General features: G+C 39.2%; 50 protein-coding genes (1 of these 50 running past the window's edge). 15 read left to right on the top strand and 35 right to left on the bottom strand.

What is annotated here, in order from left to right; all coding sequences use genetic code 11:
- The 10 genes from F4694_RS28415 to F4694_RS28370 all read right to left on the bottom strand — a co-directional run.
- On the bottom strand, positions 1-814 hold the 5' portion of the coding sequence (locus tag F4694_RS28415) for a LacI family DNA-binding transcriptional regulator (RefSeq protein WP_179603289.1). The gene continues 176 nt to the left of window position 1, outside the view; 814 of the gene's 990 nt are visible here — the first part of the coding sequence; it begins with the start codon at positions 812-814; its stop codon lies off the left edge, out of view.
- Positions 815-817: 3 nt separating this feature from the next.
- Complete coding sequence (locus F4694_RS28410) at positions 818-1,876, bottom strand: aldose epimerase family protein (RefSeq protein WP_179603288.1); 1,059 nt, start codon at positions 1,874-1,876, stop codon at positions 818-820.
- Between the two features lie 70 nt (positions 1,877-1,946).
- Positions 1,947-3,431: a UDP-glucose--hexose-1-phosphate uridylyltransferase gene (galT, locus tag F4694_RS28405; RefSeq protein ID WP_179603287.1), complete on the bottom strand. Its 1,485-nt coding sequence runs from the start codon at positions 3,429-3,431 to the stop codon at positions 1,947-1,949.
- A gap of 5 nt (positions 3,432-3,436) precedes the next feature.
- On the bottom strand, positions 3,437-4,426 hold the full coding sequence (gene galE, locus F4694_RS28400) for a UDP-glucose 4-epimerase GalE (RefSeq protein WP_179603286.1): 990 nt from the start codon (positions 4,424-4,426) through the stop codon (positions 3,437-3,439).
- Positions 4,427-5,608, bottom strand: coding sequence for a galactokinase (locus F4694_RS28395; protein ID WP_179603285.1), 1,182 nt, complete (start codon positions 5,606-5,608; stop codon positions 4,427-4,429). It lies immediately after the preceding gene.
- 414 nt (positions 5,609-6,022) lie between these two features.
- Positions 6,023-7,873, bottom strand: a complete 1,851-nt coding sequence (locus F4694_RS28390) for a DUF2264 domain-containing protein (RefSeq protein ID WP_179603284.1) — start codon at positions 7,871-7,873, stop codon at positions 6,023-6,025.
- 49 nt (positions 7,874-7,922) lie between these two features.
- Positions 7,923-9,044 carry a glycoside hydrolase family 88 protein gene (locus F4694_RS28385; protein ID WP_179603283.1) on the bottom strand — a complete coding sequence of 374 codons (1,122 nt, stop codon included), beginning with the start codon at positions 9,042-9,044 and terminating at the stop codon, positions 7,923-7,925.
- Between the two features lie 14 nt (positions 9,045-9,058).
- On the bottom strand, positions 9,059-10,885 hold the full coding sequence (locus tag F4694_RS28380; protein ID WP_179603282.1) for a heparinase II/III family protein: 1,827 nt from the start codon (positions 10,883-10,885) through the stop codon (positions 9,059-9,061).
- Positions 10,886-11,047: 162 nt separating this feature from the next.
- Entirely contained in the window at positions 11,048-12,829 is a 1,782-nt protein-coding gene (locus tag F4694_RS28375; protein ID WP_179603281.1) for an ABC transporter ATP-binding protein, read from the bottom strand.
- Positions 12,816-14,585, bottom strand: coding sequence for an ABC transporter ATP-binding protein (locus F4694_RS28370; protein ID WP_179603346.1), 1,770 nt, complete (start codon positions 14,583-14,585; stop codon positions 12,816-12,818). The genes F4694_RS28375 and F4694_RS28370 overlap by 14 nt, the downstream gene beginning before the upstream one ends.
- A 207-nt stretch (positions 14,586-14,792) precedes the next feature.
- Between F4694_RS28370 and F4694_RS28365 the strand changes: the two genes are divergently transcribed.
- Positions 14,793-15,668: a helix-turn-helix domain-containing protein gene (locus F4694_RS28365; RefSeq protein WP_179603280.1), complete on the top strand. Its 876-nt coding sequence runs from the start codon at positions 14,793-14,795 to the stop codon at positions 15,666-15,668.
- An 82-nt stretch (positions 15,669-15,750) separates the two neighbouring features.
- Here the strand turns inward: F4694_RS28365 and F4694_RS28360 are convergent, their stop codons facing one another.
- The 7 genes from F4694_RS28360 to F4694_RS28330 form a co-directional block, all read right to left on the bottom strand.
- Positions 15,751-17,031, bottom strand: coding sequence for a glycoside hydrolase family 27 protein (locus F4694_RS28360; RefSeq protein ID WP_179603279.1), 1,281 nt, complete (start codon positions 17,029-17,031; stop codon positions 15,751-15,753).
- Positions 17,032-17,269: 238 nt separating this feature from the next.
- Positions 17,270-18,682, bottom strand: coding sequence for a sigma-54 interaction domain-containing protein (locus F4694_RS28355; RefSeq protein WP_179603278.1), 1,413 nt, complete (start codon positions 18,680-18,682; stop codon positions 17,270-17,272).
- A gap of 110 nt (positions 18,683-18,792) precedes the next feature.
- Complete coding sequence (locus F4694_RS28350; protein ID WP_179603277.1) at positions 18,793-19,569, bottom strand: 3-hydroxybutyrate dehydrogenase; 777 nt, start codon at positions 19,567-19,569, stop codon at positions 18,793-18,795.
- Positions 19,570-19,620: 51 nt separating this feature from the next.
- A complete protein-coding gene (locus F4694_RS28345) occupies positions 19,621-21,057 on the bottom strand; it encodes a GntP family permease (RefSeq protein ID WP_179603276.1) in 1,437 nt (478 codons plus the stop codon).
- 327 nt (positions 21,058-21,384) lie between these two features.
- On the bottom strand, positions 21,385-22,857 hold the full coding sequence (locus tag F4694_RS28340) for an ATP-binding protein (protein WP_257029456.1): 1,473 nt from the start codon (positions 22,855-22,857) through the stop codon (positions 21,385-21,387).
- A 292-nt stretch (positions 22,858-23,149) separates the two neighbouring features.
- On the bottom strand, positions 23,150-25,258 hold the full coding sequence (locus tag F4694_RS28335) for an MMPL family transporter (protein WP_179603274.1): 2,109 nt from the start codon (positions 25,256-25,258) through the stop codon (positions 23,150-23,152).
- A 110-nt stretch (positions 25,259-25,368) separates the two neighbouring features.
- On the bottom strand, positions 25,369-25,941 hold the full coding sequence (locus F4694_RS28330) for a TetR/AcrR family transcriptional regulator (protein WP_179603273.1): 573 nt from the start codon (positions 25,939-25,941) through the stop codon (positions 25,369-25,371).
- A gap of 153 nt (positions 25,942-26,094) precedes the next feature.
- On the opposite strand from F4694_RS28330, the gene F4694_RS28325 reads away from it, so the two are divergent.
- The 3 genes from F4694_RS28325 to F4694_RS28315 are packed head-to-tail and all read left to right on the top strand — an operon-like array spanning position 26,095 to position 28,598.
- A complete protein-coding gene (locus F4694_RS28325; protein ID WP_179603272.1) occupies positions 26,095-26,817 on the top strand; it encodes an ABC transporter ATP-binding protein in 723 nt (240 codons plus the stop codon).
- Entirely contained in the window at positions 26,814-27,914 is a 1,101-nt protein-coding gene (locus tag F4694_RS28320) for an ABC transporter permease (RefSeq protein ID WP_179603271.1), read from the top strand. Before F4694_RS28325 ends, F4694_RS28320 begins: the two co-directional genes overlap by 4 nt.
- Before the next feature lie 36 nt (positions 27,915-27,950).
- On the top strand, positions 27,951-28,598 hold the full coding sequence (locus tag F4694_RS28315) for a TetR/AcrR family transcriptional regulator (RefSeq protein WP_179603270.1): 648 nt from the start codon (positions 27,951-27,953) through the stop codon (positions 28,596-28,598).
- 63 nt (positions 28,599-28,661) lie between these two features.
- Here F4694_RS28315 and F4694_RS28310 read toward each other — a convergent pair whose 3' ends face one another.
- The gene (locus F4694_RS28310; protein ID WP_179603269.1) at positions 28,662-29,024 is read right to left on the bottom strand and encodes a VOC family protein; all 363 of its coding nucleotides are present in this window, start codon (positions 29,022-29,024) and stop codon (positions 28,662-28,664) included.
- 358 nt (positions 29,025-29,382) lie between these two features.
- On the bottom strand, positions 29,383-30,765 hold the full coding sequence (locus F4694_RS28305) for an L-cystine transporter (RefSeq protein WP_179603268.1): 1,383 nt from the start codon (positions 30,763-30,765) through the stop codon (positions 29,383-29,385).
- Between the two features lie 184 nt (positions 30,766-30,949).
- Here F4694_RS28305 and F4694_RS28300 point away from each other — a divergent pair, with 184 nt between their 5' ends.
- The gene (locus F4694_RS28300) at positions 30,950-31,804 is read left to right on the top strand and encodes a hypothetical protein (protein WP_179603267.1); all 855 of its coding nucleotides are present in this window, start codon (positions 30,950-30,952) and stop codon (positions 31,802-31,804) included.
- Positions 31,805-31,908: 104 nt separating this feature from the next.
- Here the strand turns inward: F4694_RS28300 and F4694_RS28295 are convergent, their stop codons facing one another.
- From F4694_RS28295 to F4694_RS28275, 5 genes are all read right to left on the bottom strand, one after another.
- Positions 31,909-33,306, bottom strand: coding sequence for a sensor histidine kinase (locus tag F4694_RS28295; RefSeq protein ID WP_257029455.1), 1,398 nt, complete (start codon positions 33,304-33,306; stop codon positions 31,909-31,911).
- Positions 33,296-33,967, bottom strand: coding sequence for a response regulator transcription factor (locus tag F4694_RS28290; RefSeq protein WP_179603266.1), 672 nt, complete (start codon positions 33,965-33,967; stop codon positions 33,296-33,298). Before F4694_RS28290 ends, F4694_RS28295 begins: the two co-directional genes overlap by 11 nt.
- Before the next feature lie 19 nt (positions 33,968-33,986).
- On the bottom strand, positions 33,987-34,703 hold the full coding sequence (locus F4694_RS28285; RefSeq protein ID WP_179603265.1) for a M50 family metallopeptidase: 717 nt from the start codon (positions 34,701-34,703) through the stop codon (positions 33,987-33,989).
- Positions 34,704-34,781: 78 nt separating this feature from the next.
- A complete protein-coding gene (locus F4694_RS28280) occupies positions 34,782-35,450 on the bottom strand; it encodes a PspA/IM30 family protein (RefSeq protein ID WP_179603264.1) in 669 nt (222 codons plus the stop codon).
- Between the two features lie 4 nt (positions 35,451-35,454).
- Complete coding sequence (locus F4694_RS28275) at positions 35,455-35,865, bottom strand: hypothetical protein (RefSeq protein ID WP_179603263.1); 411 nt, start codon at positions 35,863-35,865, stop codon at positions 35,455-35,457.
- 206 nt (positions 35,866-36,071) lie between these two features.
- Here F4694_RS28275 and F4694_RS28270 point away from each other — a divergent pair, with 206 nt between their 5' ends.
- Positions 36,072-37,268 carry an MFS transporter gene (locus F4694_RS28270; protein WP_179603262.1) on the top strand — a complete coding sequence of 399 codons (1,197 nt, stop codon included), beginning with the start codon at positions 36,072-36,074 and terminating at the stop codon, positions 37,266-37,268.
- Positions 37,269-37,307: 39 nt separating this feature from the next.
- On the opposite strand, the gene F4694_RS28265 is transcribed toward F4694_RS28270, so the two are convergent.
- Positions 37,308-38,312: an HAAS signaling domain-containing protein gene (locus tag F4694_RS28265; protein ID WP_179603261.1), complete on the bottom strand. Its 1,005-nt coding sequence runs from the start codon at positions 38,310-38,312 to the stop codon at positions 37,308-37,310.
- On the bottom strand, positions 38,309-38,647 hold the full coding sequence (locus F4694_RS28260) for a PadR family transcriptional regulator (RefSeq protein ID WP_179603260.1): 339 nt from the start codon (positions 38,645-38,647) through the stop codon (positions 38,309-38,311). Before F4694_RS28260 ends, F4694_RS28265 begins: the two co-directional genes overlap by 4 nt.
- Before the next feature lie 185 nt (positions 38,648-38,832).
- Between F4694_RS28260 and F4694_RS28255 the strand changes: the two genes are divergently transcribed.
- Entirely contained in the window at positions 38,833-39,333 is a 501-nt protein-coding gene (locus tag F4694_RS28255) for a DinB family protein (protein WP_179603259.1), read from the top strand.
- 58 nt (positions 39,334-39,391) lie between these two features.
- Here F4694_RS28255 and F4694_RS28250 read toward each other — a convergent pair whose 3' ends face one another.
- A complete protein-coding gene (locus F4694_RS28250) occupies positions 39,392-40,492 on the bottom strand; it encodes an amidohydrolase (protein WP_179603258.1) in 1,101 nt (366 codons plus the stop codon).
- A 273-nt stretch (positions 40,493-40,765) separates the two neighbouring features.
- On the opposite strand from F4694_RS28250, the gene F4694_RS28245 reads away from it, so the two are divergent.
- From F4694_RS28245 to F4694_RS28225, 5 genes are all read left to right on the top strand, one after another.
- On the top strand, positions 40,766-41,302 hold the full coding sequence (locus F4694_RS28245; protein WP_179603257.1) for a ribonuclease H-like YkuK family protein: 537 nt from the start codon (positions 40,766-40,768) through the stop codon (positions 41,300-41,302).
- 186 nt (positions 41,303-41,488) lie between these two features.
- Positions 41,489-42,817: a UDP-glucose dehydrogenase family protein gene (locus F4694_RS28240; RefSeq protein ID WP_179603256.1), complete on the top strand. Its 1,329-nt coding sequence runs from the start codon at positions 41,489-41,491 to the stop codon at positions 42,815-42,817.
- A 19-nt stretch (positions 42,818-42,836) separates the two neighbouring features.
- Positions 42,837-43,364: a phosphatase PAP2 family protein gene (locus F4694_RS28235; protein ID WP_179603255.1), complete on the top strand. Its 528-nt coding sequence runs from the start codon at positions 42,837-42,839 to the stop codon at positions 43,362-43,364.
- Positions 43,365-43,396: 32 nt separating this feature from the next.
- A complete protein-coding gene (locus F4694_RS28230) occupies positions 43,397-44,539 on the top strand; it encodes a glycosyltransferase family 4 protein (protein ID WP_179603254.1) in 1,143 nt (380 codons plus the stop codon).
- A 24-nt stretch (positions 44,540-44,563) separates the two neighbouring features.
- Positions 44,564-45,547 carry a metal-dependent hydrolase gene (locus F4694_RS28225; RefSeq protein ID WP_179603253.1) on the top strand — a complete coding sequence of 328 codons (984 nt, stop codon included), beginning with the start codon at positions 44,564-44,566 and terminating at the stop codon, positions 45,545-45,547.
- A 56-nt stretch (positions 45,548-45,603) separates the two neighbouring features.
- On the opposite strand, the gene F4694_RS28220 is transcribed toward F4694_RS28225, so the two are convergent.
- The 3 genes from F4694_RS28220 to F4694_RS28210 all read right to left on the bottom strand — a co-directional run bounded on the left by F4694_RS28220 (position 45,604) and on the right by F4694_RS28210 (position 49,227).
- Positions 45,604-46,698 carry a cytochrome-c peroxidase gene (locus tag F4694_RS28220; RefSeq protein ID WP_179603252.1) on the bottom strand — a complete coding sequence of 365 codons (1,095 nt, stop codon included), beginning with the start codon at positions 46,696-46,698 and terminating at the stop codon, positions 45,604-45,606.
- A gap of 205 nt (positions 46,699-46,903) precedes the next feature.
- Positions 46,904-48,241 (bottom strand): alkaline phosphatase, encoded by a 1,338-nt coding sequence (locus F4694_RS28215; RefSeq protein ID WP_179603251.1) that lies wholly within the window; start codon positions 48,239-48,241, stop codon positions 46,904-46,906.
- 380 nt (positions 48,242-48,621) lie between these two features.
- The gene (locus F4694_RS28210; RefSeq protein ID WP_179603250.1) at positions 48,622-49,227 is read right to left on the bottom strand and encodes a hypothetical protein; all 606 of its coding nucleotides are present in this window, start codon (positions 49,225-49,227) and stop codon (positions 48,622-48,624) included.
- A 151-nt stretch (positions 49,228-49,378) separates the two neighbouring features.
- Between F4694_RS28210 and F4694_RS28205 the strand changes: the two genes are divergently transcribed.
- Complete coding sequence (locus F4694_RS28205; RefSeq protein WP_179603249.1) at positions 49,379-50,155, top strand: GNAT family N-acetyltransferase; 777 nt, start codon at positions 49,379-49,381, stop codon at positions 50,153-50,155.
- A 153-nt stretch (positions 50,156-50,308) separates the two neighbouring features.
- A complete protein-coding gene (locus tag F4694_RS28200; RefSeq protein WP_179603248.1) occupies positions 50,309-50,989 on the top strand; it encodes a GNAT family N-acetyltransferase in 681 nt (226 codons plus the stop codon).
- 51 nt (positions 50,990-51,040) lie between these two features.
- Here the strand turns inward: F4694_RS28200 and F4694_RS32525 are convergent, their stop codons facing one another.
- The 5 genes from F4694_RS32525 to F4694_RS28180 all read right to left on the bottom strand — a co-directional run bounded on the left by F4694_RS32525 (position 51,041) and on the right by F4694_RS28180 (position 57,060).
- Complete coding sequence (locus tag F4694_RS32525; RefSeq protein ID WP_257029450.1) at positions 51,041-52,210, bottom strand: hypothetical protein; 1,170 nt, start codon at positions 52,208-52,210, stop codon at positions 51,041-51,043.
- Entirely contained in the window at positions 52,170-53,414 is a 1,245-nt protein-coding gene (locus F4694_RS32520; protein ID WP_257029449.1) for a M14 family zinc carboxypeptidase, read from the bottom strand. The genes F4694_RS32525 and F4694_RS32520 overlap by 41 nt, the downstream gene beginning before the upstream one ends.
- Positions 53,415-53,617: 203 nt before the next feature.
- Positions 53,618-54,208, bottom strand: coding sequence for a hypothetical protein (locus F4694_RS28190; protein WP_179603247.1), 591 nt, complete (start codon positions 54,206-54,208; stop codon positions 53,618-53,620).
- 140 nt (positions 54,209-54,348) lie between these two features.
- Positions 54,349-54,996: a response regulator transcription factor gene (locus F4694_RS28185; RefSeq protein WP_179603246.1), complete on the bottom strand. Its 648-nt coding sequence runs from the start codon at positions 54,994-54,996 to the stop codon at positions 54,349-54,351.
- A 3-nt stretch (positions 54,997-54,999) separates the two neighbouring features.
- The gene (locus F4694_RS28180; RefSeq protein ID WP_179603245.1) at positions 55,000-57,060 is read right to left on the bottom strand and encodes a sensor histidine kinase; all 2,061 of its coding nucleotides are present in this window, start codon (positions 57,058-57,060) and stop codon (positions 55,000-55,002) included.
- Positions 57,061-57,253: 193 nt separating this feature from the next.
- Here F4694_RS28180 and F4694_RS32515 point away from each other — a divergent pair, with 193 nt between their 5' ends.
- Positions 57,254-57,379, top strand: a complete 126-nt coding sequence (locus F4694_RS32515; protein WP_257029448.1) for a hypothetical protein — start codon at positions 57,254-57,256, stop codon at positions 57,377-57,379.
- Positions 57,380-57,671: the final 292 nt, after the last annotated feature.

The following is a 57,671-nucleotide window of genomic DNA, read 5'->3' as shown; positions in this document are numbered from 1 at the left end:
CACCTATGATGTTCACACGTCCTGGAACAGATATCCCTTCCTCCAATAAAGCTCTGAGCGCACCAATGGCCAGAGAATCATTCGCTGCAAAAAAAGCTGTCGGCAAGTTTTCTCCATGTTCATGAATTGCTTTTTTCATGAGTGAATGACCAACAGCAACGGAGAATTCCCCAACGTACATAAAGGCTTCATTGAACAGCCCTTTTTCTGCCAAGTAGTTTTTGAAGGTCCTCTCTCTAAGATCTTGGATTAGAGATGTTTTATCTTTGAAAACCTCTCTACCGCCAATAAAACCGATTTTCTCATGACCATTCTCCAAATAATGGTCGATGACCTTTTTAGTAGCCTTTTCAAAATCACTAACAATCGAATCAAACTGTTCTTCATCGGGAGAAAAGTCCACAAAGACAATATTATTTGTGATGGAGACCATTTCTTTTATTTGTTTATCACTAAATTTGCCAATCGCAATAAGACCTTGGATTTCATCTTGTTTAAGTGTCTCAAAGTTATCTTGGAAGTACTTAGATACAGAAAAGCCCATTTGCCTGGATTGATTTTCGACTCCTAAACGAATCGACATATAATATAAATCTTCCAGTTCTTCTTTTTCTGTATACCACTGCAAAAGTGCGATTTTACCTGTCTCTATTTTTTTAGCTGGTCTCTTCTTATAAGAAAGCTGCTCTGCCACCTCAAATATCCTCTTTTTTGTTTCATCACCGACAGATAGGGTACTATCATAATTCAATACTCGGGATACTGTTGCGATCGATACTCCTGCTAATTCTGCAATATCCTTTATCGTAGCCATAAATCAAACTCCTATTGTATTAGAAAAAAAACGATATTTAGTCACAGCCTGGTATACATCCTCTGGGTTTAATACGATTGATGGAAAATTAGGCTGGTTGATTGCATCAGGCAGCCCTTGCGTTTCGAGGCACACACCCAAATGGTTTCTCGCTCGAACACCAGAGATCGAATAAGGACCTTCCAAATAGTTCCCCGTATAAAGGACGACGCAGGGTTGATCCGTTGTAACTAACAGTGTCCTTCCACTTTCTTTTTCACTTAAAGCCACTGTATTTTCTCCCTTTTTTGAAAAAAGAAGCGGATGGTCGTAACCATGACCCGCAAGTACATTTTGTGGATAATCGGATTTCATCCCCGACTTCAACAAACGGCCATGTTTAAAATCAAACGGCGTGTTAGTAGAGTCGATCATTTTCCCAGTAGGGATCAAATCTGAACCAAGTTCTAAGAAGCGATCACTTTCCAAGTGAAGAATATGCTCGGAAACATCTCTTTTTAAATTACCGCTTAAATTGAAATACGAATGATTCGTTAAATTAACGATTGTTTTTTGATCCGTATGAGCCTCATAACGGATACTCAACTCATTTTGATTATTTAAAAGATAGGTGGCAGTCGTATCCAAATTACCTGGATACCCTTCTTCACCATTTACACTTCGATAGAAAAATTTCAATCCAACTGCATTTTCCGTTTCAAACGGTTCTGTTTTCCAAATAACCGAATTAAAGCCCTTCTTCCCGCCATGCAGGTGATTAGGGTCCTCGTTAGGTGTCAGCCTGTATACCTCTCCATCCAACTCAAACTCCGAATGATTAATTCTTCCAGCCACTCGACCAACAATGGACCCAAAATAAGGGGACAAATCCACATAATCTTCAAATTGCTCAAAACCAAGCACTACGTTTTCAATCTTCCCATTGCGGTCGGGGACCATTATTTTCGTAATGATACAACCATAATTCATGCAGGAAACAGACATCCCTGAGTTATTAACCAGGGTATACTCCATCACGGGCTCACCGTTATATTGACCGAATAGCTTATCTACTATTTTCATATATTTACCACTCCATTACTTCATATCAAAAAATATGAGACGTTCCGCCATTTCCATGCTGTAAGCTTTTTTATAATAATGACAAGATAAAGCGGTTAAATCCGGCTTTTCCTTCTTCATTTGTTTTAAAAACACCCGCATCCTCTAATGCCTTTAAAAACTTTTTCCCTGTCTCTTCTCTGACGATTGCTTCAACATTTGACGGTGTTACAACGGATTGATAGCCCTCTTTAAGTCCTTTTGCCCATTCTAGATGATATTCAGCAACAGAATCCGTTTTTCCAAGAATGAAATTCTCAACTTCCTCAAGTTCATCTTTTAAGCGTGCAGGTAATACAGCCAGACCCATCACTTCGATTAGCCCGATGTTTTCCTTTTTAATATGATGAACATCTTGATGAGGGTGGAAAATTCCTAGTGGATGCTCCTCGCTCGTCCGGTTGTTCCGAAGGACTAAATCCAGTTCATAAAATTCTTGATTTTTACGTGCAATCGGTGTAATCGTATTATGCGGGATATCGCCTGTTTTCGCATAAATTCCTACTGTTTCATCACTGTAATTTCGCCAGCGTGATAAAATATGCTCGCCTGCTTCCACAAGTGGTCCAGTTTCTTTCGAACGTAATCGAATGACGGACATTGGCCATTTGACAACAGAACCTTGAACATTCGGGAACTGCTCTAATGAAAATGTCCAATCATCCTCCGCTTTGGCCATCGCAAAGTCATAATGTCCGCCTTGATAATGATCATGCGAAAGAATAGAACCGCCAACAATCGGTAAATCAGCATTCGACCCGACAAAATAATGGGGAAACTGCTCAACAAAGTTTAACAGCCTTTGAAATGCCACCGAAGTAATTCTCATATCCCTATGGTCTTCTGATAGCACAATACAATGCTCATTATAGTAAACATAAGGTGAATATTGTAAAAGCCATTTCTCATCAGAAAGATTTAATCGGATCATACGGTGATTAGAGCGTGCTGGATGTCCAATTCTCCCTGCATACCCTTCATTCTCAATACAAAGTAAGCATTTTGGATAATTTGCTTTTTGGACTGTACGTTCTAGCGCAATGCTTCTAGGATCTTTCTCAGGTTTTGATAAATTGATGGTAATGTCTAGTTCACCATATTTCGTACTCACCTTGTACTCGACATTATTACGAATCCGCTTCATTTGAATATAGTTGCTATTTTTGCTTAACTCATAAAAATACTCAGTTGCCTCTTGTGGATTCTGTTTATATTTTTCAAAAAAAATCTGATTAACAGTTGATGGACGTGCGATAAAGCAATTCATGACTTTACTTGAAAAAATCTCTTTTTCATCAAAAATATCTTCAATAATGCCTTGCTCACAGGCGAAATCCACGATTTGCTCAAGTAAGTCTGGAATCTCTAGATTTGACTCTGTTGTTTCGCTGTCCTTAAACTCGACTAAACGTAAGAGTGAAAGAATTTGATTTCGAGCATAAATCTCATCATCACAGTCGATTAATTGAGCAGAAATTGCCTTGTTAATCAATTGTTGGATTAGTTGATCTATCACGATCTTCACCTCTCATACCCATTTGGGTGATGTTGATGCCAATTCCATGCATCGCTGATAATTTGGTGAATCGAAGTCTTGCTTGGATTCCAGCCCAGCACACTTCTTGCTTTTTCCGAAGATGCAATTAATGTACTAGGGTCTCCAGACCTGCGTTCCCCGAATTGGACCGGAATATCAATCCCTGTTACTTCTTTTGCTGTCTCGATGATTTCCTTTACAGAAAACCCTTGACTGCTGCCTAGATTGAACACATTACTTTCCCCGCCATTTTGCAAATACGTGAGTGCTAGAAGATGCGCATCAATCAAGTCCTCAACATGGATGTAATCCCGTACACAGGTTCCGTCTGCAGTATCATAATCTTGACCAAAGACGGTCACAGCAGGTCTTTTTCCTAAAGCAGCTTCTAATACAACAGGAATCAAGTGGGTTTCAGGATTATGGTCCTCTCCAATCTGCCCATCACTTCTTGCTGAGGCTACGTTAAAATAGCGGAGTGATACATACCTAAGATCGAATGCCTTCTCACACCAAGAAATCATTTTTTCCATCGTCAGTTTCGTTTCACCATAGGTGTTGGTTGGAAGAGTAGCTGCCTCTTCCTTAATTGGCACCACCTTCTGTTCACCATAAACTGCCGCTGTTGAGGAAAAGACGATGTGCTTTACATTAAATTCCTTCATCATTTCAAGCACAACTTGTGTACCATACACATTGTTATCAAAGTATTTTAGCGGCTCAATCATCGATTCGCCAACAAGAGAGTTAGCTGCAAAATGGAGAATGGCTTCTATGTTTTCTTTTTCAAAGACAGAGCGCATAAACTCACGGCTTCGAATATCACCTTCATAAAAGTGAGCCTTGTGATGTACTGCATCTCGTTGACCTGTTTGCAAATTATCGATAACCACCACTTCAGAACCCTGGTCAATTAACTGATAAACAGCATGCGAACCAACATAGCCTGCACCGCCTAAAACAAGAATACTCATCTAAATAGCACCCTCCATCTCAATCTCTTTTGCTCCATCACCAATACTTGCAACATAGAAATCCGCTTGATAGCCGATTTTGTCCTGATAAGCGGCGCCAACATTTTCAATAAAGCTCTCAACCAGTTCATTTTCAACAATCGCAATGGCACAACCTCCGAACCCAGCTCCAGTCATTCGCGCCCCAATAACCCCTGGCTGTTTCCATGCAGGTTCGACTAAGCTATCAAGTTCAACCCCGGTCACTTCATAATCGTCTCTTAACGAGATATGCGATTGATTCATCAGCTGCCCAAACGCCTCTAGATTCCCTGCCTTCAGTTCTTCAAGAGCCTTTAATGTTCTCATATTTTCATATACCGCATGCTTTGCACGCTTACGGACGGTTTCATTAGCGATTAATGATTGATTTTCATCAAACTCCGCTTCTGTCAGCTGTCCAAGTGCTTCGATTGGTAGCTTTTTCTGGAGCTGAGATAAGGCTTCTTCACATTCTCCTCGGCGCTCATTGTATTTCGAGTCCGCAAGTTCTCTGCGTTTGTTTGTATTCATAATTAAGATTTTGTGGTGATCAAGTTGAATCGGTGCATACTGAAAGTTTAAAGTCTGGCAATCGAGCAAAATTCCAGCGTCCTCTTTTCCCATTCCAATCGCAAATTGATCCATAATGCCACTGTTGACACCAATAAATTCATTTTCAACTCTTTTACCAATCTTGATCATGTCTAGGCGATCTATTCCTAATTTAAACAACCCGTCTAGGAGCACACCAGTCAATAACTCAATTGATGCAGAAGAGGATAGGCCTGCGCCATTGGGAATGTTACCTTCAATTACACACTCAAATCCAGATGGAATTGAAAATCCTGCTTCCTTTATATAACGAATCATGCCCTTTGGGTAATTTGCCCAATTATGCTGTTTCTCATATTCTAATTGTGTTAGATCAAACTCAATGATTTCTTTATCTGGGAAGTTTACTGAATAGAGGCGGACAAGATTGTCCTCTCTTTTCTTTGCAACGGCATACGTACCATAAGTAATAGCACATGGAAATACGTGACCACCATTGTAATCTGTGTGTTCACCAATTAAATTAATTCTCCCCGGAGCAAAGAATGCTTGCTCAGGCTGGACCTCAAATATTTCTCTAAATGTAGTTATTAACTTTGTGATATTCATTGTCGTCCCTCCACTTTTCAAACTATATGTTTAGTTTAATACATCAGGTAAAAGAAATCCATTGTTTTTACTAAAATTTTTACTAAAAAAGAAATGTGTATTCGACGAATAAAAGTTTCGGTTTTGGTACTCTTCTAAAATACGTGAGTAACCTGTAAAAAAATAACCGGAGATTTTCCGGTTAACTGCAGAATGGAGCTCATTTCAGAGAAAATAAGGGGAGGTTTTCCGATTATGCCAGGCGAAATCCTCCCCTTTTCAGATTTCTCGAGCCAATAGACGGAATCCCTCCGTCTATTTAAGCCTTATTTTATAAAGATTTTTAAATAAGCGGAATTTTTCCGCCTATTTATCAGCTTGGGAGCTTAATCATAAATTTGGAATGGTTGTCATATCTACTTACACATCCTATCTTCATTTATGAATAATAATCTTCTCTTCTCCGAGCTCCAAGTATATCTTTTCATCCCCAAACTCAATCTTTGGAGTAGTTGCCCATTGATTCAAAATCGTTTCACTTCCTGGTTTCCCAAATACTGCATTTACAAGCCAATGTGTCCCCGGTTTTAGACTAGCCTTTATAGTTGGTATAACGGTACGTCTATTTACTAGATTTGTATTTGCATTTGGATAGACCAGCTCTGCTTTGCCATTTCCATACAAGTTCTTTATACCGCTTACAGCCCAAGGCGAAATGGCCGCACTTTCTTTTAAATGTGTAATTGGCTCTGCCTTTTGCCCATTATGCTGGGTATGCTCCAATCCTAAAGCGAATCCACCTTCTGCAATATCAAGGTTTCTTCCTGTCTCTATACAATGGATTCGGATATGCCACGGGGTCCCTGGCACGATCCATGTTTTAATTTCAACATCATCCCACGGCTTCCATTTCGTGTAGATAACATTCTCGTTTACCTCATATTCCTCGCATTTTCTTTTACCTCTATAGATATTATCGCCCTCGCTCACAGCAAGCATCGAATCAAATGCACCCTGAGCAAGTCCCCATTCTGCTTTTTGCACACTAAACCCAAAAAAATTGGAGTAAACAAACTTTTCATACTTTGCAGCAGTATGCGAGTGATCATTTGTGTGCTGATACCCAGCATTAAATGCAGCCATATAGTTTTGCTCATCATTCCTGCATAAGATAAAACGTGGTGAGTGTTGTACCACTTTTTCCTTTAATAGAGGGAGAGGTTCCTCTTCTACCTTCCAAAAAGGATGATCAACAGGCAAGGATAAAGGCAGGAAGGTTTTTAACGCCCAATATGGTGAGCATGGTGAATTATAGTTCTCTGCCATGACCAAATTAGGATAACAATATCCAATGGTAAGCAGTCCATTATGGTCAAATATATTTTGACTAAACCAATAGCGCAGGTTCCGAAGGATTAGCCCCTTCATCACACCTAGCGGAAACACCTCGACCTCTGCGTAGACAAGCGCACTCCAAAAGGAAGATTGGGCAAATCGATAGGCCAGGCTCCTCCCATAAGGCAGGGCGGAACCATCATTTGCAAACCAGTAAATAAAATCCTTAGCAAAAGCCGCTGCTCTGCTTTTGTACACCCTTGCCCTTTCTGGATCCTCCCTGCCCATCAATTTTGCGTAAAGGAGGCTATAAAAATGAATGGCAAACGGACCATAATAATCACAGTGCGCATTCACCCCATCGGCATACCATCCATTTTGTAAATAAAAGTTTTCTATCCGTTCAAGATTCTCTTGCACCGTTTCAGAATTATAAGGCAAGCCGACCCTTTTAAACCCTAGGTTGACTATTACAGGGAAAAATAACCAGTTGCAATCATAAACTTTGATGGTGTTGATTTGATTCAGCCACTGGAACAAATTATATTTTTCCAAATCACTTAAAGGATCCCAAATCTTTTCCGGAATAAGCGCGAGTGCATATCCAAATGCCGCCATTTCTACTGCACGCTGATCAAAGTCTGCGATATCTCCCCAATATTCTTCATGAGTAGGATCTGTACCATTCTTTATGCCCTGCATGTGAATATCCCAAATTTCTGATTTCTCCCCGCCTGCTAACAAAGGTACAAGCCCCCATAATATTCTTGAGAAACCTTCCATTCCAGCTAAGGAATCTGGATACCCCGCACCTGTACTTCCTAATTGGAGCAGGGTTTTCCCCTTAGAGTAAAAAGGTTTTAACGGGTTTAGAATTTGTTTAACAGCCTCACTCAAATCCTCCCGTGATTTAAGTGGATTTTTCTGAATAGGCAAATCGAGTTTTATCATAAACTTCCCTCCTCACAGAGAAATGGTTCCTTTTTCAGTTGCTACCAATCTACCAAAGTAATTCTTTATACCCTTTTAAATACGCTAGACCCTCGACAAAATAGTAGTCACCATATATAAGCGGATTATCCATATATTTTCCTTCTGGGAAATGACTTGTTGCGTGAAGAATCAATCCCTCTTCTGAACCTTCCCAATCACTGTAATGTTTATATAAGGACTGGAGAATCCTTTCTCCTGCCATCCTATATATAGGAGACTCTGGCGAAGCTACCTTATCCGCAAGCAAGAGCAGACCGCACGCAGCTATGGCTCCTGCTGAGGAGTCCTTTGGTGAAGCTATACCCTCTGGGAGACGAAAATCCCAATCTGGAACGAAGTCTTCCGGCAAGTGGGCAATAAAAAAGTGAGCAACCCGTTTGGCATATTCTAGATATTTTTCTTCTCCTGTATAGTGATAAGTTAACGTAAGTCCATAAATGGCCCAAGCGGTTCCTCGAGACCATGCCGATTCGGGTGCATACCCCTGGCCGCCAAGCGCTTCTATCTTTTCACCGCTATCCGGGTTGAACACAATAATATGGTGCACTCCCCCATCACTCCGGATAAAGTGCTCTAACACCATTTCAGCATGCTTTTTTGCCACACCCTTGAACCTGGGATCACCTGTTTCTTCGGATGCCCAATACAAGAGCGGCAGGTTCATCATACAGTCGATAATGGCAATTCCACTATTGTCTTCTCCTTTTGTCCAAGGATTCCAAGCGCGAATATAGTTACCATTTGGGTTAAAGCGGCCCATTAATAGATTTGCCGCTACCAACGCCCGCCGTTTTGATTCTTCTTCTCCTAGGATTTTATATCTAGCGACACTGGTCAATGTCCACATAAAACCCATATCATGGTCAAGTCTGTAAAAGTCTCGTTGTACAGCATCTAACTTATCTTCACATTCTTCAGCTAATTTTTTTAAATTCTCATTTTTTGAATCTCGATATATAAGCCATAATAGTCCTGGCCAAAACCCCGCAGTCCACCATTGAGGTTCTGCAAGTACATACTGGCCATTCTCACTGGCATGCGGAAAATTCGCACCTATTCTCTCACTTGTTCTACTAATTTTCTCCGTAACCTTTTCCCATGCTTCCTCTACCCACTTTTGAGTAATCATACTCTTCACCCCGCCTATTCAAATTGAAATGCCAACTCGACACTACACTCTCTATCTGGGTGCAGGACAATAAAGTCGAGAGCTAGATTATCTTCTTGTTTACCGAAATGATTAATAAAAGTAATCAATTTTGTTTCTAGTTTTAGCTGACTCGTATCATATGAAATTCTTACTTTATTCTTTCCTTTTAGAATGACTCCATCATCGGTTTTTGTGATTAATAATACAGGTGTTATGAACCGTTCTACGATGGAACATGGCTGCTCAGCAAAAGAATAAGTGTCTTTCACTACCAGTTTTGGAAGATTTGTTTTTACCCATGTAAACCTTCGCTTTACACTTTGAAGACTCTTAGCCTCATACGCATTTGCGATATCCATTTCATAGATATCAACCTCTTCCCCTATTGAAACTTGAAGAATGGTTGTATTTTTTGCTGGTCCTGGTGCTTGAAATTGTTCGTTAATTATTGGAACAGAATGACCTTGGGAGCCATTACAAAGAAAAGAATAGCGTTTTTCACTAAAGTAATCCTTACTGTATAAACCACTTCCTAGATCTTTAAAAAACACTTCTGTATTACCTTGCAAAATGAAGTGGCCAATGTCGTTATGGTTATGAGGCTCGTCGTTATGTCCGCCTTTTGCTGCAAATGCATAACTTCCCGATTCGCAAATGTTCCTCGAAAGAAACCACTCCGAGTCCTTTGAAAAATATGTGCCATTTCTCCAAGGTAATGGAACAGAATCTGCATCAAACCACAATAGATTCCGGATAGCTGGAGCCCATCTGCTGCAATGGTCATCCGTATAATGTGCACGAAGATATGTTTCTGGAACTTCGAAATCACTATAAATTTTGCTTAGATAATGGCTCAGCCCGAGAAATACGGAAGCTGTCGGAAGTGAATCTGAAAAGTTAACAACAAGATTCTGATTTAAAAAGGTCCTTTGTTGAAAAAGAGCTATTTGATGAACCTTCTCTGATTCAAACAGATTCAGCTTTCCTTCTGTCTTTCTTTTCAATAAATCAGCGAAATAGACATAATATCCAAAACCATATTGCCAATAACCATAACCCTCAAGGCATATCCCATCATCTTGGAAGCCTTTTAAGTAGGAATCCATTGCGTCCATTACCCTTTCTAAAATGATGGTAAGTTCATCATGATCTTGGATTAAATGCAAGGCTGCACAACCAATAGATCCGGCACATACAGCTGCCCAATTATGTGTTTGTTTCTCCCAGCCAAAGGTTTTTTCTATAAATGGGAAAAAGATTCTAGTGTATATTTCTTCATAAATGCGCTTACAAATTTGAGGGTTTAAATGTTCCTCCGTTAGTTTTACTATTTCACCTAACGAAAAGGCGGTTTCAGCAGCAAATAAATCAATAGAATATTCCTTCTTACTTGTCTCCTTGAGTGAGTAATTAATGTCCATCGATGTTTCCGGACTATTTTGTAAATGCGCCGGCAAGCACCAGGAATATTCATTGCAAATGGACCATAACGTGTTTTCTAAAGCTGTTAAATATTCATCTAGTTCAGGTTCAAGTAACACCATAATTGCAAAGGTCGTTAACCTTCTCCGCTTTTCAAAATATACCTTTTCGAATTCTAGCCGGGAGCCGGTTTCGTCAAAAATTTTGAATAAGGAAAACGTTAGTTCAGGATCACATTCTTGTAAAAGTCTATCCCCTTCATCCCTAATTTCATTAAGAAGCAATTGATAAGCGGGATTTTCCCTAATGCCTTTCCACCAATTTAGTTTGAATTCCCTAGTAGGAAACAATAGGGAAGTTTCGGAACCTAATAATCTCTTAAGCTGTGCGGTAAGCAAAATATATACCTCCTACTCAAAATCCTTCTCTTATAAATTAGGACAAGTTGAAACTATTAACACATATATATACAGAATTTTCAACCTTCTCTTTTCATAAAAGTGACCCAATAGGAACATTCCCTACTGGGTCACCTTACGTAACACACTCTTACTTTTTGGTCATCCCGCATCTAAGGATTGATGTTGTGATTGATGCAGCTTCCAATAGTAACTTTTTTTATCTATCAATTCTTTATGAGTACCTTCTTCTATGATTCTACCTTTATCGATGACAAGGATACGGTTTGCATTTTGAATGGTGGAAAGACGATGTGCAATAATAAAGGATGTTCTCCCTGCAAGCAGTGTTTCAAGTCCTTTTTGTAATGCAAGCTCCGTTTCTGTGTCTATGGATGATGTAGCCTCATCAAGAATTAATATCTTGGGATCAGCTAAAAGTGCTCGTGCAAACGAAATCAGCTGTCTTTGTCCAGTAGAAAGCCTTGTGCCTCTTTCATTTACCTCCGTTTTATACCCCTCAGACAATCCACTAATAAATGGATGAGCCTGCACTGCCTTCGCTGCTTCAATCACTTCTTCATCTGTAGCATCAAGTCGTCCATAACGAATATTATCCATAATCGTACCTGAGAAAATAAAAGGATCCTGAAGCATGACACCCATCTGCTTTCTCAGAGAGGCAATGGTTGCCGATTGGATATCAACTCCGTCAATTTCAATCCGACCGCTGCTTACATCATAAAAACGGCTAAGCAAACTGACGATCGTTGTTTTTCCAGATCCAGTTGCTCCGACTAGAGCAATCGTTTCACCTGGATTCACACTAAGATTAATGTTTTTAAGGATTTTTTCCCCTTCTTCATAACCAAAAGTAACATCTTTAAACTCAACTTTCCCCTTTATCAAAGGAAGCTCAGACGCAATTGGAAGGTCTTTAACTGTTGGTTTTTCATCGATCATTTCAAATATTCTTTCTAAATAAGCCGTGGCATTAATGATTGCATTATAAAAGTTCCCAATATTCGCGATTGGCGCCCAAAACATCCCAATGTAACCAACAAAGGCAACCAATGCTCCAACTGTTACTCCATCACCAATCAGAGAGATACCGACAACATAAATGAGTGAGGTGGTAAGTATTGAAATGTTTTCAATCGAAGGCCATAAAAGGAATTGAATCCTTACAGCCCTCATCCACGAGCTTCGATAACTATCAGATACTTCACTGAAAATTCGTTTGTTTTCTTCTTCTCTTGTAAATGCCTGCGTCACTTTAATACCATTAATACTTTCATGAATATAAGCATTCATATTGGATTGTTTGTTACTTAGCAGCTGCCATGCCTTCCGCTGGGCATTTTTTATCAGCAGGATCACCGCTGCAAGGATTGGAAACCCAATCATCGCCATAAGGGTTAATTTTACGTCAATTGCAAACATAAACCCTAGAATGACAAGAAGACTAAAAAGGTCAGTAATTAAATTAATTAACCCATTCGATAGTAAATCACTTAATGAGTTTACGTAGTTTACTACCCTCACCAAAATCTTTCCATGTGGTCTGCTGTCATAGAAGGTAAATGATAGCTTTTGTAAATGAGTAAACAAGTCTTTCCTTATCTGGACGATGACACTTTGCCCTATCTGTGACATCATTCTAATTCTATATTTCATACATATCCCAGTAACAATTATGGCAATTAAGTAAACTCCAGCAAGAAGCATTAATCCGCCTACATCCTTGCCCGGAATCTCCTCGTCAATGGCTCTACTGATTAGATATGGCCCAATTAAGTTTGCCCCACTGGCAATCAACATGATTAAAACAGTAATTAGGATCTTTTTTTTGTAGGGCTTTAAATAAACCATTAACCGCTTAAGCTGTATAAAACTAAATGGAGATTCCAATTCTTCATCAACATCAAATTTATTGCGCGCCATTGAGATAGTTCACCTCCTCAAGGTCATGCATACCATCAAAGTTTCCCACTTGATTATTAAATACTTTGTAGTAACTTCCTTTTTTTGCAAGCAATTCTTTATGATTCCCTCTTTCAATAATTGTGCCATTTTCCATTACAAGAATTAAATCTGCATCTTTTACTGAAGAAATACGATGAGCAATAATAAAACAGGTTTTTTCCTTTAGCAACGATTTTAAGGTTTTTTGGATACGCAGCTCTGTTTCCATATCCAATGCGGATGTTGTATCGTCCAAAATCAATATGGATGGGTTTTTTAATATTGCCCGCGCTAATGCAATTCGTTGCCGCTGTCCTCCGGAAAGACCTACTCCCCGTTCTCCAATAATGGTGTCGTACCCTTCTGGCAGCTTTGAAATAAAACCATCTGCTTCTGCCATTTTGGCCGCAGCTTGAACAGCTTCGAAGGACGCATTTGGGTTACCATAAGCTATATTTCCTTCAATGGTATCTGAAAATAGAAATATATCCTGCATAACTGTAGCCATGCTATTTCTCAATTTATGAATATCCCAATCTCTTACATTAAGTCCATCTACTCTTACTTCTCCTTTAGAAGTGTCATAAAACCGGCTTAGAAGATTAACTAATGTCGATTTACCAGCCCCTGTAGGACCGATAATGCCTACCGTTTGTCCCTGCCTAATTTTGAAGTTTATATCATTTAATACTGGTTCGTCACCATAGCTAAAGGAAACTTGTTCAAATTCCACTAAACCCTTGAGATGTTTAACATTGTACCTTTTTGTTTCATTCTTTATTTCTGGTTTTGTATTTAATAATTCCTCTACTTTTTCAGCGGATGCAACAAACCTTTGTACATCATTAATCAACCATCCAGCCATACGCATTGGATTATTTAATGCCCAGATTAATGAATTAAATGTAACCAACTCACCCATAGTCAGAGACTGATTAATAACCATGTATCCTCCAACAACGATCATTACCACTGTTAATACTCCTGCAAGTGAATCGAGTATAGGCAGATACTTTTCCCAAACTCTTGAGGAGGCAAGGTTTTTCTCCTTGAAGGCTTCATTTTCTTTTGAAAACTTTTCAATTTCGTACCCTTCCTTAGCAAAAGCCTTTACAACACGATTTCCGCTTATGTTTTCCTGGACAACTGAATTTAATCTTGCAAACTGTCCCCTAATGGCCGAAAACGTTGGTTTGACCGTAAAGGATAAACGCATCGCAAAGAATCCAATAATTGGTGTTATCGCAAGCATAGCTAACGCTAACGGCGGATGGATATAGAACATAAACCCAATGGCAAATAGCAGGATGGTAAGATTCTCAAATATCATATAAATCGTCCATGCCGTAAAATGCCTGACAGCTTCTAAATCCCCCGTCATTCGAGCCATGATATCTCCTGTTTTTGTCTGATCGAAAAACCTAAAATCTAATTGGTTAAGCCGGTCATATAATTTTTCCCGTATGGTGAATATGACACTTTGGGAAACACGTTCGAACATTAACTGATAATTATAGCGAACCACTGTCTTAACAACGGTTATGCCAATCATTGAACCTAAAAAAATCCATAACAGTTCATTCTCTTGGCCATAAATAACCTTATCAACGATTTTTCCAGCAAAATAAGGGTTAAGCATATTTAAAATAGAAACCACTAACGCTAGAAAAAGACCGCTAAATAACCTTATTCGAAAATTCCTTATATACCCCCATACCCAGCGCATGCTTTGCATCATTCACGTCATCCCTCCCCGATGCTTAAAACATAAATACATATTATTAACGCAATTCCCCTTATATGTATTTATATTTAACTTTTAATCTTTTTTCTTAGTAACAAAAATAAAACATGCATGAACCTATTATAGGGTTATAATTAAAGAATAAAATGCAATATCCTAACAAAAATTTGCACAATTCAAACATAAAAGGAGATAGAAATGCTTCAATTATTTGCCCCTCCTCTGCCAACCTTGCTTGCAGCTGGTCAAAATACTTTTGATATTGGACAGTCGCATATAAATCGTTGCAAGATTGGTGTTTTTGATTTGTTGGTTGTCACAAAAGGAACATTGCACATGGGAGAAGATGACCGACAATTCCAAGTTAGCAGAGGGGAGACACTTATCCTCTACCCCGACCGGCACCATTTTTCTATTTCGCCCTGTGACCAAATTACTCACTTTTTTTGGATTCATTTCACTGCTTCTAAAGGCTGGCAGGACCTAACGACATCTAAACCCTGCCAATACGGTGAAAAAGCAACTGGAGAGCGAAGAAACGTTTTTGTTGAAAACCCTTTCGGAATTACACTGCCTCAGTATTGTAAATTATCCAATCTTGAAACGATCGAACAACTGTGTTTGAAGATTATTTCTTCTGAACATGAGTCGTTCCACACTAGAGAATGGCAGCGTCAAATTCTCTTTCAACAATTACTTCAGGAGCTTTCAACTCATATGAAATCAGCAAACCCTATGCCTGCATTAGCTGTAGCAGAAAAGGCTGCCTTCTATTTAAGGAAAAATTATGCCCAAAAGGTCACTTACGAAGACCTTGGCCATGCCCTCAGGTTCCATCCTAATCATATTGCAAGATGTATGATTCAGGCTTTTGGCTGTACGCCGATTGAATATATTAATAAAATACGTATAGACCAAGCAAAGATTCTGCTCGTTTCAACAGATTGGAGTACGGATAGAATTTCAGAAGCCTGCGGATTCACCCAGTCCGCATATTTCAGCAGAGTCTTTAAAAAACTAGAAAAATTATCTCCTAGTCAATTTCGAAAGCAATATGTTGGGAACATTCTGTAAAGAAATCAACTATTTAAAAAAATCCCCAGATTTCATAAAAATCGGGCAAAGTCTTTATTCTAAAGACTTTGCCCGACTTCAATCAATATAGTTTAAGCAGCATAGAGCCATGTGGCGGCAAAGATAGGCTAATCTTATCTTGGACATGTCCAAGCTCTTCCTGCTTCCAGATATCCCTCATACTTTTTGAGGATGTAAGTCCTAACTGTTCCAACGATACTTGTAACAATGCCGTTTCATCACTTGCATTGAATAATGCTGCATAGGTATGATCCTGTCTATCCTTAGCAGTCCAGACGATTCTATCATCTTGACGATAAACAAGACGGTTACTATGGCTGAATTGATTTAATTCGATTACCTCTTTATTGGTAAGTAAAGAAAGGGTCCATTCATCATTGTCTCGGAGTTCTCCGCCAAACATCAACGGTGAGCGGAAAATAGACCACAGTGTCATCATCGTTCGTTGTTCATCTCTGGTGAAGCGTGTCCATCGGTCACTGCCGCCTCCATCAACAGAGCGGATGCCAATATGACCAAGCGGAAGCATATCACAGTCTGGCCAATGCCCCGGGGCAGCATGTTCACTCCATTTTTCACATCTTTTAAACATTCCATAAAGGAGGTTCCACTGATCCCAAAAATCATCTGTCATTCTCCACATGTTGGCATTTGCTTTCAGGGTCTCTGCATATTCAAGTGGTGCGGGTCCTGGTGACAGGCTTAGAACCATCTCTCTTCCACTATGATCTATAGCTTTTCGAATCAGTTCTATTTCCTCATTATGAATGTTATAAAGCCTCGAGGCTGCAATATCATCCACTTTAACGAAGTCAACTCCCCATTCTGCGTATAATAGAAACAGGGAATTATAATATTCCTGCGCCCCCTCTTTGGATGCATCTACCCCATACATATCCGTATTCCATGGACAAATCGAATTTGGATGGGCTATATCTCTTGCCCTAGCGCTCGTTCCTAAAATTACTGTGTTGGCGTGGACAGCCTGACGCGGAATTCCTCGCATGATGTGAATACCGAATTTTAGCCCCAGGTTGTGCACATAGTCTGCTAAGGGTTTGAACCCTTTACCTCCTTCTGCAGAAGGAAAGCGATTTACCGCAGGTATTAACCTTGAGTACTCATCCATTTCCAGTGGTACAAATGGGCGGTATACAGAAGAGACAGCACCTGGTTCATACCATTGAATATCTACCACTACATACTCCCAGCCATACGGTTTTAAATGTTCAGCCATGTAGTGTGCATTGCCTTTTACTTCTTCCTCCTTAACGGCCGCACCGTAACAATCCCAGCTATTCCAGCCTAATGGAGGTGTTTTTGCAAATGTATGATGTCTCATTTGGATTTAACTTCCTTTCAAATTGTTATTCACTCGTATTTCAAGCGCTTACAAACCATTATAATATTTAATAGATTAATATGATGAAATTATTTTTACTGCATACATTTTCATATTAAAATACTTTTGAAAAGGCATGTTGAATATTTTTATACATCCTTTTTTTTCATAATGACTGCACTTTCTTACCATTACACACAGAGAAGGGCATCTTCCGTTTAGGAAGATACCCTTCTCTTTAATTTATAGAATAGATTTTACATTTCTCATAGAATTTCGTTTTCCCTACTTCGAGCAGCCTCGCCGCTTCCAGTTTATTACCATTTGAAATAGAAAGAGCATTTAGGATTGCTTGTTTTTCCGCTTGTGCAAGTGTTTCTTTTAATGACTCAATATGCCTTTCGGCAACGTTTACTGACTCTTTTTCGTTTAATTTTTTGGTAATACTTCCTGTTTCATCATCACGTAAATATAATGGCAGGTGTACTACTTCTATTGTATCTCCGTCTAAGACATTGATAGACCTTTCTAGAACATTCTCAAGTTCCCGTATATTCCCTGGCCACTTATGCTGATTTAATCTCTCAACTACTTTAGCAGATAGTTTAATACCTTTACGAAAGAATTTTCTTTCTAATTTTTCTAATAGATTATAAGCTATTAACTCGACATCGCCATTACGCTCCCGAAGTGGAGGGATTTCAATTTTAATCACGTTTAACCGGTAATATAAATCTTGACGGAATGTTCCTTCTTCTACCATTTCCTCTAAATTCCGATGTGTAGCAGCAATAATGCGGACATCTACGGCAATTGATTTTTGACCGCCGACTGGAAGTATTTCACGCTCCTGTAAGACTCTCAAAAGCTTACTTTGCATTGCAAGCGGCATATCACCGATTTCATCAAGGAAAATGGTTCCACGATTTGCCCTTTGAAAATGCCCTTTCTTGCCGCCCTTTTTAGCACCAGTAAAGGCACCATCATCATATCCAAACAATTCCGATTCTAGTAAGTGTTCTGGAATAGACGCACAATTTATTGGCACGAAAGGGTAGTCTGCACGCATGCTGTTATTATGAATGGCAGAAGCAAATAATTCCTTACCGGTACCGGATTCTCCAAGTAATAAAACCGCTGATTGACTGCTGGAAACTCTTTCAGCTAATTTTTTGACAGCGGAAAAAGAGGGACTATTCCCAATTAGGTTACTGAAGTAATATTTACTTTTACTATTTTTTTCAGCTTTTGTTTTATAATAGTTCACTTCTTCAACAAGATGCTGAATTTTATCTTTGTATAATAACCAATCCTCGGGATTGCGAAACATCACGGTTCCGACTGCTCCTACTAATTCGCCATCGATGATAAGAGGATATCGATTTGCAATCATTTCACTGCCGTTAATGGGCTGTACGGCGGCCAGCTCTTTTTGTCCGGTTTTCGCGACGATATGCATCCTTGAGTTCTCAATTACATCTTGAGCATGCTTTCCTATAGCTTCTTCAACCGTGGTGCCTAGAAAATCACAATAAGCTCCATTGATATATAGAATAATACCCTCACGATCAACAACAACAATCCGTTCACCTGCAAGATTAATAATTTCTTCAATCCAATGATGTGGAATTTTTTCCGTTCTTGGTATCATATCTCTTCACCCTGGTAGTTTTTGTTTATGTTTATTATATCAAACCGGCTTGGGTAATCACCAAGTAGAATAAAAGAATCCTGTTCGGTAAACCGAGCAGGATCTCTTTTCTATTGAACCGTATAACCGCCATCAAGAATAACGGCCTGACCTGTAACTCCTCGTGCTTTGTCACTAGCTAAGAAGGCAGCGTAATCGGCTATTTCAGATACAGCCAACAGCCTTTTTTGAGGTACAAGTGTTAGAAGTACATCATCAATTACACGTTCCAAACTAACGTTCCTTGTGATAGATAAGTCTTTAAGCTGATTTCTCACAAGTGGCGTATCAACATAACCAGGGCATAAAGCATTAACAGTGATTCCATGTTCAGCTCCCTCTAAAGCCGCAACCTTCGTTAACCCAATCACTCCGTGCTTCGCACTATTGTAGGCTGCCTTACCCGCAAAACCAATCACTCCGTTAATAGATGCCATATTGATTACTCTTCCAAAGCCCTGTTGTTTCATGATTGGGAACACATGTTTAATTCCAATAAACGGGGCCGTCAGCATGACCTTTATTAAAAATTCAAACTTTTCTGTAGGGAATTCCTCAATTGGTGAAACATACTGAAGTCCAGCATTATTGACTAAAATATCAATTCTTCCAAATCTGCCATGTGCCGATTCTAACGCATTTTTGAATGCTTCTTCATCTGTGACATCACAAGGAGCTGAAAATACCTCATACCCTTGCTCTCTTAGCTCACTCGCAACACTATCACTTTTCTCTTTATTCAAGTCAGAGATGACCACTTTAGCACCCTCTTGTGCAAAAGTCTTCGCGATCTCTAAGCCTATTCCACTTGCAGATCCAGTAATAAACGCTACTTTTCCTACTAGCATATTGAGCCTCCTAAAATATTTATTTACTAATCTAACGTATGTTTTTGGATTTTAAACAAGACCTAAGAAAGTATAGATAGCAATCACGAAGAAAACAGCTATCGTTTTAATAATCGTAATCGCAAAAATATCACGGTAGGATTGTTTATGAGTTAATCCTGTTACAGCTAAAAGGGTAATTACCGCACCATTGTGTGGAAGTGTATCCATACCTCCTGATGCCATTGCAACAACACGGTGCATAACTTCAGGTGGAATATTAGCTGCAGTAATTGCTTTATTGTATTGATCAGCCATGGCTCCTAACGCAATTCCCATCCCGCCAGATGCCGAACCGGTAACACCTGCAAGAGTACTAGTTGTTACAGCACCGTTTACCAATGGGTTTGTGAATGTAGTAGAGATTCCATCACTGATTTTCGCAAAGCCAGGAAGTGCAGCAATAACACCGCCAAACCCATATTCAGCACCAGTATTCATGGTTGCTAGTAATGAACCGCCAATACTTTGGTTGATTCCTTCTTTAAATTTATTTGATACTCGTTTCCAATCATATAAAAGAGAAGAAATAATACCGACAACTAATGCCATCTCAATTGCCCAAATTGCAGCACTTGCAGTAACGTCGATTGTGTACGGTAAACCTATCGCTTTAAAATCAAACCCATTTGGATACCATTTAGGTATCATGGTTATAAATAGTTTATTGGTAACACCTACAAGAATAAGTGGAACAAATGCTAAAACTTGTCTTAAAACAGATTGATTAGAAGTTAAATCTGGTGCTCCATCTTCTTTTCCATCTAGTAAGTCTTTTGCCAAAGCAGCTGCATTCTCAGCACCAAAGCCATAATAGCCCTCTCCCGCTTTTTCCGCCTTTTTCCTTCGCATTTCCAGGTACAATAAACCAAGTGTCAGGACAAAAATAGCTCCTATGATACCAAGGATTGGCGCTGCATAAATGTCGGTCTTAAAGAAAGCAATCGGAATAACGTTTTGTATTTGCGGCGTTCCTGGTAATGCGTCCATGGTAAAGGTGAAAGCACCAAGTGCAATGGTTCCTGGAATAAGTCGTTTAGGGATATTTGCTTCTCTAAACATTTGTGCTGCAAACGGATAAATAGCGAATACGGCAACGAATAAACTTACTCCGCTATATGTTAAGATTGCACCTAGTAAAACGATGGTAAGCATGGCGCGCTTTGCACCTAATATACGAACAATCGTCTTCGCAATGGATTCGGCAATCCCTGACATTTCAACTACCTTCCCAAAGATCGCACCTAGTAAAAATACTGGGAAGTAGGATTTGATGAACCCGACCATTTTTTCCATAAATACACCGGAGAAAAACGGCAAAACTTGACTTGGATCAATAAATAAAACAGCTAAAATTGCACATAATGGAGCGAATAAAATAACCGAAAAACCACGGTAGGCGGCGAACATAAGCAGTCCAAGCGCCAAAAGAATAACAATTAAATCCATTTAAATCCCCCTAAACCTTTTATTTGTACACTTCAAACAAATACCCCTATCGTAAGCGTTTTCATTAAATGCCTACGCTTATATAAATGCAAGTTCCATGCCAATTTTATTTTTTTATTCTAAATAATGATAATATTCCCTCTTATTTATAGCGATTAATACTATTATCTACTTGTTTATAATATAAAACTAGGAACATTATTTATTGTTTTTTCCGGGAATCCGGAATAATAAGATTTATAGATTCCGGGAATTCGGAAATTTCCGCATTTCAGGAAATTGAAAAAGAGGAGCACCTTCCCTGTGGGAAAATGCTCCTCTCCTTTTTTAACCTGCCAAAGGCAGCTTAATTTCAACTAACGTACCCTGTTGTTCTTTACTATGATAAGTAATACTTCCATGGTGCTGTTTAATAATTTTATTACAAATCATCAATCCAAGTCCGGTGCCTTTTTCTTTTAAGGTATAAAAAGGTTCACCTAGCCGCGGTAAAATTTCTTCAGGTATTCCACAGCCTTCATCCTTAACGGAAAGTACACATTCACCTTTTTCACCTTTATGCAGGTTAATGTGAATCGTACCTCCTTCAGGCATAGACTCCATTGCGTTCTTGAGAACATTAAGAAAAACCTGCTTTAATTGATTCTTCTCGCCTATTATAAAAAACTCCCCTTCTGCAACACATAGATTGAATTGAATATTTTCCATATGTGCTTGCGGTGAAAGAAGTTCAAGGGTATTCTCTACAAGTTCTCTTAAATTTGTCCGATAAAGGTGAACAGCCTGTGGTTTTCCTAACGTCAGCATTTCACTGGTGATCGTTTCAATTCGTCCAAGTTCACTTAGAAGCAGGTCGTTTATTTCATCAGCACCATTTTCCCTTTTATAAAGCTGTATAAAGCCTTTAATGGTGGTAAGGGGATTACGGATTTCGTGTGCCACTCCTGCTGCTAATTCGCCGACTATCGATAGTTTCTCAGATTGCAATAGAATTTCCTCTGCCTTTTTCCGTTCAGAAATATCACGGCTGATAATCACAATATGTTCAACCTCACCATTTTCGCCCTCTACAGGTACACATCTGGACTCAAATTCAATCCATTGACCTTGCTTATGGTTCAGACTAAATTCAATTGATTTAAACTCTTTATGATGAAACATTCCGTCAATTGTACTTTTAAATAAATCAACATCATCAGGGTGAATGAACCTGCAAATTTTAACCGCTTCCAATTCATTCGATTGATAACCTAAAACCATCTCATGAGATGGAGAGAAATAAGTTGGGTTATGATCTTTATCCATGACCATAATTAAGTCTGATGTATTTTCAGCAATCAGCCTGTACTTTGCTTCACTTGCCTCAACCATCTTATACATTTCTGATAATCTATTATTCAGCCTATAAAGCTTTAGGTAGGATTCAATCAATAAAACCCCAAGAAAAACGCCTAAGAAAACAAAGAGTATATATTGAAAATGGAAGAATGGTTTGTCTCTAAATACATTAAAAATAATGGGAACCGTAATCGTATAAATAATGAAATAAATGACTGATAAAATAACGGTTCGTTTTATAGGTGAAAGTTTTTTAATATACAGATACATAAGGGAGAATCCTGACATCAATGATATCCAGCCAATAATAGCTGTGTCCCAATGGCCGCTTGAGAGCAGTCTTGCCAGTAGACCAAATGCTCCTGTTATTATTCCGGCAATTGGACCTAAGTAGGCGAATACTAGAATGACAGGTGCGTAACGAATATCGTATGTATACCCCTGTTCGTGGATAGCCAGCATAACGAGAAGGATTGAAACAATTCCTCCATAACAGCCTGCCCATAGAGGAAAATTTTTTACAGGTTTGTGATTTATGAAAGAACGTATTACTAATGGGATACTAACCAAGAGTGAAAAAATGGACAGATTTACTATATAATCTATTAAAAACAATGAACTCCCACCCAAAAATTATACTTTTCACTCTATCATAAACTAGAAATTTCTCCATTACCACATGTAATTATTCATTTTAAAAGGAATTTAAACCCAGAAAAAAAGTACCAAAGACAGGATCTTTGGTACTGTATTTTTACTGAACTTCCTGTGCTGTGTCTGGTTTATCTTTTTCAAATAAGACGATCAATGCTGGTAAAAGGATCCCTCGAATTAGGAATGTATCTAATATTATTCCTACTGCGACAATGAAGCCAAATACAAACAATAATTGGATCGGCTGTGTCATCAATACAGCAAAGGTTGCTGCAAGAATGATTCCCGCAGATGAAATGACACCGCCGGTATTTGCCACAGCAATCTCTACGGCCTTTTTCACAGGATGCTTTTTCCGTTCTTCCATAAATCTTGATATGAGAATGATATTGTAATCAATGCCAAGTGCCACTAAAAAGACAAATGAATAAAGCGGTACACGGTTGCTGATTGTGTCAATGTCAAAGAAAAGACTGCTTAAGAACATTCCCAGACCGACTGCAGCAAGGAAGGATATGAGAATGGTTCCCATCATATAGATTGGCATTCTAAATGACTTTGTCAAAATTATCAACATGACAAAAATCAAAAGTGATTCGAGCAGAACAATCACGACTAAATCCCTGTCATTCGTTGCACGGTCATCCACTTTTTTTGCGGTTTCTCCTGCAAAGTAAAGCTCACCACCCACGTTACTATCTGCCACTAATTTATCTGCATTGTCACGCATTTTCTCCAATGCATCCATCGTTTTTACTGCATATGGACTTTCCTCAAATGTGAGGCTATATTGAATTACTTTGTTATCCGAAGTGCTTCCATTTAGCCGAACGTTACTAACAAGGTTTTGATCCTGAAGCTTTTCAAGCATTGCCGCTTGCTGTTCAGGTGTCACTTCTTCACTCGCTTCTAACAACACCGTTGTTTGAGCTAGATCACCTTTTTCAAACTTTTCTTCTAATATTTCATAACCTTGTCTTGACGGCATATCCTTCGGAAACGACTTCATGGTATCAAATTCATAATCCAAATTCAGCATGTTAAGCGCCGAGGCTAGAAGAATGATTCCAATCATGGAAGCTGAAAACACCGGTTTTTTCACGACAAACTTACCAATTTTACTCCATACAGAACTGGATTTAACTGTTTCCTCACCCACTCTAGGAATCTTAGGCCAGAAGGATTTTCTCCCAAACAACGTAAACAATGCCGGTACAAGTGTAATAGAAGCAAGCATAATTACAAGCATGGCTGCAGCAAACACGGGTGCAAAATTACGATAATCTCCAAATTCAGCAAAGAACAGGACCAGCATGGCCGCTAAAACCGTTCCCCCTGAGAAAAATACCGGCATACCTGTTTCTCTCATTGCATGTTTCATTGCGTCAAATTTGCTTTCGAATCTCTTCAATTCTTCACGGTAACGTGAGAAAACAAATAAGGAATAATCAATAACTGCTGCAAATAAAAGAATCGTCATAATGGAAAACGTTTGGCTGCTGATCAGCAATCCAGCTTTCCCCATCAAACCTAATAGTTGATTCACGACCTGGTAAACAAATGCTGCTGCAAACAGCGGGATCAATGCTAATAAAGGAGATCGATAAATAACGATTAATAAGATTAGGATTAATCCTACCGTTGAAAACAATAAAACTAAGTCAGCGCGGGAAAAGAGATTTAGAGAATCCACCGCAATTCCTGCCGGGCCTGTAGTATATAATGTTAAGTCTGTATTTTTCTCAACCATTTCATCAATTTGCTCTAGAGCAGTTCTTATTTCCTTTGACTCCAATGAAGAGTCAAACGTTAATGGAAGGATCAATGTACTTTGATCTTTCGAGAAAAAACTTGCGGTAGCTTGTGGCGGCAAGTTCATTAAAGGAACATATTCTTTTATTCCTTCAACTTGATCTAATTTTTCAAGTAACGGTTTTAAGGCAGATACTTCTACCTTATTACCTTCATTTTGAAAAACCAGTATGGCTGGTATACCATCATTATTTTTAAAATATTCATCGACCTTATTCTGAGCAATAGTAGATTTTGCATCTGCAGGAATAGTGTCAATACTTGATACCTCGTATTCCTTAGCACTTGGGGCAAGGACAGACAACAGTATGGTTACTAAAAGCCAGATTCCAAGCGTAATCCACATACCCTTTTTTGAGGTAACTCGGTCTGTTACCGGCTGTAAGAATGAATTCATGCTTTCGTTCTCCTTTACGATAATATAAGTGACACTTATGTAACTTTTGTCAAAAAAATAATTGACACAAATATCACTTTTATTATCTTCCAAAGTTACACATGTGTCAATTAATTATTCATGAACATTCCCTGACTAATAATTTCCTTTATGGAATGAATCCACTCCGCCTTTGGAATTCCAAAATGATTGGGAATGGCTACTGTTTGAAGAATAAATCCAATAATTAATCCATCTGGAATATGTTCTTTTAATTTCCCTTCCGCCTTACCTAGTAAGATGAATCGCTGTAAAAATTTATACATATCTAAAGGGAGCTTCTCCAGTTTTTCTCTACTGGTAAATGCGGCCTCCATCCTGGCAATTACATGCTCCGCAGCCCTGATTAATTCGTGTACTTCCGTCTTTTTAAAAATAAGATCGATCAGAAAGTCGAATTGCCTTTCAAAACCTTCTAGTTTTTCAATTTCTTTTAATTCATCAAGAAATTCTTCCATTTCGTAGACCATAAAGTCTGTAATTAACTCTTCTTTATTGTCGTAATATTTATATAAAGCAGCCCTCGAAACCTCCATCCGGTCCGCCAAAAGACTGAAAGTAAAGCCGTCATATCCGTGCTGCAGGAGCAGCTGCTTCGCCTCGTGAAATAATTCTACTGTATTAAATTTCCGTTCACGCGCCATCGATTCACCCTCCCTCCGTGATACTATGTGAGAATAGTATACCATAATGGCTGAAAATTTTAGCTAAGTCGTGTATGGAGACTATTGACCTAAGGTTATTACTTGTTATAATTAGAGTGAGTAATCACTCATTTCGGAGAGGACTGATCAATCATGTCATCAACAATACTCATAAATAAAGTGAGTAAGCGTTTCGGAAAAAAGTTAGTTCTGAATCAGATCAGCTTAACAGTGGAATCCGGCCAAATTTATGGTCTAATCGGTCCTTCCGGTTCAGGCAAAACAACCCTAGTTAAGATTATCGTTGGCATGGATTCTCCCAGCGAAGGGAATGTTCATGTATTGAATACACCTGTTCCAAAACTACAACTATTGCAACGCATCGGCTATATGGCCCAAGCGGATGCCTTATACACCGATTTGACTGGAGAGGAAAATCTCGCCTTCTTTGCCTCCCTTTTTAAACTGAAAAAAAATGTCCAACAAGAACGGATTGCTTATGCAGCCGATTTAGTAAATCTAACTGCAGATTTAAAAAAGAAGGTGCAAAACTATTCAGGAGGTATGAAACGCCGGTTATCTCTTGCAGTTGCGTTAATACAAGATCCTGAAGTGCTTATTTTGGATGAGCCAACAGTCGGAATTGACCCCGAGCTAAGACAGTCTATTTGGGCTGAGTTATATCGTTTAAAAAATGAAGGGAAAACGATTTTAGTAACTACCCATGTTATGGATGAAGCAGAAAAGTGTGATTGTCTCGCTATGGTACGTGATGGTGAGATTATCACGAGCGGTTCACCTTCGGAATTGAAGAAGCAATACGGGATTACAAGTTTAGAAGAGGTATTTTTAAAAGCAGGGGGTAAACAGCAATGAGAATATTTGCCCTGGTAAAACGGATATTTCACCAAATGCTGCGTGATAAACGTGCTTTAGCATTGATGATGGTTGCCCCATTACTCGTGTTAACTCTGCTTAATTATCTGCTTTCTGGAAATACAGTTGATCCCAGACTTGGTGTTATCAATGCAGATGACAAATTATTAGAGAGATTAAAGGATAGCGAAATTACCATAATACAAGTTGAAGCGAACACAAAAGACCTCATACTTCATAAAGACTTAGACGGTGTTCTTCATTTTGATGGGGATGACATTTCTTTGACCCTTACAAATGACCAGCCTAATGCAGCAAAGGCTTTACAAATAAAGGTGCAACAGGCAATAGCGGCAGAAAGAGCAAATGAGCAGGCAGCAAATTTGTCTGTATTTATGGAGGGTATTCAGAGTAAACTTCCAGAAGTCCCCCTTAAAATAGAAGCAGCAAAGGCACCTGAGGTAAAAACCTCCTATATATATGGAAATAAGGATACAATCTTTTTTGACCAATTGAGCCCGATATTAGTTGGATTCTTTGTCTTCTTTTTCGTGTTTTTAATTTCTGGAATTGCTTTACTGAGGGAACGTACCACTGGTACACTTGAACGTTTACTAGCAACACCTATCCAAAGGAGAGATATTGTATTTGGATATTTGTTAGGCTACGGATTATTTGCGGTAATCCAAACCATTATTGTCGTTACCTATGCTGTAAAAGTATTAGATATAACGCTGGTCGGTTCATTCTGGAATGTTGTCATTATCAATTTAACCCTTGCATTAGTGGCGTTGTCACTTGGAATTCTATTGTCATCTTTCGCCAATTCCGAGTTTCAAATGATGCAATTTATTCCGATAGCGATCATCCCTCAGGTCTTTTTTGCAGGTATTTTTCCGTTTGAATCAATGGCTGGATGGATGCAAGTTCTTGCTAAATGCATGCCGATGTATTATGGCGGCAATGCTTTAGTAGATGTCATGTATAAAGGGTTAGGTTTAAGTGATATCAGAAATGATATATTTGTGTTGTTGGGGTTTTCCCTTGTTTTCATACTTTTAAATATAGTAGCATTGAAAAAATATAGGAAGATTTGATACGGTGGAGTTTGTGTTGAATAAAGGAGCTTAACCATGATTGAAGAAGAATTGATGCTGCAACAGCTATTTGATGAAGATAAATTGACAGATAAACAAAAAAAAATCATTACAGCCGCAATTGAAACCTTTTCTGAAAAAGGCTATGCCGCTTCGTCCACAAGTGAGATTGCTAAAAAGGCCGGAGTTGCGGAAGGAACGATCTTTAGACATTATAAAACCAAGAAGGACTTGTTGGTTTCGATTGTGGCACCGTTAATGACAAAGTTCATAGCTCCATTAGTGGTAAAGGATTTTAATAAAGTACTTGATCGGGAATATGAAACCGTAGAGGAATTTCTGCGTGCCACGATTGAAAACAGAAGAGACCTTCTTATCCGGATGCTTCCTGTGGTGAAAATTATGCTTCAAGAAATTCCTTTTCAGCCGGAACTGCGTGCTCAATTTTTCGACCTCGTCGTAAAAAATATCTTTAACTCTGTTGAAAAAGTAATCAAGGGCTATCAGGAAAAAGGGCTATTAATTGATATGCCGCCAGAAAGTATCGCAAGGTTAACGATTACCAATATTCTCGGCTTCTTATTCTCCCGTTATATTCTTTTTCCCCAATTGGAATGGGATGATGAGCTTGAGATTGAGCGAACGATACAATTTATTATGCATGGATTAGGAAAAAAGGATTGATAAAAGGCAGCCCTCACAATAGCAGGATATTTGTGGAGCTGCCTTTTTATTTGGGGTTATTCTTTACCCTTTCAGTAAAAACTCATTACCGTCTTCATCGGTGAATTGTACAAAGGTTCCCCATTGCATTTCCTGAGGCTCACCTTTGAAATTAACTCCATTGGCTTTCATTTTCTCGTAACTTCCCTTTACATCTTCACAAGCAAAAACAATAGAAGCCATTTTGTATTCATGACCCTGCATCATTGACTTAGGGTAGATGACTAGATGTGATTGGGCATTTTGTGGTGCTACCTCAAGCCAGTGTGCATTTGGTCCCATTGGAAATTCTGCCTTTACTTCAAAGCCAACTTTGTTTGTCCAAAAATCCTTTGCCTTTTGCTGATCCTCCACATAAACCGCTACTGTCGCGATATTTGTAATCATATGTATTTCCTCCTTAAACAGCCTTCAAAGCCTATAATATCAACAATTCAAAGTAATACCAATACTTCCTAGCCCGTTTAATCAAACGTTTGATTAGTTTACCATCCAATCTAATTAAACGATTAATTAGTTTTTCATTTATAGATAGTTTTTTCATAAACCCACTATTCCCAAGGGTTCAGAGCTATCTAATCAAACGTTTGATTAGTTTATCTTCCGATTTAATCAAACGATTAATTAGTCTTTAACCCATAAAAAAACCGGATAGCCACAATGACTATCCGGAAATTCACAAATTGTCCATACCACACGGACTGTGTCCACGAGCGGTGCCTGTCACCACTTAATGTTTCACCACTTATGCTTCAACAATATTTGGTTGTTGGTATACTTCTTTATCGAATTCACCTGTTGCTTTGCTTGTTAGGACACCAGATGTGATGGCTCCGCTTACGTTTAGGGCTGTACGTCCCATGTCAATTAGGGGCTCTACTGAGATTAGGAGACCTACAATTGCCACTGGAAGGTTCATAACGGATAGGACGATTAGCGCTGCGAATGTTGCACCGCCGCCTACTCCTGCTACACCGAATGAACTAATTGCCACTACAAGAATCAATGAAAGAATAAATCCAGGGCTTAGTGGATCAATTCCTGCCGCTGGTGCTACCATGATGGCTAGCATTGCAGGATAAACCCCAGCACATCCATTTTGACCGATCGTTAATCCAAATGAACCTGCAAAGTTGGCAATCCCTTCAGAAACACCAAGGTCTTTCGTTTGTGTTTTAATCGTTAAAGGCAGTGTTCCTGCACTTGAACGAGACGTGAAGGCAAATGTTAAAGTTGGCAGAGCCTTTTTCACGAAATTTACTGGGTTAATTTTTGCAATTGCTAATAACAATAAATGAACAATAAACACAAGAATAAGTGCTACATAAGAAGCAATAACAAACTTCCCTAATTTTACAATCGCGTCATAGTTACTTGTTGCAGCCACCTTTGTAATAATGGCTAAGATGCCATATGGCGTTAATCGAAGAATTAAGGTAACAATTCTCATCGTAATAGCATATAGAGAATCAATAATTTTCGCAAACAGCTGAGCATGTTCTGGATCCTTACGTACTACTCCAAGGTATGCAATCCCGATAAAAGCTGCAAAGATCACAACAGCTATTGTAGAAGTTGGACGAGCACCCGTTAAATCTGCAAACGGATTTGCTGGGAAGAACTCAAGGATTTGTTGAGGAATGGTCATAGATTCAACCGTAACAACTCTTTCCTCTAACGCAGCATTTCGTGCCGCTTCTTCTGCACCTTCTGTCAGTTGGATTCCATCAAGACCAAATCCTAGCGAAGTACCAATTCCAATTGCTGCAGAAATTGCAGTGGTTCCAAGTAAAATCCCAATTACAAGGACGCTGATTTTACCAATATTTTTCGTTAATTTTAATTTTGTAAAAGCTCCCACGATTGAAACGAATACAAGCGGCATAACTACCATTTGTAATAACTTAACGTAACCTGAGCCTACAATATTAAACCACGCCATTGATTCTGTTGTAACCTCAGAATCCGTACCATAAATTAAATGAATAATAAAACCAAAAATAAGACCTAAACCTAAACCAGTGAATACACGTTTTGAGAATGATACATGTTTCTTTGCCATGATGCGTAAACCGACCATGAGTAAAAGCAATACGACAACATTCACAATTATAAGAAATGCATTCATTGTGTTCCCCCCTTATGATATATATATATTTTGTGTTGCGTAAATTAGTCTATGAGAATATTAGTATATATATTCCTATCAGTCAAGTCGGAATAATATGTTTTTTAATTCTAACTATTTGAATAAAACCTTCATTTTGATAAATACTACCTGCTAATAGCGAAAAACAGAAGGAGATTTAAATATGGAGTATAATTCCTACTGGTATTTAGGATTAGGTATCTTAAGTATTCTTCTGTTAATTTATGTGTGTAAAAAGACTAGAAGTCCTAGGAGTTTACTTCTTTTTATCGCGATGATTGGTTTGGGGTATATGATAGAAACGGTGATTTACAATTTTGGACACAGCTACCAGTACTATCCTAAGTTTATTAGTCTTGATTCGTTCTACGATAGTAATATGGGTGCTATTGCCTCTAATGCATTGGCATTACCTGCTGTTGCCACTTTTATAGGTACTCTCAGAAAAAGTTGGTTATGGATTTTATTTTTTATTAGCCTTTTCGCAGGAATTGAATGGACTTTCTTAAAGTTAAATATTTATTCACATAATTGGTGGAAGATTGGTTATACATCCCTTGGATTACTTGTTTTCTTCCCACTAGCAAAAATATTTTATCAACTGCTCTCCCGACCTTTAAAAGGATACCTTCATAGCTTATTTTTATTTTTAATTGTTGGTCCATTCTCAGGGTCCTTTCATATTATGCCTATTATGTTTTTTACAATTAGATATTATGAATTTGGCTTGTTTGACCAACAATCTCAAGATACTACCGCTTTTAGTGCCATCTTTTATTTAACTGCCACCCTTTTCTACGTATGGATAGCCAAACGCCAATGGAAGGTAAAATGGTATAAATATTTGATAACACCTCTTTTGATGTATACAGTAAACGTTATCCTGCAAAAAGCAGGAATCCTTCACAGCCTAGTCTGGTGGGACACATGGTATTATGTCATATTATCCATTTGTCTCTTAAAACTGACGGTCACCTTTAGCAAACACCTTTCAATTGACCCACAAAAAAATGCCTGACCCATAAAAGAGGATCAGGCATTTTTTTTGTGGGTGTTCGAATCAGCCCCATTGTGAAAAATCCTAAGATGAATTTGTTCGAAAACAGTACAAAAATAGCCTTACTAATTCAGTGGAATACGAATAGTAAATATAGTTCCTTTTCCGACTTTACTAGATATGTTTATCGTCCCGTTATGTGTTTCAACGATCCATTTGGCGATGGATAGTCCCAAACCATGCCCCCCCATTTGCCGTGAACGGGATTTGTCTGCACGATAGAAACGTTCAAAAACGCGATGGTAATCCTCTTTCTTAATTCCGATACCCGTATCCTTTACGCTAATACACAGTTCCTGCCCTTCCCTTGAAAGCAAGAGCCATACCTCTCCTTGATTCGGTGTATACTTAATTGCATTGTCTAATAGGATATATAATAATTGAGATAATCTCTCCGGGTCTCCCTTCGCCATCAATGTATCTGGAGCTTCAAAATGAAGGTTAATCTGCTTTGCGTCAGCAAGTGACTCGACAGATTCAATCGCTTTCTCAGCATGAGAAAGAAAGTCAAACGTCTCCGATCTCCGTTCGATAATATTTGAATCTGAACGTGCTAGTGTTAACAAGTCACTTACCAAACTTGTCATCCGTTTCACTTCCTGCCTCATATTTGAAAGCAGTTTACCGGCAAATTCCTCTTTCTTCGTATCAATCGTCATTTCAATCGCGTCGAGAGACGATAACAGTACACTTAAAGGAGTTCGCAGCTCGTGTGAGGCATCTCCAACAAACTCCCGCTGTCTCGTAAAAGCTCTGCTAATCGGAATCATAGCTTTTTTGGACATGGCTGCACTAATGAAAAGCGCAACCCCTACAAACACAAATCCAATTATTAAAAGAATAATCAAAAGCCAATGGAAAAGCTGATAAGCAAAGGTAACATCCTTGCCAATAAACAATTTACCAACAAAATGGCTATTATCGTAGATTGACCGGCTTGCAATGATTAGACGGATATCTCTCTCGGGCTCACGCTGAAAAAATTCACCCGGCTTTCCTCTGCCCTTCTCGTTTCCTTCTAGATGAAGTGTCTCCTTAAGAATCGCTCCATCACGGAGCCCTCTTCGATTCAAAATATTTAACACTGCAGATCGTAATCGCTGATCTGCTTCGTTTCCCATAATCAATTCTCCATTTGAATTCACAACATAATAAAAAAGCTGGTTTACTCCGGCAAACACGACCTCCTGATTTTCAATTCCGTGAAAATCGCTTTTTTCATTTGTTGTTAAATAATCCTCTAGGAAACCTGCTTCCTGCTTCACTAATGTTTCAAGTTCAGTCTCCTGATTCCTAAGAATACTAAAATAAAGGACGGAATAAACAATCATAATAAAGAGGATCAGAAATAAAATAAGTAATCCACTATAAATACGGGTAAGCCGGCCTTGGGTACTTTTAAAAACATCCTTCTCACCAAGGTTTGTTAATAAGCGGAAGAAGGAAAGCAAATTAGTTTTCAACCTTATACCCTACCCCTCTTACACTTTGTATTAACTCCTGTTTCCCCGCCTTATCTAACTTTTTCCGGATTAGTTTTACAGTGGCATCAATCGTCTTAGGGGCAACATCCGAATCCAGCCCCCAAATTCGCTCAAGAATCACTTCGCGCGGGATGACTTGTCCTTTATTTTGGACCAATAAATCTAATAGTTGATACTCCCGAGGACTTAATTGGATTTCTTCGCTCCCAAATCGAACAAAATGGCCGTTTCGATTCAGCACTAGATCTTGTAACTTAATTTCCTCTTCTAATAGAGGTGCATAATTACGCCGTGAAAGAGCCCGCAATCTTGCCTGCAATTCCCCTATTTCAAAAGGCTTCACGAGGTAATCATCAGCTCCGGAATCCAATCCCTCAATTCGGTCTTCTACTGTATCCTTTGCAGTCAACATCAGGATGGCTCCAGGATAGCCTTGTTTCCGTAATCGGCGGCAGACATCTACTCCATCGCCGTTCGGCATCATCCAATCTAGGATTAGGACATCATAGTGTGCGTTGGAAGCGTAATAATAGGCATCTTCCCCTTCCATCACCCACTCTACCTTGTAACCCGTTTTCGTAAGCATATATACAATTAATTCACCTAGCTGCGAATCATCTTCTGCTAATAAGATTTTCATATCTAGAAACTCCTTTTAATCAGGTGATAAACCTCTCCATTGTCTGGACAATCTCCAACAACTCAAATCTTATCATAGCCGCCTTAAAATTTAGAACATGATTGAAAATAAAATATGCAGCATAAAGCGATTGGCCTAATAAGGCGATTCCGCATATAACCGCAGGAATCCTTGCTATTTTTTCTAAAGCTCCAGGTTTTCCTTCAGTCTTATAACTTTGTCTTATTACTTGGAAGGCATTTATGATAGCTTGAATGAGAATAAGTGAGGATAAGAAGATACTTATATGCATAATCGCCAATTCATTTCTGAAATACAGTGGTACAGCTAATAACGTGACAAATGATAACGCCCATAATACCCCAAAAAAGTTTCGAATCCATAGTAAAATAGAGATCACCATTAGACCGATAAAGAAATATATAACCCAATCAAACTTATGAAATGATAGTAAATAAAACAAACCCATTGCTAGTATCAATGTACCCGTATATCCAATATAAACCATCATTACCTTTTTGATTTTCGAGTCGACAATGTTTGTTGTCTCGCCTGAGCCGTTTTTGTACAATTTAATTTTATTTGATTTTCCTTCTCTCGTAACAACAACTGCTAAAACATGAATAATCTTTTCAATTAGTGTATTACATAGGGAAAAATAAACCCTAAACATAGGAAGCCTGCTAATAGCCAGTGCCGCGGCCAAATATAGCAGTATAAGGCTTGTTGTACTCACGCTGAATTCTCCTTTCCATTTATATTTAGAAAAAGAAGCACCAATCCTGCAAAGAGTGCTTCCTTTCTCTAATTATCCTTACAACGTCACTTTTTCACGTTTTAGTTTTTCAAGTTCCTGTTCGAGCTCTTCTTCCCTTATATAATTTTGAAATACGGCATCATGTTGCGCTAAAGGGCTGGAGAACTGGCTGCCAGCTTGGACCTGAGCTTCCATCAACATAATTCTTTCTTCCGCACGTGCTACTCCTCTTGCAATGTTATCGGTTTGGAAGGAAACAGTCGCTTTTTGAATTTGCTTAATAGACTGAGCCACATTTGCTCTTGAAGCTAATAAAATTTTCTTATGCTGCAATTCATTATAGGTTTCCTTCAATTGGTTCAATTTTTCCACTAAAATTTGGGTCTGCTCTTTGATTGCCTCAAATTGCTGCTGATACAGGCTAAACTGTTTTTCATGAAGGAGTTTTTCCTGAACCGCTAATTTCGCGATTGTATCCTCCTCTTGTTCAATGGCAAGTCTTGCCTGACGTGTTCTTTTTGCAATCAATTCTCCGGTTTGCAGGAGTAAAGCTGCTTGTTTTTTCTCAACAAGGTATTGCTGTGATAATGCCTTTTGACCCTTTAGAATTTCCTGCTCCAATTCTCTTGAATATTCATTCAACATTGCAATTGGATCTTCCATCCCATCTAATAATCCATTAATTTCAGCCTTCGTAATCGTTTTTACTCTTTTAAAAATACCCATTTTGCTATTCTCCTTTTTTTGTTATGTTTTTTTCCCACTGGTCTAACATGCTTGCATTTTGATTGATGATTGGAATATGTGAACCTACTACAGGTGTATCAATGAACTGTTGCATAGCAGAATTTTTTGCTTTCCTTCTAACCCATTTCACGATTAGAACTAAACGTGCTAGTCCAACAATCAGAAATAGTAAAAGTCCAAACCAAGAAAAATCTCCTCCGTGATGAGGACCATTCATAAACTGGTGAGGTCCCCTTCCAAAATGGTGCCCCCGCCCTTCAGGTCGAAACCCACTATTTTGGAACACCACATTGGTTTGTTGTCCTCCTAGTAGATGCAGGAAGAAATTAATTCCAACCAGTACAGCTGTAATCATTACACCCCAGATAATGGCTAGTTTTACTTTTGTATTCATCGCTATCTTTCCTCCTTTCGTTCTTGATAGTTTGAAGTTTATAGGACAATGGTGAAAACTTGGTGAAAGGAGGATGCGCACTAAAAAATTTTTTTTAAAAATTTGTGCATTGCACATATGTAAAAGAAGTGGTTCTATTCTATTAACTATTAGATTATGATAGTCTTTGGATAATATTAATTGAATGGACTGAGAGGCTAATGCCTATGTGGAAAAACAGAAATGTTTGGATTATTTTAACAGGGGAATTTATCGCTGGTCTTGGCTTATGGCTTGGGATTATTGGAAATTTAGAGTTCATGCAGGAAAAGATACCTTCTGATTTCTTAAAGTCGCTTCTTATGGCTACCGGGCTAGTAGCAGGGATTATCGTTGGCCCTTACGCAGGCAAAATCACCGACCAAAAAAGTAAAAAGACAGTCATGCTATGGTCAGGGTTATTGCGTACTATCAGTGTTATCTTCATGCTAATTGCGATCGCTACAGGGTCAGTTTGGTGGATGCTAGTCTTTTTTGTGACCATTCAGATTTCCGCAGCATTCTACTTTCCAGCACTGCAAGCAGCAATACCTCTTATTGTAAAAGATAAGGATTTACTTCAGCTCAATGGGGTTCATATGAATGTGTCCACCCTTTCACGTATCATCGGAACGGCTGTTGCAGGGATTCTTTTGGTCCTCCTTCCCTTATCCATGCTCTATATTGGGTCTCTTGTGGCCTACCTAGGATTACTTATCCTAACTTGGTTCCTAAACTTTGAGGAAAATACTAATAGTTCTTCAGAAAAGAAGAATACCAATGGAAAAACTAGTTTTAAAGATGTATTACCTGTAATAAAGGGTTTGCCGATTGTCTTCATGACCCTATCGATGACACTAGTTCCGCTTTTGTTTCTAGGCGGATTCAACCTTTTGGTGATTAACATTAGTGAACTTCAGGATAGTTCTGCTATTAAAGGCTGGATTTATACGGCAGAAGGAGTCTCCTTTATGATCGGTGCCTTTTTCATTAAAAAAATCAGCGATAATTTCTCACCTTACAAGATTTTGTTTGGCAGTTCGCTCCTGGTTGGTGTCTCCCAAATGATGCTTTACTTCGCGGATGTTTTTGCTGTAACCATTGCAGCATTCCTCGTTTTTGGTTTTTCAGTCGGCTGCTTTTTTCCAACGGCGTCGACGATTTTCCAAACAAAAGTGCCAAAGGATTTTCACGGAAGATTTTTCTCGTTCCGCAACATGCTGGATCGGATAGGGTTCCAAGTCGTTCTGCTTTTGACTGGATTCCTCCTGGATTTTATTGGTCTGCAGTTAATGTGTGTCCTTTATGGCGGGCTTACAGCCATCATTACCATTGTCTTTTATTTAAAAAACAAACAGATTCGGACCGCAAAACTTGAGAATTGACGAAGGCACCATCCATTTTTTTGGATGGTGCTTTTTATTTTATTTCATGCTTTGTAGTTTTGCCTTACGAAATCCTTGGTAAATATCAATTGCTGCAAATAAAAGGAAAGTAACTATAGCTCCCCACAAAATCCAAGTGCTAAAATCACCTGTGATACTGAATAAGTCAGTCATATAAGTAACAAATGCTGGATTAAATAACTGATTATTACTGATGATGATGATAAATACAAGCGAAGATACACCATGCATAACAGTGTTTAGCGTTGCAATTTTCCTAGTCCATTGTGCTGTAAGCAATTTAAAGGCTGCTACAGCAATCTCCAATCCGATTACCATAACCACCAATGGCCAGTAGGACAACAGAACCTCTTGATTAAAAGTTGGCATTACAAATTCGAGACCGTTATTCCCTTTTTCATAGACACCTAGAAGACTAGCCGCATTGAAATAAATGCTTGCCCAGATTGCAGTCCAAAGCAGACCAAGAAACACTTCTACCTTTGGTATTGCTTTTTCCTTTGGGATGTAAGGAATATTATATAAATCTTCAGGAGTCCATTCTTTAAAACATGCTGTTAATGGAATCTGACTATCCTTATGATCTGTTCGCTCAATGATTGCAAACACTACCGTTAACCAGAAGAACACTTGAATACCCGTGCTCAATATTGCCCAAATTCCTGTACCAATACTGTCTAATAGAATATTTAAAACCGCTTCCTCTCCAGAATAGGAAATAATCGTATTGGCTATTAAAGAAATTAGGGAAACGACTGCGGCAATGGGGAGGATTATTTTTAGCAGATTGATATAGATGTCAAAGTAACGAGGACCAATTAAGTACATAGAGCGATCTAGATAGCCGGTTGCTAGGATAGCGGGGTTTCCCATTTTTTCAAGGACAGGCTTCACCTCTTCCTCTGTGTAATCATCCGGAAGCATATCCTCAATCGTCGAGCGCAGTTCGAGTGCAATATCCTCACGGCTTTTTTCAGGGAGTCTACGAGTAACCTCTTGAATATAAAGGCCAATTATTTTCATCCGTTATCATCTCCTTTTAATAATAAGGAAAGTTCTTGTGAAGTCTTTTCCCATTCTTTCTTTAGCTGCTGAAATATCTCTATTCCATAAGCTGTTAACACATAATATCTGCGCGGTCTGCTTTCCGTTGTATCCCAGCTGCTTGTGACTAACTCTTGTTTTTCCAGCCGGCGAAGCAATGGATATAGTGTACTCTGTTCAATTGTAATACCACATTGCTCTAATAATTGGACAAGAGAATAACCATATTGTGGTGTCTGCAGCTGGCTTAACACCGCTAAAGTCAAAGTCCCTCTCCTTAGCTCTGTCGTTAACGAGTTTAATAAGGTATTCATGCATCCACCTCCGTTGTTTTTTATGCTGCACGTCATACACTATACTCTATACTATGCGTCATACACTATTATAGTTCGCATAACATTAAACAATTGATAATATTTTTTTCTTGAGTATTACAAGGAATATTTTTTATGAAGTCGAATAAACAATATGGAATGTCTAATTGAGGAGCGTGCTGGTCATGATTACAAATGTAATGGAGAATCTAACTGGAACGAGGAATAGGCTGTTAAATGAGATTTCAGGTTTAAGCTATGAACAGCTGAATAAAAAGCTTGACGAGGGTACTTGGAGTATTTCTCAGGTGTGTCATCATTTGTACTTATCCGAAAGTGTCTTCACACAAGCCATTATTTATGGACTTAATAAAAGCAATGGAAAAAAGGCAGAGCCGAAGCCTGTTCAGCTGGCAGTTGACCGTACCCAGAAGGCAAAGGCACCTGATATGGTTGTCCCTGGCGGTGCCCCGTTGGAGTTAGAGAAGATTACAGAGCTGTTGAATCAATCAAGAAACCTATTTTTAGAGTTTTATGATCAACTTGAAGACAAGTCCATCCTAAAAGAAAAATCCACCAAGCACCCACTCTTTGGCTACACGCCTTTAGACCAATGGGTGGAATTAATTTATCTCCATGAAGAGCGGCATATCGATCAAATCAAGGAGATTAAATCTTTATTATAAAAAAATGGTGCCTGTCACCAAATAATTCGTAACAGGCACCTGAAAAATAATATCTCTTCTATGCTCTCAGCAGCGTTTCAGCAAGGATTCGTGCCCCAACGTCAAGGGCTGATTGGTTAAATGCCATTTTAGGATGATGTAACCCTGGTTGAAGGTCTGCCCCAACGCCAATCATTGTCGCCTTCAATTTCGGATTCTTAATGGTATAAAAATGAAAATCGTCACTGCCAGACGTGATAACGGGTGGGGCAAGAACCTCTCGACCAGCAACATTCAGAATCGCATCTTCGGCAATCGCTTCAGCATCAGCAGAAACCTCAGCACCAGGAGTAAAATCGCTCCATTCCCATTCGATTTCAACCCCATATAGGTCCTTTAAACTGTTAATTCCATGGTCAATTTGGTCCTTCAGTTTTCCGAGAACCTCATTTTTTTGTGCCCGGACATCAATGGCAAATTCCGCAGTTCCCGGGATAATGTTTAAGCTCTCTCCACCAGCGATTACTTTAGTAAGCTTTGCGGAATATGCTTCAAACGGTGATAGATAAATAGATTTGACCAACTGATGCAGACCGACAATTACGTCTAGCGCATTTTTACCTTGGTGCGGTCTTGCACCATGTGCATCTTCACCGAGAACTTTACCTTCAAGGAAGATAGCTGCTCCGTGATGAATGGAGGCTGAAACTCGTCCCATAGGAAGCTCTTCAATAGGTCTAAGGTGGATACCGAATAAGTGGCTGACGTTTTCGATCGCTCCTCTTTCAATCATCGCAATTGAACCGTTTCCTTTTTCCTCAGCCGGCTGAAAAATAAAACGCAGCCTTTTACTGAGATGCTTATCCTTCAAGTAAAGGAGTGCTCCAAGCACCATAGAGATAATCGCATCGTGACCACAGGAGTGATTCCCCTGCCAAACTCCGTCCACCTCCTGCCATAAAGCGTCTATTTCCGCTCGAACAGCTACCACTTCTTCTCCCTCGCCGATTTCTGCTATAAGTCCGGTTACATCAGAAAAACGACGATATTCCACGCCAAGATTATCTAAAATATCTGCAATGGCTTGGGTTGTTTTAACCTCTTTCCAGCTAACCTCAGGGTGAGCATGGAAATGTTCAAACCAAGTCAAAATCTGTCTTTCGAAATTTTCAGTCAACATTACACACTCCCTATCCAAAAAAACTAATAAAGTCATAGTACATCAAAAGAACTTGTTCCTTCAATGTTTTTTAAAAAGGGGGGATTAAAAAGAGGGTGACAGGCACCATAGAAAGACACTTTCCACCCCAGGTGGACAGTGTATTCCTATTAGACAATTTTATGTTTAGCATGTCCCATTACTGGTGCACAAGAATAATTTTTATTCCATAAAATAATATTAAGAATTATAAACAGTAATCATAAAAATGAAAGGGAAGATGTGGTGTTCTAAATGAAAAATTATCAGGTTTTTGATTATTCGTTTCAGAATCTGCGTGAAAAAAGTATGTCGTTTGAACAGGTTTTCGAGCACATTGTAAAGTTCATGAATTTAGCACCCAGTGGAAATTATCGCTTAATGGTTGGAACCGATTCACAGGTCCATAAACGTCATACCATCTTTATTACGGGAATAGTCATTCAAAATGAGGGTAAAGGAGCTTGGGCTTGCATAAGGAAAATCGTAATTCCAAGAAAAATGACGCATCTGCACGAGCGGATTTCCTTCGAACTGTCATTAACAGAGGACATTGTAGCGTTATTTACTGAGGAAAGAAAGACTCGGTTGATCAATATCGTCCTTCCCTATGTGTATCAAGGTGCCACATTCACCATGGAGGGTCATATTGATATTGGAGCTGGAAAACGCAATAAAACAAGAGATTTTGTAAAAGAAATGGTAGCACGGATGGAATCCATGGGAGTCGAACCAAAGATAAAGCCAAATGCTTTTGTTGCCTCAAGCTATGCCAACCGCTACACAAAATAGGGACCTGAGCCATGTTGCGTTCACAAAAAAACGCACCAGGGCTCAGGTCTTTACTTTATTTGGTTAGTAAAAGCGCTAATTCTCTTCCAACTATACAAAGTCTTTACACTCTTTTAACACTAGGTTAAGGAAAAATTCAAACTTTTCAGATAAAATTAAGCAAACACTGTTATTTGGAGGGATAAGATGAGGATTACAGTTGCAGGAGCAGGAAATGTTGGGCTAGTTACAGCAGTATGTTTCGCAGAAGCAGGTCATCGAGTAACCTGTTTAGATACTCAAAAAGAGAAAATAGAAATGCTCGAAAAAGGACACTCTCCATTCTTTGAGCCTGGACTGGAACCTTTATTAGAAAAGAACCTCGCTAGCGGGCGGCTCCGCTTTTCGACGAACCCAAAAGAAGCCTATCGTGGTGCAGAAATCATTTTTATTGCAGTCGGAACTCCTGAAAAAAAAGATGGTTCTGTTGATTTATCCTATATTTATATTGCTTCCTACCACATTGCTGAAAATATTGAGAATGACGTCATTGTCTGTACGAAAAGTACCGTCCCAGTTGGAACAAACGAGATCATCAAGCAAATTTTCCAGAATCGTAAGCCACACCACCTGAAAGTTGATGTTGTGTCAAACCCTGAATTTCTTCGCGAGGGTTCAGCCATAATGGACTTCTATTTAGCAGATCGAATCGTAATTGGCGCAGATAACCCTGAGGCAGCTTCCATTATAGAGCAACTCTATCTTCCATTAAAAATACCGATAGTTGTCACTGATATTAGAAGTGCAGAGATGATTAAATATGCCTCCAATGCCTTTCTTGCAACGAAGATAAGCTTTATCAATGAAATTGCCAATCTCTGCGAAATAGTTGGCGCGAATATTGAGGAAGTCTCTAATGGCATGGGAATGGATAAACGAATTGGAGCTAACTATCTTCAGCCCGGAATTGGTTATGGAGGTTCATGCTTTCCAAAGGACACAAAAGCTCTTGTTCAACTAGCAGGAAATGTCCAACATCCGTTCGAATTACTTGAATCCGTGATTAAAGTAAATCTGCAGCAGCATTCCCTTCTAGTAAAGAAGGCAAAAGAAATGCTCGGTTCATTAAAAGGAAAAAAAGCCGCCTTACTAGGGCTTGCTTTTAAACCTGAAACGGATGATATCCGTGAAGCCGTTTCCTTAACGATTATTAAAGAATTACTAGAAGAAGGTTCACTTGTCACTGCTTATGACCCGATTGCTATTCCCAATGCCCATAAACTCATAGGAAATTCAATTGAGTATACGACAAATATTCGTGAAGCGCTAAAAGGGGCTGACTTTGCTTTCATCGCAACAGAGTGGGACCAAATAAAGCACCTTCCATTCGATGCTTATATGACCTATATGAAGGAACCGATTATTTTCGATGGACGGAATTGCTATTCCCTAAATGACATTCAACGATATCCGATTACTTACGTATCCATTGGAAGACCAACTATATCGACTGTAAAGTCCGCCCAACGTCTGTAACATAGAGGGAGACACAATCATGATGAGAATAATCCAATCCTTTTATCATTTTGAATGCAGGGTTTTTCAAGAGATCAATAGCCATTTTGATAAAAAACTTATTAATCTCTTTTTTCGTACAGTTACCGGAATAGGAGGAGCATTGTTTATAAGTGTAACGACCCTGTTACTCATCATTTTTACATCGGGTGCAACCAGGCTTACAGCGATATCAAGCGCGGCAGCCCTAGCCCTAAGTCATATACCGGTCCAAGTGGTAAAGAAGCTTTTCCCTCGTAAAAGACCCTATATATTAATTGAAACAACAAAGATTTTACCGAACCCTTTGAAGGATCATTCTTTTCCGTCTGGACATACAACAGCCGTATTCTCAGTCATTGTTCCATTTGTTATTCTAAACCCTGTTCTAGCCGCAGTTCTGATTCCTTTAGGACTATTTGTAGGAATTTCAAGGATTTATTTAGGTCTGCATTATCCATCGGACGTGATTGCAGGAGGATTTCTAGGGACGCTCTTTGGCATTCTGTGCTCTTATTTTTTAACCTAAAATAAATTGGAAACTGCGTAGGAGGGGTTTATATGAAAATTGCAATTTTCACTGACACCTTTTATCCGGATATCAACGGGGTTGCCCAAACCATCAAAAAATTTACAAACTATCTTGAGGGGCAACATATTTCCTTTAAAGTATTCGCACCTAATCCCGTTTCAAATGAATATGTATCAGATCATATTCATCGGTTAAAAAGCAGGCCCTTTTTTCTATATCCGGAATGCCGATTAGCATTTCCAAACTTTATCCAAGTTAAATCAGAAATCGAGCAATTCTCTCCCGACTTGATTCATGTAGCTACCCCATTTACTGTTGGCCTTTGTGGTGTTTACTTTGCGAAAAAATTTAATATCCCAATTGTCGGCTCTTATCACACTGATTTCAATGACTATTTACATTTTTATGACCTTGAGTTCCTTTCTAATCCTCTTTGGAAATATATGAAATGGTTTCATAGTCCTTTTAAAAAGCTCTTTGTCCCTTCCATTGATACATTGGAAAAATTAAAAAACCGCGGGTTTAGAAATTTAGAAATTTTCCCGAGAGGCGTTGACTGCCAGCTCTATCATCCAAATTATCAAAAAGAGGTTGTTTTTAATCAATACGGGATTTCTAAAAAATTTCTCCTTACTTATGTTGGCAGGCTGGCACCCGAAAAAGATTTAAAAACTCTTATGAAAATCGCAAACTCACTACCACCCGAGTTGAATAACCAGGTACATTGGTTAATTGCCGGAGATGGTCCCTTACTTGAAGAACTCCAAATGGCTGCATTGCCAAATATGACCTTTACTGGTTATTTGAAAGGAGTGGGATTAGCTGAGGTCTATTCAGCGACAGACCTATTTATTTTTCCATCGCCAACTGAAACGTTTGGAAATGTTGTGTTAGAGGCTCTTGCAAGTGGGACACCGGTAATCGGGGCGAATGCTGGCGGAGTAAAACATATTATTTCAAACGGTATTACCGGACATTTGTGTGAGCCAGGTAATCCAAAAGATTTTGTTGACCGTATTGTTCAGTTGTTTGGAAATGATCATTACCGGAATCAAATGTCGTTAAATGCTAGGAAGTATGCACTTACTCAAAGGTGGGATCAGATATTTGATAACCTCCTAAACCATTATTCTGCCGTTATCGAAGAACCCTCAAAGAAAATATACGCATGAATAATATCGTAAGGAGGAATATATATGGATACAGTTTCTCACATTATATTCGGCTTCGGCCTAGGTGCTCTTGCTCAAATGGATCCAGTGATTTCAAATAATAGCGTATTATCGACTGCAGTCCTTATCGGAACAGTAGTCGGATCCAACGCACCTGACTTTGACTTTTGCTATCGATTAAAGGGGAAAAGCACTTATTACCGGAATCATCGGGGTTGGTCGCACTCACTGCCTGCAATCCCTTTATGGAGCATACTTACTACAGCAGCAATTTTGCCATTCTTCCAAGGAATCTCTATTTCCCACTTGTTTTTATGGATATTGCTTTCCGTTACCTTACATGTTCTTTTAGATCTGTTTAATGTTAATGGGACGCAAGCTCTACGCCCATTTTCTGCGAAATGGCTGTCTCTAGATTTCCTCCCCTTAATCGACCCATATATCATCATGCTCCATATTCTTGGACTTTGCCTGCTTCCTTTTTTTGAAACTGGGAGAGTCTTTACTTTCGTTTATCTAGCAATGTTTTTTTACTTGCTGGCTCGGTTCATTTATACACAATACACGAAATGGGCGCTTTTACAGCATTTTCAAAATGCACTTCATGTAAAAATGATTCCTAAAACATCACCATTCCACTGGAATATTATGATTGAAACCAATCAGGACTTTTTATTTGGTTCTTACTCAAGGGGCGAGTTATCGATAGAGCATACTTTTTCCAAAAAAATAGATTACCTTGAGTTAGTAATCGATAGCAGTCAGAACCCTGAAGTAGAAAGCTTTTTAAGAAGTACCCACTTCGCATACCCTTTTGTTCAAAAGAGAAAAAACGGTTATTTCATTTATTGGAAAGACCTTCGGTTCCGGTCTAAGAAATTTTTCCCTAAGCTTGCTATTATGTTCATTTCCTTAGATTATCAAAACCAAGTATCCTATACTGGTAAATTAACCTCTATTAAACAATATAAAAAGGTAATAAAAAAGTTAGAAACCTCAATAAAATAAATCCTGAGCCCCCTAGTGATTACCTCGAGTCAAGGGGGCTCAGGACTATACTTTTATTAAGGAAGTTCTGGTTTTGTAAAAATTGGCGTTTCTCCGCCTAAGGTTTTTAGAAACGCTAGTAGATCCGCCTTCTCCTGGTCTGTTAAGCCAATCGGACTCATAAACTTTTGAATAAAGAGGCTCTTATTGGGATGGCTATCCCCGCCGCGGTCATAGTAGTCGATTACATCCTCAAGCGTTGCGAGACTTCCATCCCTCATGTATGGTGCTGTATGGGTAATTCCATATAATCCAGGGGTGCGTATTCTGCCTAAATCCCCTTCTTGCCCGGTTACCACTTGGCGGCCATTGTCCTCTGTATTGAGACCGATATTGTAAAAATTGTTATCAGAAAGATTGGGTCCATTATGGCAGGTTACACAAAATGCTTTTCCTGTAAATAAACGGAGCCCGCTGACTTCCTGTTTGGTTAATGCCTTTGTCTCTCCCTCAAGGAACCTATCGTAAGGAGTATCCTTTACAACAATTTGCCTTTGAAAGGCAGCTAGCGCTTTAGCAATATTTTGCTCGGTGATTCCATCAGAGAATGCAGCCTGAAAACGTTCCTGGTAACCTTTGATAACTGATAGTTCTTTTATAAGTTTATCAAGAGGCTGATTCATCTCATCTGGATTTTGAATCGGACCAAGCGCTTGCTCCTCTAGGGAGGCAGCACGGCCATCCCAAAAGTTGGACATGTAATACCCGGAATTTATCACCGTCGGGCTATTCCTTGCTCCTTTACCGCCAGTAAACGTATCAAAAGTAGGCTGATTGTCTCCATAGCCCATATTCGGGTCATGACAAGTTTGGCAGCTTACCTCGTTATTGCCTGATAGACGCGGGTCAAAAAATAACATTTGTCCAAGTTCAAGCACTTCTGGCTTCATCGGATTATCGGCTGGGATTGGTACGTCACCGATTGGGACAAGATTTGTATGATTTCGAAGGCTCGTTAGCAGCTCCTTGGGCTCAATTTCATCCCCTTGCGCTTTACTCTGCTCCTCTGTTGGCAGATTCGTGGGTGCCTTCACCTTCTCCTGCTCTCCACAAGCGGACAAACCCAAACAAATAAAGAGAGTCAAAACTGCGCCCTTCACTAGTTTATTCATAATAGAGTGCTCCTCAAATTTTTATTATCTTAACACCATTATAAATTTGGTTGTATTAAAAAAGAGCACCTCATTGTGAAGAAATTAGCAAACGTTACCACCGGTAGGAACCACCACTGTCCGCCTGAGGTGGAAAGTGTCCACGAGCGGTGCCTGTCACCGAGTAAACCACTCGGTGACAGGCATCAACGACAAAGCAACTACCTCAACGAAGAATATCAAAGATGATTTTGGCATGATCAGTGTTGTCGATTTGGCCCCTCAGGCGCTCACTTCCTGGACCGTAGGCATAGACGTTTACATCTTCGCCTGTGTGTCCACTGGTTGTCCAGCCAGTGTAGGATCGGTTGTTAATGATTTCTTCGATGGCATTGTCGATGTTTCTTGCTTTTAGTGTTCTTGCTGCTCTTTCAACATATCTTATTTCATTTTCTGTTAAAGGAATCTCAATATATTTCGTTAACGTTTCTTTAACTCCCGCTCCTTTGAAGATCTCAGAAGCCATATAGTTAGGTGTTCTCTTGACTGTTTTTATTACAGAACTAAACCAATTGTATTGTCCTTGCGCCCCTATCGTGAATCCCCCGGTTGAATGATCCGCTGTGGCGATAACCAATGTATGTCCATCCTTTTTAGCAAAATCAATCGCTACTTTAAATGCTTTCTCGAAATCTTCCATTTCACTCATGACACCCACGATATCATTGTCATGTGCAGCCCAGTCAATCTGACTTCCTTCCACCATTAGAAAAAAGCCTTTTTCATTCTGATTCAGCCGCTCGATTGCAGAAGTGGTCATGTCTGCAAGAGATGGAATGTCATTTGAACGATCTATCATTTTCGGCAGCCCTCTTTTTGCAAAAAGACCTAACACCTGAGCACTTTGGTCATTATTCATCCCATTCACGTTCGTTACGTAGCTGTAGCCATCTTTAACAAACTCATTAACTAAGTTCCTATCTTTACGGATAAACCATTCTGAACCTCCACCAAGCAATACATCAATTTTATGCTTACCATTAACTAAGTCATCAAAATAATCATCTGCAATGGCGCTCATGCTCTTTCGCTGGTCAACATGAGCACCAAAAGCTGCAGGAGTGCCATGAGTCATTTGCGCTGTGGCAACCAGCCCTGTTCCCTTCCCTTTTTCCTTCGCCGCTTCAAGGACTGATTTTAACTTCGTATGGTCATTGCTAATCCCAATCGCCCCATTATAGGTCTTCACACCTGTTGCCATTGCCGTTGCCGAAGCAGCAGAATCAGTTACATTATGCCTTGGATCATTTGGGTAGGTCGTCTGCTGGCCAACAAGGTACGGTCCAAATTCTGTTGATTCTAATTCTAAAGTGGCAGGATTATCTTTAAAATAACGGTACCCCGAAGTGACCGAAACACCCATACCATCACCAATTAGAAAAATGATATTTCTAATATCCACAGTATTATCAATGACCATTGCTCCAACCGTACGAGTAAAGACGGTTCCTATTAATACAAAGCTGACAGCTATTGAGAAGAGCAATTTTCCAGACTTATTCATAACCTGCTTTCCCCCATTAAAATACTTAATTAAGTGTAATTATTATTGGTATAAAATGTAAATGGTATCCCGAAAAAGAATTGAGCAAAGAAATGCTCAATCCTTTTTTTTCATAACTGTCCGCCTCAGGTGGACAGTGTCCACGAGCGGTGCCTGTCACCATCTTTTGTGTCACCATATTTTGTGTCACCATCTTTTGTCATCACCTTACATTTGTCTGCAATAGGCTTCTATTTCACCAGGTGATGTTATCGGTTTGTCTTGTACACCTTGTTTGGAGAATCGGCAGGTGTAGGTGATTTCCTGCCGGTGTTCATTTTCAAATTCGTTTAAGTCTGGATAGGTTTTAAGTTTTTTCTTGAGCTCTTTTGGGTAATATTCTATCTCAATATTATTGTCGCGATTTTGTCTATCCTTGACGGTTTCCCATAACTGATAGATTCGCTGAAACTCTTTCTCCTTATGAAGGTATCGTCGAAATTTAATATATGAATACGTTCGTAGCTTTGATGAGGATTCTCTTGATATATAGTTTGATAGCTGTCCTCAAATTCATATCGTTCCTCTATCTCACTAGGAAAAGAACCGTACACATAGTATTCCCCTGTACCCTGAAATAATGGTTCAATGATCGGAATCATTTCTTTCCTAAATTGATTTGACCAGTTACTCTCTTTATAACCGTCTCTAGTCACTTGATACTTCTCAGTAGTGTCTACCCCGAAAGTAATATCCAGCCTTGCCTCTAGGTGCACAGAAAGGATATAACTTCCCTCGTCATCACCTAAAATATGATTGTACTCCACATCATCAATTTCAAAACGCTCTCCGTACTTATCTTCCAAATATTCTAAAGCAGCCTTTTCGGCCTTATCATCATTTGCGTCATAATAGACAAAATCTAATGCATAAACTCCTAACAGTAAAAAGGGTGATATAACAACCAGCCCAACAATAATACCAATAATTAACAGAGCTTTTTTCATATAATTCCCCACATTTATTATTTTTTATATTACAATCCTAAATTATAATATCTAAATCTTTCAAAAAGTCAAAATAAAACATCTACTTATCAGGAAAAAATTGTTATATGATTGATTTGTTCTCTACTAATTATTTTGGAGGAGGTTTTATATGGACAGAAACACAATACTTGACCTTTTTAACCAGCATTTAAGGATTGGAATAATAGAGCCGAAATCTCGAAGAGAGAGGACAGGTTCTGTGATCCGAAAGGTATCATTATCGAATGAACCGGGCTTTATTTCTTACTCGGAAATGGATGAATCAAATGCAGACAAAGTCATAGAAGAACAAATTGCATACTATAAAAGCTTAAAGCAGCAGTTTGAGTGGAAGGTTTTTGATTATGATCAGCCTTTGGATTTAAAGGAGAGATTGCGAAAAAAGGGCTTCACACTTGAAGAATCAGAGGCACTTATGATTTCTGACTTAACGGAGACTAATCAGCTGCTTGATACTCAGGTTCTTCCTGAAGTAAAAAGACTTACGACTGAACAGGAAATCCGGGACATTATTAAACTAGAGGAAGAAGTCTGGAATGAGAATTATCAAGATTTAGGACAACGTCTTGTTCGAGACTTTAATGACTCTTCCGCTCAACTTTCCCTCTACGGAGCCTATGTTGATGGAAAAATAGTCAGTGCTGCTTGGATGTACTTGCATGAGGGCACACCATTCGCCAGCCTTTGGGGAGGCTCAACTCTGGCAGGTTTCCGCAAGAGAGGTTATTACAGTGCACTGCTGGCAATCCGGGCACGTGAAGCTTCAGAGAAAGGTTATCCGTTACTGATCGTCGATGCCAGTTCTATGAGCAAGCCTATTCTTGAAAAGCATGGATTCGATTGTTATGGATATTCTACACCTTGTATGTCACCAAAGTTTTCATAAAAGATCCCTAGGAACCTGAATCCTAGGGATTTTTTTAGCGATTAAATAGGGGTAAATCCAAGATTGAAGGACTATCCTTTAGGATGAATCACCGTCCTTCACTTATCACCTATATCTTCTTTGTTATACTATTAATGAAGAGGAGGATTAATCTTGAATATTCGCTGGAAAGAGATAACTGAAAAAAACTTAAGCCATATAGATAGGGTTCTTAAATTATATGATTCAATTTTTCCAATTGTTGTCAGAGAGCCTCATACTACTTTTTTAAATGGTTTGCATTATGCGCAGCTTCGAAAGCCAAACAATTTTCGCTTCCTGGTAGGTTTTGAAGGAGAGGAAATTATATCTTTCGCAACAGGCCATTACTTAGAGGAAGTCAATTCGGGGTTTATTGTTTATATCGCAACCAATCCCCACTCAAGAAGCAAAGGAATAGGTTCAAAAACACTAGCAAAGATGGAAGAGCTACATACAGAAGACGCTATTAGGGCAGGAAACACTTCATTAAACGCCATCATTCTAGAAACAGAAACAGAGGATTTGGTCCATACGAAGAAAGAGAAAGATAATTGTAAGAAGAGAAATGAATTTTTAAGAAGGAATGGTTTTAAAAAGTCAGCAGGTATCCGCTATCTCCAACCACCGCTAAATAATGAAGACGTGGCGGTTCCACTAAATCTTTTTATAAAAAATCTACAAAACAACGAACAAGATATTAAAAAAATTATTTATGCGATTTATAAACAAAAATATTATTTAGTAAATAGGATTGATACGGAGGTACTCAATAACTGTCTTATACAAATGGAAATAGGTCAGAAATTAATATAAATTTTTCAAAAAACAAGCCTGGTCCATAGTTGAACCAGGCGTTGCTGATAATTATTCTTCAAAAATTGCATTGGAAAGGAGTCTGAACAAATAGTCGGTATGGTCACGGAATCCTGCTTCTAACCCAATAAGGGTAACATCTTTTTTATCCTCTTTTACAATCACAGCTTGACCTTTGGCTGGCAGTTTATTTGTTCTCCAGTGGCCTGCTACAAAGAAGTCATCCGAATTTGCCAGCGTAGCCGCTACTTCATCATTTCCAGTAACCGTATACCACGCTGGGCGGTAAACAAATCCTAGGTCCTCTTGGTCATAGCCTGCAGTTAAACCAGTACCTTCATAATTGACCTTCACAATACCGTTACTGTTTGAACCAGCGGTATTAGTCACGATGTCAGTCAAACCTAATGTTTTGGTTGCTCGGGATGCACCAGCACCTACTGCAATATACTTTCCGCCATTGTCAACAAAACTGTTAACATTGCCTTGAAATGCTGTTAGCTGGTCAGCATTTTGGAAGCCATATTCTTTATTTGCAGCATTTAAGTTCGTAGCAATAAGACTTTCTGTCCCGCTGTAAACAAATACATCGAAGCCGTCTAAACCTTTCTCCGCTACTTCAACAGGTGTTACTTCGGTTACTTCGAATCCTAATCTCTTCAATGCTAGTTTTGTCCCGCTGTGAGACTGAACTTTCCCCATACCGCCATCCTTCAAAATGGCTACCTGTAAACTTGATACCTCAACAGCATCCCCTGGTACATTTGCAGCCGATCCGATCTGGAGACCAGATTCTTTCACAGCTGCTGAGATTTTATTGGCTGGTGCAGCCGTATAAAAATCGCCCGATTCACTGCGAGATACTTCGACTCCCTGTTTAAGCAAGTTATTTACTAATTCAATTGCTTTTACAGAACTATTCGGAATCATGTAAGGACCTTTACCTGTCACAGTCCCTTGAACAATCACTTGGTTTACTAGTTTAGCTGTAACATCAACAGGACTGGAAGTCTCAACTGCCTCAAAGCCCCAAAGCTCAGGCAGGCTCCATGCAGAAATATCATACATAGCTGTTGTATCGTTAGAAATGTCCTCACCATCCCATAGCATTGTGTTTGCTAATCCAGCCTTCGCTTGGTCCATCTGAACTAGATACGTTCCCTTAGGATACGTTTTTCCATCAACAGTAAATGCTTTTGTTGCCTCTGACTTCAATATCATTATTTAATAAATGATTAACCGCCTTGGCAGTTACAGTTGGATCATTTTGATTTACTGGCAAAATATAAGCGTTAGGGAAAAATCCTTCATCATGGAAAGGATGGTCAAAATTAATGCCTCGTTTAAACATTTCAATTTGGTCATTAATCATACCCTGCTTATTTTCTGTTGCATAATTTAAGGCACCCATGATCGCATTATACATCCAGCGTACTCCATCCAGATCGTTTGTTGGAGCTTCTAACGTATGACCGTAAGCACCATGGTACATCGCATACATCGGTGTAAAAATTGGCGGATAATCGTCCCAGCCAGCCTCATCATCACGCTGTGGTACGTAAACTCCCTTCATTTCCTTATACAGATTACTTGTATAATTTTTGTCTCCCAAAATACTCGCTTCCATTGCTTTTGCCTGGTTCAATGCCCACTTATTATAAAGATCATACTCATAGTTAGGATTATGCGGCGGCGTACATGGTTCAATTAACCCCTGAAGATTTGACCCATAATTTTTAACATAGCCATGAGTATCCAGGAAAACCATTGGATTCCACTCTTTAATCAGTTCAACAGTTTCTTTCGTTTCAGGCTGAGACTGGGTGATAAAGTCACGGTTTAAATCAATACCCTCTCCGTTAAAGCGGGTAGCGTCAACGCGCCCGTCAGGATTTTGTACTACATTAAATATAAGAATATTGTTCTCTAATATTTTTTTCGTCTCTGCGTCATTCTGTGTAGCAAAGCGTTCGATTAATTGGATCACCGCGTCACTTCCAACAAACTCAGTACCATGAATTGAACCATTGATCATAATGGGTACTTTAAAGTCGGGATTATTATTAATCCAATCCTGAGCCTTACCAGGATTCTTAAACATTTGCTTTCTAAGGGACTGGATTTTTCCAAACTTCCCATGTGTGGTTGGGTCAGCAATTGTTACCACATAAAGTGGATGACCATCTGCAGATGTACCGCGGACTTCCACTTTTACACGATTAGATTGTTTTTGAATCTCTGTTAATTTGGTCCCAATTTGTGAGAATTTCATAAAGTCATAGTTTTCACTATTAAATTTGCTTCCATCCTGTTCTTCTATTACATTAACGTTTGTCCACTTTGGACCTTCAGCAAATCCTGTTGTAAATGGAACTGCCGTTAATAAACTAACAGCCAAAATTCCTGCAATCTGTTTCTTTTTCATTCTGATCCTCCATACCCCATATGCATTTTTATTAAATATATTGCATTTTTATAACATGGAACTATTTTAATATCGCTGTAAATAAAATACTATCCAACCTTTCTCCCGAAAAAATATAATTATTAATAGAATTCATAGGAAAAAGGTTTCACATCACTACTTTTTACAAAAGAAAAGCACCCCCAATCGGGATGCTCTTGGTCTTATAGATTTCTATTTTCGGATGATAAATTTTCTACGACTTCTCTTCCCTGGGTTTTCTTTAGTACTTCCACACCAAACCACATGAAAGGAACACCCCAGGCAAGGACTGAAAAGTCAGTAACGAATGGAATAAAATTAAGAATTGGTGCAAGAGCAAGTAGAATTGCTGGTACAGCAGAAAATACCTTTGTCTTTAATACCGCAATTCCAAGTAATATCATGGAAAGCATAACGGTGACCATCATGAACGAACTTGCAATCAATATTGGGATCGGCGGCATATCCATTTGCAATACCTTGGGATCATACACAGCAAAAACTAAGCTAGTAAATACCATTCCCATCAGGATAAAGCTTCCAATTGCATAAAGGATAAACCCCCTGAACCCTAATTTTCCAAATTCTTTTTGAGCGGAGAAGTACAATCCGAAAATACCTAATCCCATAAATAACGTCCCAAGGACTCCTGCCGTTAATTCTTGCGGACTATTCATCCCCCATACTAATGCCAATGGGCACATCAGAGCACGGAAAAAACCTCCAATGATACTAAAAATGGCTAACAAACGAATCACCTTGTTTAGGTTCATAACTATCAACTTCCTTTCGTTTTATTAACCTAACTGTATCAATCCCGGCGTCCCGGCGTCTTGTGACCACAGTCCCGAGCAGGCCGGGAAGTTTTTTTCAAAAAAAGAAACCCTTCAAAAAAGGGCTCCTCTTCAATAGATCATTCATTTTCTTTGCCTAACCCTCCTTCCCTTGCCATGATAATCGCATGTGCACGGTCGCTGGCATGCAATTTACTCAAGATGTTGGAAACATGATTTCGGACCGTTTTTTGATTCAATCCTAAAACGCCGGCTATTCCGGCATTATTCTCCCCTCGGGCAATATAATCCAACACCTCTCGTTCTCTTTCCGTGAGCTGCGGGAAAACCTCTGCTTGTACCTGCTTTGACTTCGACTCAAAATAGTACATCATTCTTCTCGCAATCGAGGGACTAAAGATTGCTTCACCATCCCCCACTGCCTGAATGGCTCGAATGATTTCATTTCGATTGGCCTCTTTCAAAAGATACCCCCTGGCCCCTGCTCTCATGGCTGCAAACACAGAATTATCATCGTCGTACATGGTTAAAACAAGAACCCCAGTTTCAGGCTGTTTCTGGATAATCTGTTTTGTCGCTTCTATTCCGCTCATTTTGGGAAGATTGAGATCCATAAGAATAATGTTTGGTCTAAACTTCTGCGCCAATTGAACGGCTTCTTCACCGGTCACCGCTTCCCCTACTACCTCAAATTCCTCTACACTTTCTAGCATTCTAGCTAATCCATCCCGGAACATCGGATGATCTTCTACAAGTAGTATTCGCATTGTTTACTCTCCTTCCGCCCACAATGGCAACCGGACTTCAATTGTCGTACCCAAGCCATTGTTATTTTTTATTAAAAACTGCCCATCCACTTCCTCCGCGCGTTCTCTCATTGAATGGAGACCGATTCCATTTTTTCGATCGTCTTTGAGACCCACTCCATTATCCTCAATCGTCATGATTAAAGATGATTCGTCTAACCCGAGCGTAACTTTGCAATAGGACCCTTTTGAATGCTTACCTGCATTCGTGACTGCTTCCTGAACAATCCGATAAGCGGCAACTTCAATGGCAGGATGTAAAGGAAAGTCAATTTCCGAAGCCTCCAACGATACTTTTATTGAACTACCCTCATACTTCCGGCAGAGCTCATCTAATGCAAAAATCAACCCCAATTCATCTAACGCCGGCGGACGCAAATTGTAAACTAATTGGCGAATCTCAGCAATGGCGGTGCGAAGATTTCCCTGTAACTCCAGTAATCTATTCTTTACCGCTAGGTCAACACCATTTTGAAAAACTAAGTTATCCATACCTAGCGAAATGCTCGCAAGGCTGGCACCTAAACCATCATGTAAATCCCGACGAAGCCTTCTTCGTTCTTCCTCTCTAAAACTAACAAGTTTGATTCTTGAGCGTTTCAGCTCACTTGTAATCCTCACCGTTTGTACGGCCATCGTAACCTGCCTGAGTAAATCATTTAATAAATAGACTTTGTCAGGAGGAAGTGTTTCTTGTAAGGAACGAGCCCCGACGATAAGAATACCTATACATTCCCCTTTTAGTTTTAAAAGGAATTCTGATCTAACCTGTAATTCCTCACCAAATACAGCCACGCGTTCAAAGTTCCCACCGAGCTCCATTTCAATGGCAGCAAAAGGAAGCTTGAGTGCTTTCGCGACTTCTTCCACAATGGTGTAAAGGACGGAGGAATTTGTCATCGTTAACTCCAATCGTTGTGTTAACGAGGATAAAATTTTATATGGATCCTCGCGGTCTCCGTAAACTAAGGTGTTAACAGAATGCTGTATTTTTGTACGTAAGGGCTGGAAAAGAATCGCCACAATCCCGGTTGCTAATAAAGAAATAAAAATATTGTTCTGATCATTTAACAGGAATCCGAGCGAACCAACTATTAGTACGTATACACCCATGACAATTAGTGTTACAAATGAATACACAATGGTTCTGCTGAATACCACAGATAAATGACGCTGCCGCTGCTCCAATATCGCAATTCCGATGGAAAACGGCATAAATAATAGAGCAAGATAATAGACAAACCACATAAATAATTTTAAAAGACCGTTATCCCCAAAAGTTGAAAAAATTAATAGAGATAATACGGATAGAATAAATCCGCTCAAACTAACTGCGAACCAACGTATCTGCCTTTTCAGCTGCTTATTTTCAGCATGTCGATAGCGGTAAATTTGCGAGTAAATGACAAAACCGTGCAATGAAAGCCAAATTCCCGAGCGGGCCGCTATCGGCCATGTCGTAGGGTCTATCACTGAGCCCGGTAGGAAGTAAATACCTATATTCCCCACTAAACCAATTAGGGCCGGATAGAGCAGCCACTTTGGCTGAAACCTTCCATCTGGAAATAGAAAGAAAAAGAAAAAGAATAAATATAAATCCCCTACAAAGCTTTCAACCTTGAAAAAATGATCTAAATGCGGTGCCTCAGAGATGATAGGTGTACTTATACTCATAATCGTCCCAGTCGCGATCAGCAGGATCGAGGTATATAAACAAATTCGGTCTCTTATGCCGTAAACATAAAGCAGAGTACCGACTACGAAGAAGGATAAAAACTGTTTAAGCAAAAGGACAACAAGAATCCCGCTATAGAAGGACATGGACATCCCAAAGGAGAGTAAACTCTGTGCCTCCTCAGCAGTTAAAAGGAATAAATCCTGACAATCATCACCGCTGCACACATTAAGAAGCAAATCATATACCTTCGTCTCCGAATAAACAAAAAGGGCCACAGATATAACCGTTATGTACCACCAAGCCCCATGAGACAACAAATCCAACAGCCCACTAAACCTTCTCTTCATACCCCCGCCTCATTCACAAAGTAATGTCATTCATATAACCGCTAATCTAATACTATTTAGACATATCCCTATAAATTCCTTTCTGGTTGATGACATTTATTGGTGACATTTATTGGTGACATTTATTGGTGATATTTATTGGTGATATTTATTGGTGATATTTATTGGTGATATTTATTGGTGATATTTATTGGTGAAAAATTTAATAGTGACATTTATTGGTGACAGGCACCGCTCATGGACACTTTCCACCCCAGGCGGACAGTTAGCTTCATTAAAAGACCTAAGGAGGCATGCTTTAGGTCCTCAGGCTGTTTAGAAATCTAGACAGCCATTATCTTTTTTAACTTTAAAAGTGTACAGATTTTCCCTAATATAGGTAGCACGTATAATGCGTCCTGAAAGCCCCCAGATTAAGGACGAATCCCTTCTGGCAGAGCGTACGATTTGTCCTAAAGCACCCTTATTAAGGACAAATCCTTCCGGCAGGGCGTACGATTTGTCCTCAAGCACCCTTATTAAGGACAAATCCTTCCGGCAGGGCGTACGATTTGTCCTCAAGCACCCTTATTAAGGACAAATCCTTCCGGCAGGGCGTACGATTTGTCCTC

Source organism: Neobacillus driksii, assembly GCF_013409995.1.
Lineage (GTDB): Bacteria > Bacillota > Bacilli > Bacillales > Cytobacillaceae > Neobacillus > Neobacillus driksii.
This window is presented reverse-complemented; position numbering and strand designations above follow the sequence as displayed.

Bases quoted from the DNA above. Each gene is read 5' to 3' on its own strand.
- F4694_RS28390 (WP_179603284.1), bottom strand. From the start codon at position 7,873: ATGATAAAACTCGATTTGCCTATTCAGAAAAATCCACTTAAATCACGG.
- F4694_RS28225 (WP_179603253.1), top strand. From the start codon at position 44,564: ATGGATACAGTTTCTCACATTATATTCGGCTTCGGCCTAGGTGCTCTT.
- F4694_RS28345 (WP_179603276.1), bottom strand. From the start codon at position 21,057: ATGGATTTAATTGTTATTCTTTTGGCGCTTGGACTGCTTATGTTCGCC.
- F4694_RS28340 (WP_257029456.1), bottom strand. From the start codon at position 22,857: ATGCTGGCTATCCACGAACAGGGGTATACATACGATATTCGTTACGCA.
- F4694_RS28300 (WP_179603267.1), top strand. From the start codon at position 30,950: ATGGAGTATAATTCCTACTGGTATTTAGGATTAGGTATCTTAAGTATT.
- F4694_RS28360 (WP_179603279.1), bottom strand. From the start codon at position 17,031: ATGAGACATCATACATTTGCAAAAACACCTCCATTAGGCTGGAATAGC.
- F4694_RS28270 (WP_179603262.1), top strand. From the start codon at position 36,072: ATGTGGAAAAACAGAAATGTTTGGATTATTTTAACAGGGGAATTTATC.
- F4694_RS28185 (WP_179603246.1), bottom strand. From the start codon at position 54,996: ATGCGAATACTACTTGTAGAAGATCATCCGATGTTCCGGGATGGATTA.
- F4694_RS28265 (WP_179603261.1), bottom strand. From the start codon at position 38,312: ATGAAAATAATTGGCCTTTATATTCAAGAGGTTACTCGTAGACTCCCT.
- F4694_RS28330 (WP_179603273.1), bottom strand. From the start codon at position 25,941: ATGGCGCGTGAACGGAAATTTAATACAGTAGAATTATTTCACGAGGCG.
- F4694_RS28335 (WP_179603274.1), bottom strand. From the start codon at position 25,258: ATGAATTCATTCTTACAGCCGGTAACAGACCGAGTTACCTCAAAAAAG.
- F4694_RS28305 (WP_179603268.1), bottom strand. From the start codon at position 30,765: ATGAATGCATTTCTTATAATTGTGAATGTTGTCGTATTGCTTTTACTC.
- F4694_RS28260 (WP_179603260.1), bottom strand. From the start codon at position 38,647: ATGAATACCTTATTAAACTCGTTAACGACAGAGCTAAGGAGAGGGACT.
- F4694_RS28230 (WP_179603254.1), top strand. From the start codon at position 43,397: ATGAAAATTGCAATTTTCACTGACACCTTTTATCCGGATATCAACGGG.
- F4694_RS28315 (WP_179603270.1), top strand. From the start codon at position 27,951: ATGATTGAAGAAGAATTGATGCTGCAACAGCTATTTGATGAAGATAAA.
- F4694_RS28245 (WP_179603257.1), top strand. From the start codon at position 40,766: ATGAAAAATTATCAGGTTTTTGATTATTCGTTTCAGAATCTGCGTGAA.
- F4694_RS28385 (WP_179603283.1), bottom strand. From the start codon at position 9,044: ATGATTACTCAAAAGTGGGTAGAGGAAGCATGGGAAAAGGTTACGGAG.
- F4694_RS28320 (WP_179603271.1), top strand. From the start codon at position 26,814: ATGAGAATATTTGCCCTGGTAAAACGGATATTTCACCAAATGCTGCGT.
- F4694_RS28240 (WP_179603256.1), top strand. From the start codon at position 41,489: ATGAGGATTACAGTTGCAGGAGCAGGAAATGTTGGGCTAGTTACAGCA.
- F4694_RS28190 (WP_179603247.1), bottom strand. From the start codon at position 54,208: ATGAACCTAAACAAGGTGATTCGTTTGTTAGCCATTTTTAGTATCATT.
- F4694_RS28375 (WP_179603281.1), bottom strand. From the start codon at position 12,829: ATGGCGCGCAATAAATTTGATGTTGATGAAGAATTGGAATCTCCATTT.
- F4694_RS28370 (WP_179603346.1), bottom strand. From the start codon at position 14,585: ATGCAAAGCATGCGCTGGGTATGGGGGTATATAAGGAATTTTCGAATA.
- F4694_RS28410 (WP_179603288.1), bottom strand. From the start codon at position 1,876: ATGAAAATAGTAGATAAGCTATTCGGTCAATATAACGGTGAGCCCGTG.
- F4694_RS28290 (WP_179603266.1), bottom strand. From the start codon at position 33,967: ATGAAAATCTTATTAGCAGAAGATGATTCGCAGCTAGGTGAATTAATT.
- F4694_RS28350 (WP_179603277.1), bottom strand. From the start codon at position 19,569: ATGCTAGTAGGAAAAGTAGCGTTTATTACTGGATCTGCAAGTGGAATA.
- F4694_RS28395 (WP_179603285.1), bottom strand. From the start codon at position 5,608: ATGAATATCACAAAGTTAATAACTACATTTAGAGAAATATTTGAGGTC.
- F4694_RS28180 (WP_179603245.1), bottom strand. From the start codon at position 57,060: ATGAAGAGAAGGTTTAGTGGGCTGTTGGATTTGTTGTCTCATGGGGCT.
- F4694_RS28255 (WP_179603259.1), top strand. From the start codon at position 38,833: ATGATTACAAATGTAATGGAGAATCTAACTGGAACGAGGAATAGGCTG.
- F4694_RS28275 (WP_179603263.1), bottom strand. From the start codon at position 35,865: ATGAATACAAAAGTAAAACTAGCCATTATCTGGGGTGTAATGATTACA.
- F4694_RS28325 (WP_179603272.1), top strand. From the start codon at position 26,095: ATGTCATCAACAATACTCATAAATAAAGTGAGTAAGCGTTTCGGAAAA.
- F4694_RS28235 (WP_179603255.1), top strand. From the start codon at position 42,837: ATGATGAGAATAATCCAATCCTTTTATCATTTTGAATGCAGGGTTTTT.
- galE (WP_179603286.1), bottom strand. From the start codon at position 4,426: ATGAGTATTCTTGTTTTAGGCGGTGCAGGCTATGTTGGTTCGCATGCT.
- F4694_RS28215 (WP_179603251.1), bottom strand. From the start codon at position 48,241: ATGAATAAGTCTGGAAAATTGCTCTTCTCAATAGCTGTCAGCTTTGTA.
- F4694_RS28365 (WP_179603280.1), top strand. From the start codon at position 14,793: ATGCTTCAATTATTTGCCCCTCCTCTGCCAACCTTGCTTGCAGCTGGT.
- F4694_RS32520 (WP_257029449.1), bottom strand. From the start codon at position 53,414: ATGAAAAAGAAACAGATTGCAGGAATTTTGGCTGTTAGTTTATTAACG.
- F4694_RS28310 (WP_179603269.1), bottom strand. From the start codon at position 29,024: ATGATTACAAATATCGCGACAGTAGCGGTTTATGTGGAGGATCAGCAA.
- F4694_RS28355 (WP_179603278.1), bottom strand. From the start codon at position 18,682: ATGATACCAAGAACGGAAAAAATTCCACATCATTGGATTGAAGAAATT.
- F4694_RS28220 (WP_179603252.1), bottom strand. From the start codon at position 46,698: ATGAATAAACTAGTGAAGGGCGCAGTTTTGACTCTCTTTATTTGTTTG.
- F4694_RS28210 (WP_179603250.1), bottom strand. From the start codon at position 49,227: ATGAAAAAAGCTCTGTTAATTATTGGTATTATTGTTGGGCTGGTTGTT.
- F4694_RS28250 (WP_179603258.1), bottom strand. From the start codon at position 40,492: ATGTTGACTGAAAATTTCGAAAGACAGATTTTGACTTGGTTTGAACAT.
- F4694_RS28205 (WP_179603249.1), top strand. From the start codon at position 49,379: ATGGACAGAAACACAATACTTGACCTTTTTAACCAGCATTTAAGGATT.
- F4694_RS28280 (WP_179603264.1), bottom strand. From the start codon at position 35,450: ATGGGTATTTTTAAAAGAGTAAAAACGATTACGAAGGCTGAAATTAAT.
- F4694_RS32525 (WP_257029450.1), bottom strand. From the start codon at position 52,210: ATGATATTGAAGTCAGAGGCAACAAAAGCATTTACTGTTGATGGAAAA.